This is a genomic window from Lysinibacillus boronitolerans JCM 21713 = 10a = NBRC 103108 (assembly GCF_000772935.1).
Taxonomy (GTDB): Bacteria; Bacillota; Bacilli; order Bacillales_A; family Planococcaceae; genus Lysinibacillus; species Lysinibacillus boronitolerans.
The window spans coordinates 173015-215865 of the sequence record NZ_JPVR01000075.1 but is presented as its reverse complement, the minus strand read 5'-3'; the positions used below and the strand labels follow the sequence as shown (position 1 = coordinate 215865).

General features: G+C 38.7%; 43 protein-coding genes and 1 riboswitch. Of the genes, 9 read left to right on the top strand and 34 right to left on the bottom strand.

The genetic code is table 11. The features are described from left to right. Window positions 1-90 precede the first annotated feature (90 nt). Complete coding sequence (locus CD31_RS13290) at window positions 91-450, bottom strand: response regulator (protein WP_016995617.1); 360 nt, start codon at window positions 448-450, stop codon at window positions 91-93. A 153-nt stretch (window positions 451-603) separates the two neighbouring features. On the opposite strand from CD31_RS13290, the gene CD31_RS13285 reads away from it, so the two are divergent. Continuing rightward, window positions 604-1134 carry a DUF2529 family protein gene (locus CD31_RS13285; RefSeq protein ID WP_036078238.1) on the top strand — a complete coding sequence of 177 codons (531 nt, stop codon included), beginning with the start codon at window positions 604-606 and terminating at the stop codon, window positions 1132-1134. A gap of 50 nt (window positions 1135-1184) precedes the next feature. Here CD31_RS13285 and CD31_RS13280 read toward each other — a convergent pair whose 3' ends face one another. From CD31_RS13280 to speB, 21 genes are all read right to left on the bottom strand, one after another. Further along, the gene (locus CD31_RS13280) at window positions 1185-2777 is read right to left on the bottom strand and encodes a CTP synthase (protein ID WP_036078236.1); all 1593 of its coding nucleotides are present in this window, start codon (window positions 2775-2777) and stop codon (window positions 1185-1187) included. Window positions 2778-3221: 444 nt separating this feature from the next. Then, entirely contained in the window at window positions 3222-3764 is a 543-nt protein-coding gene (rpoE, locus tag CD31_RS13275) for a DNA-directed RNA polymerase subunit delta (protein WP_088364077.1), read from the bottom strand. 450 nt (window positions 3765-4214) lie between these two features. Then, a complete protein-coding gene (gene icmF / locus CD31_RS13270) occupies window positions 4215-7463 on the bottom strand; it encodes a fused isobutyryl-CoA mutase/GTPase IcmF (protein ID WP_016993587.1) in 3249 nt (1082 codons plus the stop codon). 92 nt (window positions 7464-7555) lie between these two features. Then, the gene (locus CD31_RS13265) at window positions 7556-8188 is read right to left on the bottom strand and encodes a TetR/AcrR family transcriptional regulator (protein ID WP_016993588.1); all 633 of its coding nucleotides are present in this window, start codon (window positions 8186-8188) and stop codon (window positions 7556-7558) included. 3 nt (window positions 8189-8191) lie between these two features. Next, on the bottom strand, window positions 8192-9328 hold the full coding sequence (locus CD31_RS13260; RefSeq protein ID WP_016993589.1) for an acyl-CoA dehydrogenase: 1137 nt from the start codon (window positions 9326-9328) through the stop codon (window positions 8192-8194). 166 nt (window positions 9329-9494) lie between these two features. Next, window positions 9495-10631: an acyl-CoA dehydrogenase gene (locus CD31_RS13255; protein WP_036078232.1), complete on the bottom strand. Its 1137-nt coding sequence runs from the start codon at window positions 10629-10631 to the stop codon at window positions 9495-9497. A 59-nt stretch (window positions 10632-10690) separates the two neighbouring features. Beyond that, the gene (locus tag CD31_RS13250) at window positions 10691-11542 is read right to left on the bottom strand and encodes a 3-hydroxybutyryl-CoA dehydrogenase (protein WP_016993590.1); all 852 of its coding nucleotides are present in this window, start codon (window positions 11540-11542) and stop codon (window positions 10691-10693) included. Further along, entirely contained in the window at window positions 11542-12747 is a 1206-nt protein-coding gene (locus CD31_RS13245) for an acetyl-CoA C-acetyltransferase (protein WP_016993591.1), read from the bottom strand. The genes CD31_RS13250 and CD31_RS13245 overlap by 1 nt, the downstream gene beginning before the upstream one ends. Window positions 12748-12943: 196 nt before the next feature. After that, window positions 12944-15184: a heterodisulfide reductase-related iron-sulfur binding cluster gene (locus CD31_RS13240; protein WP_036078230.1), complete on the bottom strand. Its 2241-nt coding sequence runs from the start codon at window positions 15182-15184 to the stop codon at window positions 12944-12946. Between the two features lie 373 nt (window positions 15185-15557). Then, window positions 15558-16121 (bottom strand): cob(I)yrinic acid a,c-diamide adenosyltransferase, encoded by a 564-nt coding sequence (locus CD31_RS13235; protein WP_004231536.1) that lies wholly within the window; start codon window positions 16119-16121, stop codon window positions 15558-15560. A gap of 12 nt (window positions 16122-16133) precedes the next feature. Then, window positions 16134-17594 (bottom strand): adenosylcobinamide amidohydrolase, encoded by a 1461-nt coding sequence (locus tag CD31_RS13230; protein WP_036078229.1) that lies wholly within the window; start codon window positions 17592-17594, stop codon window positions 16134-16136. Continuing rightward, window positions 17591-18592 (bottom strand): FecCD family ABC transporter permease, encoded by a 1002-nt coding sequence (locus tag CD31_RS13225; RefSeq protein ID WP_004231533.1) that lies wholly within the window; start codon window positions 18590-18592, stop codon window positions 17591-17593. The genes CD31_RS13230 and CD31_RS13225 overlap by 4 nt, the downstream gene beginning before the upstream one ends. Next, entirely contained in the window at window positions 18589-19557 is a 969-nt protein-coding gene (locus CD31_RS13220) for an ABC transporter substrate-binding protein (RefSeq protein WP_036078226.1), read from the bottom strand. Before CD31_RS13220 ends, CD31_RS13225 begins: the two co-directional genes overlap by 4 nt. A 130-nt stretch (window positions 19558-19687) precedes the next feature. Further along, window positions 19688-19870: riboswitch (cobalamin riboswitch) on the bottom strand. Between the two features lie 57 nt (window positions 19871-19927). Further along, window positions 19928-21595, bottom strand: a complete 1668-nt coding sequence (locus tag CD31_RS13215; RefSeq protein ID WP_036078224.1) for an acyl-CoA dehydrogenase family protein — start codon at window positions 21593-21595, stop codon at window positions 19928-19930. Window position 21596: 1 nt separating this feature from the next. Beyond that, on the bottom strand, window positions 21597-23099 hold the full coding sequence (locus tag CD31_RS13210) for a class I adenylate-forming enzyme family protein (RefSeq protein ID WP_036078222.1): 1503 nt from the start codon (window positions 23097-23099) through the stop codon (window positions 21597-21599). Beyond that, the gene (locus CD31_RS13205; RefSeq protein ID WP_244905044.1) at window positions 23092-23481 is read right to left on the bottom strand and encodes a MerR family transcriptional regulator; all 390 of its coding nucleotides are present in this window, start codon (window positions 23479-23481) and stop codon (window positions 23092-23094) included. The genes CD31_RS13210 and CD31_RS13205 overlap by 8 nt, the downstream gene beginning before the upstream one ends. 232 nt (window positions 23482-23713) lie before the next feature. Further along, a complete protein-coding gene (argS, locus tag CD31_RS13200; protein WP_036078216.1) occupies window positions 23714-25381 on the bottom strand; it encodes an arginine--tRNA ligase in 1668 nt (555 codons plus the stop codon). Then, complete coding sequence (locus CD31_RS13195; protein ID WP_016994175.1) at window positions 25381-25812, bottom strand: YwiB family protein; 432 nt, start codon at window positions 25810-25812, stop codon at window positions 25381-25383. The genes argS and CD31_RS13195 overlap by 1 nt, the downstream gene beginning before the upstream one ends. 156 nt (window positions 25813-25968) lie before the next feature. Further along, on the bottom strand, window positions 25969-26601 hold the full coding sequence (yidC, locus tag CD31_RS13190) for a membrane protein insertase YidC (protein WP_036078212.1): 633 nt from the start codon (window positions 26599-26601) through the stop codon (window positions 25969-25971). Between the two features lie 23 nt (window positions 26602-26624). After that, window positions 26625-26900, bottom strand: a complete 276-nt coding sequence (locus tag CD31_RS13185) for a hypothetical protein (protein WP_016994177.1) — start codon at window positions 26898-26900, stop codon at window positions 26625-26627. 220 nt (window positions 26901-27120) lie between these two features. Further along, on the bottom strand, window positions 27121-27993 hold the full coding sequence (gene speB / locus CD31_RS13180; RefSeq protein ID WP_004231519.1) for an agmatinase: 873 nt from the start codon (window positions 27991-27993) through the stop codon (window positions 27121-27123). 315 nt (window positions 27994-28308) lie between these two features. On the opposite strand from speB, the gene CD31_RS13175 reads away from it, so the two are divergent. Then, window positions 28309-30363, top strand: coding sequence for a transglycosylase domain-containing protein (locus CD31_RS13175; protein WP_036078210.1), 2055 nt, complete (start codon window positions 28309-28311; stop codon window positions 30361-30363). Between the two features lie 350 nt (window positions 30364-30713). On the opposite strand, the gene CD31_RS13170 is transcribed toward CD31_RS13175, so the two are convergent. Continuing rightward, window positions 30714-31232: a YwhD family protein gene (locus tag CD31_RS13170; protein WP_016994179.1), complete on the bottom strand. Its 519-nt coding sequence runs from the start codon at window positions 31230-31232 to the stop codon at window positions 30714-30716. A gap of 166 nt (window positions 31233-31398) precedes the next feature. Between CD31_RS13170 and CD31_RS13165 the strand changes: the two genes are divergently transcribed. Continuing rightward, window positions 31399-31584 carry a 2-hydroxymuconate tautomerase gene (locus CD31_RS13165; protein WP_004231516.1) on the top strand — a complete coding sequence of 62 codons (186 nt, stop codon included), beginning with the start codon at window positions 31399-31401 and terminating at the stop codon, window positions 31582-31584. 78 nt (window positions 31585-31662) lie between these two features. Here the strand turns inward: CD31_RS13165 and CD31_RS13160 are convergent, their stop codons facing one another. Beyond that, on the bottom strand, window positions 31663-32970 hold the full coding sequence (locus CD31_RS13160) for an HD domain-containing protein (RefSeq protein WP_036078208.1): 1308 nt from the start codon (window positions 32968-32970) through the stop codon (window positions 31663-31665). Between the two features lie 207 nt (window positions 32971-33177). Then, window positions 33178-33402, bottom strand: a complete 225-nt coding sequence (locus CD31_RS13155) for a YuzB family protein (RefSeq protein WP_004227652.1) — start codon at window positions 33400-33402, stop codon at window positions 33178-33180. 234 nt (window positions 33403-33636) lie between these two features. On the opposite strand from CD31_RS13155, the gene CD31_RS13150 reads away from it, so the two are divergent. After that, on the top strand, window positions 33637-34287 hold the full coding sequence (locus CD31_RS13150) for an RsfA family transcriptional regulator (RefSeq protein WP_004227650.1): 651 nt from the start codon (window positions 33637-33639) through the stop codon (window positions 34285-34287). 36 nt (window positions 34288-34323) lie between these two features. Here CD31_RS13150 and lipL read toward each other — a convergent pair whose 3' ends face one another. Beyond that, the gene (gene lipL / locus CD31_RS13145) at window positions 34324-35157 is read right to left on the bottom strand and encodes an octanoyl-[GcvH]:protein N-octanoyltransferase (protein WP_036078206.1); all 834 of its coding nucleotides are present in this window, start codon (window positions 35155-35157) and stop codon (window positions 34324-34326) included. Window positions 35158-35313: 156 nt separating this feature from the next. On the opposite strand from lipL, the gene hemQ reads away from it, so the two are divergent. Further along, window positions 35314-36063 (top strand): hydrogen peroxide-dependent heme synthase, encoded by a 750-nt coding sequence (gene hemQ, locus CD31_RS13140; protein WP_036078203.1) that lies wholly within the window; start codon window positions 35314-35316, stop codon window positions 36061-36063. 43 nt (window positions 36064-36106) lie between these two features. On the opposite strand, the gene CD31_RS13135 is transcribed toward hemQ, so the two are convergent. Together CD31_RS13135 and CD31_RS23535 are read right to left on the bottom strand one after the other, a co-directional pair. Further along, window positions 36107-36289, bottom strand: coding sequence for a hypothetical protein (locus tag CD31_RS13135; RefSeq protein WP_016993376.1), 183 nt, complete (start codon window positions 36287-36289; stop codon window positions 36107-36109). 256 nt (window positions 36290-36545) lie between these two features. After that, window positions 36546-36716 carry a hypothetical protein gene (locus CD31_RS23535; protein WP_016993377.1) on the bottom strand — a complete coding sequence of 57 codons (171 nt, stop codon included), beginning with the start codon at window positions 36714-36716 and terminating at the stop codon, window positions 36546-36548. Between the two features lie 246 nt (window positions 36717-36962). On the opposite strand from CD31_RS23535, the gene CD31_RS13125 reads away from it, so the two are divergent. Then, complete coding sequence (locus CD31_RS13125) at window positions 36963-37388, top strand: cell wall hydrolase (protein WP_004227631.1); 426 nt, start codon at window positions 36963-36965, stop codon at window positions 37386-37388. Between the two features lie 22 nt (window positions 37389-37410). Continuing rightward, window positions 37411-37746, top strand: a complete 336-nt coding sequence (gerQ, locus tag CD31_RS13120; protein ID WP_004227629.1) for a spore coat protein GerQ — start codon at window positions 37411-37413, stop codon at window positions 37744-37746. Between the two features lie 84 nt (window positions 37747-37830). Here the strand turns inward: gerQ and CD31_RS13115 are convergent, their stop codons facing one another. From CD31_RS13115 to CD31_RS13095, 5 genes are all read right to left on the bottom strand, one after another. Further along, window positions 37831-39006, bottom strand: a complete 1176-nt coding sequence (locus CD31_RS13115) for a M20 family metallopeptidase (RefSeq protein WP_036078200.1) — start codon at window positions 39004-39006, stop codon at window positions 37831-37833. Between the two features lie 163 nt (window positions 39007-39169). After that, window positions 39170-39550 carry a DUF423 domain-containing protein gene (locus tag CD31_RS13110; RefSeq protein ID WP_016993379.1) on the bottom strand — a complete coding sequence of 127 codons (381 nt, stop codon included), beginning with the start codon at window positions 39548-39550 and terminating at the stop codon, window positions 39170-39172. Between the two features lie 27 nt (window positions 39551-39577). Continuing rightward, complete coding sequence (locus CD31_RS13105; RefSeq protein ID WP_016993380.1) at window positions 39578-39844, bottom strand: YwdI family protein; 267 nt, start codon at window positions 39842-39844, stop codon at window positions 39578-39580. Beyond that, complete coding sequence (locus CD31_RS23845; RefSeq protein ID WP_016993381.1) at window positions 39844-40020, bottom strand: hypothetical protein; 177 nt, start codon at window positions 40018-40020, stop codon at window positions 39844-39846. Before CD31_RS23845 ends, CD31_RS13105 begins: the two co-directional genes overlap by 1 nt. 75 nt (window positions 40021-40095) lie before the next feature. Continuing rightward, complete coding sequence (locus CD31_RS13095) at window positions 40096-40773, bottom strand: uracil-DNA glycosylase (protein WP_016993382.1); 678 nt, start codon at window positions 40771-40773, stop codon at window positions 40096-40098. 176 nt (window positions 40774-40949) lie between these two features. Between CD31_RS13095 and thiD the strand changes: the two genes are divergently transcribed. Further along, a complete protein-coding gene (thiD, locus tag CD31_RS13090; protein WP_036078198.1) occupies window positions 40950-41780 on the top strand; it encodes a bifunctional hydroxymethylpyrimidine kinase/phosphomethylpyrimidine kinase in 831 nt (276 codons plus the stop codon). A gap of 43 nt (window positions 41781-41823) precedes the next feature. Here thiD and CD31_RS13085 read toward each other — a convergent pair whose 3' ends face one another. Beyond that, complete coding sequence (locus CD31_RS13085; protein WP_036078196.1) at window positions 41824-42372, bottom strand: acyl-CoA thioesterase; 549 nt, start codon at window positions 42370-42372, stop codon at window positions 41824-41826. A 195-nt stretch (window positions 42373-42567) separates the two neighbouring features. Here CD31_RS13085 and CD31_RS13080 point away from each other — a divergent pair, with 195 nt between their 5' ends. Beyond that, entirely contained in the window at window positions 42568-42849 is a 282-nt protein-coding gene (locus tag CD31_RS13080; protein ID WP_016993385.1) for a hypothetical protein, read from the top strand. Window positions 42850-42851: the final 2 nt, after the last annotated feature.

The window sequence follows — 42851 nt, the reverse complement described above, 5'->3', positions numbered from 1 at the left end:
TGTAGTGGAACGTAACGAAGTCCTCGCACCTGAAAAGCAGGGGCTATTAATCAACATAAAAAAACAGGCCGTGTGTCCACCGCCTGCTTTTTAAGCTTGTAAAGCTTTATTTACTTCATCACGCACTTCGAAAATATCAAATGGTTTTGTAAAGTAACGAATGGCTCCTAATTCTAACGCTTCTTGCACAACATCCAGCTCTCCGTATGCTGTCATCATAAAAACAGGCAGCTTCGGAAACTTCTCTTTTAAACGTCTCAAAATTTCAATACCATCCATTCCAGGAATTTTCATGTCCAGCAAAACACAATCCATCTCTTGTTCGTCTGCATACTTTAATGCCTCTGAACCATTAGCTGCTAAATATGTAATATACCCTTCCTTTTTCAGCACTTCATTTAAAAGTAAACGAATTCCTTGCTGATCATCGACAATTAGTAATCGTTTCACATCACATTCCGCCCTTTTTAGTTTTATTCTTACACAAAAACTTTCTTTATTATGTATAATTCTCCTTTTTCAGCTTAATACCTTCTAGTATTATAAATTATCTGCTTTTGCTTTCTACCTTTTACCCCCTATAATATGAATAGAGGTGGGAACATGTCAAAAATTCTAACAACACAATTAAGTGGATTATTACAAAGAATTACTCAAAATGAAGAAGATGCTATCGAAGAGACAGCAAGGTTATTAGCACAAGCCGCAATTGGCGAAGGAAATGTCTATTTTGCTTGCTTTGGAGAAATGCAGATTGTGGAATTAAATGCACTTCAAGCAGTTGAACCGTTTAGCAAGTTAGCACCATGGACTTCAGACACAAGCTTAACAGAAGCTGATCGTGTTTGCATTTTTACTCGTAGTGCAAATGATGAAGAAGCACTCGTCTTAGCTCAAAAATTAAATACACAATTTATTCCCTTTGCTGCTGTAGCTAGTGAAGCAGCTAGTGTAGAAAACCCTCTTGCAGATTTAGCCTATACGTATGTTTCTACACGCGTTAAAGGCGGTTTAATACCCAATGATCTAGGTCAACGTATTGTTATACCACATGCACTTGCAGGACTCTTTGTTTATGAAGCTGTCAAAATGGCTTATGATGAAATGCTTGGGTTAGATGAAGAAGAATTGTAGTGATCAATTTAAAAAGAGTTGTCTCGTTATACACGAGACAACTTTTTTGATTATTTAAATGTTGCGCCGATAAAGTCACGGAACAATGGTTGTGGACGATTTGGACGTGACACTAGCTCTGGGTGGAATTGACATGCTACAAAGAAATTGTTTTCTGGTAGCTCAATAATTTCAACCAATTTGCCATCAGGGCTTGTACCTGAGAAGACAAGTCCAGCTGCTTCCATTGCCTCACGATATTCATTGTTAAATTCATAACGGTGACGATGACGCTCATAAACAAGCTCTTTCCCATAAGCTTTGCTTGCTTTCGAACCATCTTTTAATTTACATGGATATAAGCCTAAACGTAAAGTACCACCGATATCCACAGTATCATTTTGATCTGGTAGGAAGTCGATAATTGGATACTCTGTATTTGCATCAAGCTCTGTAGAATGAGCACCTTTTAGACCAAGAACATTACGTGCAAATTCTACTGTTGCTAATTGCATACCTAAACAAATGCCTAGGAAAGGAACATTATTTTCACGTGCATATTGCGTCGCTAAAATTTTACCTTCAACACCACGATCACCAAAGCCGCCTGGTACTAAAATAGCGTCAGCACCTTTTAATAGCGTGGCAACATTGTCAGCATCAACGTGTTCTGCATTAATCCAGTCAATTTCAATATCAGAATTAAATGCATATCCTGCATGCTTTAATGCCTCAACTACAGAAATGTAAGCATCTTGTAGTTCTACGTATTTCCCTACTAATGCTATCTTTCTTTTATTTGGTAAGTTTTTCACTTTTTCTACAAGGTCACGCCATTCTTCCATGTCTGCCTCTGGTGCTTCAATGCCAAAATGATCTAAAACAATATCATCTATATCTTGCGCATGCAGGTTTAATGGTACTTCATATAAATGCTCAGCATCACGAGACTCAATAATTTCATGTGGTTGAACATCACAGAATAATGCTAATTTCTCTTTCATATCTTGTGGTACTTCTTGCTCTGTACGGACTACGATAATATTTGGCTGAATACCTAAAGAGCGTAATTCTTTAACAGAATGCTGTGTAGGTTTTGTTTTAAGTTCGCCAGCTGCTTTAATATAAGGAATAAGCGTACAGTGTATATACATTACATTGTTATGCCCTAAATTTGTTTTCATTTGGCGAATGGCTTCTAGGAATGGTAATGATTCAATATCACCTACTGTTCCACCAACCTCTGTAATGACAACGTCTGCATTTGTTTCACGACCAGCACGTTGAATACGATCTTTGATTTCGTTTGTAATATGAGGAATTACTTGGACAGTTCCACCGTTATAATCTCCACGACGTTCTTTCTGTAATACAGATTGGTAAACACGACCTGAAGTTACTGTAGAATGTTTCCCTAGGTTAATATCAATAAAACGTTCATAGTGTCCTAAGTCTAAATCAGCCTCAGCACCATCATCTGTTACAAAAACCTCACCATGTTGATAAGGACTCATCGTACCTGGGTCAATATTGATATATGGGTCAAATTTTTGAATCGTAACTTCTAACCCACGATTTTTTAATAAACGGCCCAAAGATGCTGCAACAATCCCTTTTCCAAGTGATGATACAACCCCACCTGTTACAAAAATATACTTCGTCATGAATAAATTCCTCCTTATGATGTTCTAAAATATTAGTGCGTTTAGGGGGGATCAGAACCATTTACATTCTAATACCCTAAAAAAAGAAAAGCCGAGAATGTCTACAAAATGTAGTCGATTCGAAGCTGTAATCGGTTCTATCTCTTTTCCACTTTCCTTTAAACCATAAAACTCTAATAACTTTTCAGTCACCGTTTACTATACATCATGAATAATTAAAAACATTTATATTCATATCGATATTAAAAGTATGGGAGAACTAAAATGATTAAAGTTAAAAACAAAAAAACGCTCCTCCTGCATAGGTTTGCAGGGGGAGCGTATTATATACACGGTCTTTCTCCTTCTTTTAAGGAGCCCAAGTAAAAGATTAAACGTAACCGCGATAGAAGTCAAGATTTTTTGCTTCTAGCTTAAAAGAAAGAAAATTCTAAGAGTACTGTATTAGATCTCTTCCTCTTCTTCTTCAAATTCTTCTTCCTCTTCATCAATAAACTCTTCATCGATTTCTTCATCAATTTCTTCTAGTTCTTCATCGTCAAAGTCGATATCTTCTTTATCGTCATCTTCTTCCTCAAGATCCTCTTCATCAATGAACTCTTCAAAGTCTTCATCAAAGTCGATATCTTCTTCATCTAAGTCTACATCTTCATCAAGATCTTCATCATCAAAGGCAGCTTTAGATTTTTTCTTTTGAGTTTTAACAGAAGGTGCTGTTTCTTCTTCGATTTGCTCTACTTTAAACCATTCACGTAAGCCCCAGCCTGCTTCTTGATTATATAAGAAGCGACCATCAATATTGATATCTGTATAAAATTGTAACAGACGGGATTTCATTTCTGCATCACTGTAGCCCACAAGCTCTTGAATTAATTTTAATAAATCATTAAAAGACACTGAGGCACGTTTTTCATTTAAAATTGCATAAGCTAAGTTAATTAACGATTCTTCTGTTAATTGTTCCTTTGTCATTTCACGAAAATTCAATTCGTGCACTTCCTTTCCCTCGTCACAATGGACGTTTTAAAATTACATGGTGCTTTATTCTCCAAGCGCAGCAAAAAAGGCCACGCAAAAGGTACTTTCCATACAATAAGCATAATACCCATTATATACAAAGTTTTAGCCCCTTTGCTAGCTTCAATTACTGTTTTTTATATTACGCATTTTTTTTATTCCAAGATAAAACAAATAGACAGATAATAGTAGTAAAGGAATAGCGCCAATTTGCTTATTATACAGGAAAAAGGCTCCCAATACTAAAGCTAATATAATTATGTAGTGAATAGCTGATTTCATCCTCTACTGCGCCTCCCCTTTTTTTACATTTCTATTATAACGAAAATAAAAAGAAGTGCCTAATCTTAAGACTAGACACTAGAAATTAGAGAAGCATGATGCTTGAAGTAGAATACAAGAAGTTTTGATCAACCTTGCTTACATATTACGACGATATTGTCCGCCAACTTCATATAAAGCTTTTGTAATTTGCCCTAAACTTGCTACCTTTACTGACTCCATCAGCTCAGCAAAAATGTTACCATTATTGACAGCCACTTCTTGTAGACGTGCAATCGCAGCTTCACTTTCCTCTTCATGTGCTTTCCAAAAGGCTTGTAAATTACGAATTTGCGTCTCTTTTTCTTCTGTCGATGCACGAGCAATTTCCATATTATCTATATCAGCATCTGAAGGTGGATTTGGGTTCAAGTAAGTATTAACACCAATGATTGGTAACTCTCCTGAATGTTTTAACATTTCGTAGTACATAGATTCTTCTTGAATTTTACCACGTTGGTATTGTGTTTCCATAGCACCTAACACACCGCCACGATCATTGATACGATCAAACTCTTCAAGAACCGCTTCTTCCACAAGATCTGTTAATTCTTCAACAATAAACGCGCCTTGTAGTGGGTTTTCATTTTTTGCTAGACCATGCTCTTTTGTAATAATCATTTGAATTGCCATAGCACGTCTTACAGATTCCTCCGTAGGTGTAGTAATGGCCTCATCGTAGGCGTTTGTATGCAATGAGTTACAGTTATCTTGTAATGCCATTAAAGCCTGTAATGTTGTACGAATATCATTGAAATCAATCTCTTGTGCGTGTAAACTACGCCCAGACGTTTGAATATGATACTTTAGCTTTTGAGCGCGCTCATTCGCACCGTATTTATCACGCATTACAATCGCCCAAATACGTCTTGCGACACGACCGATTACTGTATACTCTGGATCTAGTCCATTTGAGAAGAAGAATGATAAATTTGGTGCAAAGTCATTGATATTCATGCCACGACTTAAATAATACTCTACATACGTAAAGCCATTAGCTAAGGTGAAGGCTAATTGGGAAATAGGGTTTGCTCCAGCTTCCGCAATATGATAACCCGAAATGGAAACAGAATAATAGTTACGTACTTTATGGTCTATAAAGTATTGCTGAATATCGCCCATCATACGTAAAGCAAACTCTGTTGAGAAAATACATGTATTCTGTCCTTGATCTTCCTTTAGAATATCTGCTTGCACTGTTCCACGTACAACCTGCAATGTTTTTTCACGTGTCTCGGTAAACTCTTCAACTGTCAGAGTTCGTCCTAGCTCTTGCTCACGTAATTGAACTTGTTGATCGATTGCTGTATTCATAAACATTGCTAAAATAATAGGTGCTGGTCCATTAATAGTCATTGATACAGATGTAGACGGTGCACATAAATCAAACCCAGCGTAAAGCTTTTTCATATCTTCTAGTGTACAGATCGATACACCTGATTCACCGACTTTACCGTAAATATCTGGTCGGTAATCTGGGTCCTCCCCATACAATGTCACGGAGTCAAAGGCTGTAGATAATCGTTTTGCATCATCATCCTTCGATAAATAGTGGAAGCGTTTATTTGTACGTTCTGGTGTTCCCTCGCCAGCAAATTGACGCTTCGGATCTTCACCCTCACGTTTGAATTGGAAAACACCTGCCGTATATGGGAATTCTCCAGGAACATTTTCTTTATAAACCCAACGCAAGATTTCCCCATAGTCTTCAAACTTCGGTAATGCTACTTTTGGAATTTTCGTGCCAGAAAGACTAGTTGTTTTTAAGATGGTACGAATTTCTTTATCGCGAACTTTAGTCACAAACTCATCACCAGCATAAGCTTCTTTTAATGCCTGCCAATTATCCAATATACGCTTGGATTCTGCTGTTAATTCATCTCTAACACCTTCTGCTAAAGAAGTAAGCGATGCCACAAGCGCATCATCTGGCGCTTTTTCTTGAACGGCGGCAATAGCACCTTCTAATTGGAATAGTCGTCGAGCAAATCCTACCTGCTGCTCTGTTTTTTTATGATAGCCACGGACAGTGTCCGTAATCTCACGTAAATAATAACGGCGATCGTTTGGAATGATAACATCTTGCTTTTGCGTTTTCGCAAATTGCTCATAGCTTGTTTCCCAATTAAAGCCTGTTTTTTCATTAATTATTTTAACGAGGGCGGCAAATAATGCATTTGTTCCTTTGTCATTAAATTGGCTAGCAATTGTACCGTAGACTGGCATGCTATCAAGTGATTCATCCCAAAGTTCACGTGAACGTTGATATTGTTTTTGTACTTGTCGAAGGGCATCCTCTGAGCCTTTTCGCTCAAATTTATTGATCGCAATAACATCTGCAAAGTCAATCATATCGATCTTCTCAAGTTGTGTAGGTGCACCAAATTCGCTTGTCATGACATACATGGATAGATCCGTGTATTTAGTAATTTCGGCATCACCTTGACCAATTCCACTTGTTTCTACGATGATTAAGTCATAACCTGCTACACGTACTACATCTAGCACATCACCAATTGATGCAGATAATTCAGTACGTGAGCCACGTGTTGCTAAACTACGCATATAAACGCGGTTATTAAAAATAGCATTCATACGAATACGATCCCCAAGCAATGCTCCACCCGTTTTTTGCTTTGTTGGATCAACGGATAGGATGGCTACACGTTTATCTGGGAATTCTTTTAGGAAGCGGCGAATCAGTTCATCCGTTAAGGATGATTTCCCTGCACCACCTGTTCCCGTAATCCCCATTACAGGCGTACCCTTTGAAAGCTTTCTTGCCTCTGCTAGCATTTCTTTCGTAGCTTCATCGTCATTTGACTCAGCTGCTGTTATTAGATTGGCTAAAATCTCAGGCGTCTCTGTGGTTAAAGCCTTTAATTTCTCTAAATAATTACCTGTTGCAGTCGGAAAATCTGTTCCTTTAATTTGTTCATTAATCATTCCTTGTAGCCCTAAAACACGGCCATCCTCTGGTGAGAATATCCCTGCAATACCATACGTATGAAGCTCTTTAATTTCACGTGGTAAAATAACTCCTCCACCACCGCCATAAATTTTAATATGTGGTGCTCCTTTTTCACGCAGTAAATCATACATATATTTAAAGTATTCCATATGTCCGCCTTGATAAGAAGAAACAGCAATCCCTTGTGCATCTTCCTGTATCGCAGCATTCACGACTTCTTCAACAGAACGGTTATGACCTAAATGGATTACTTCTACACCGCTCGATTGTAAAATGCGTCGCATAATATTGACTGAAGCATCATGTCCATCAAAAAGACTCGATGCTGTCACAAAACGTACGTGATTTTTTGGACGATATACTTCTACCTTTGTCATATGAAATCCCCACTTTCTCCCCTTATTGAATAAAAAAAGCCAGCAATTGCAATATCGCGATATGCAATTGCTGACAAACCCCTTACAAAATATTAGAACCCCTTTATGCCTGAAATGAACAAGGTGATTTGCATGTCAATGAATTCGTCTATAGAGTGCTGACGATGTAAAGCCCATTTGCGGAACGCCCAACTTTGTCCTGAAACAACTAAGTTATTGGCTGCTAAATGGATTTGCTTGTCTGTCATTGTTAGTTCGCCAGACTGTACACATCGCTGTAATAAGCGTTCAAATGTGGCAACCATTTCAAATTCTTTACTAAAGACATAGCGTTGTGCTTCTTTTGACAATGATTTTGTTTCTTGATACATGATTGTTAGCTCATCAACCATACTATCGATTTGCAGGAAGTATTCCCGGATCATTTCTTTTAGCTCATCAATTGTTCCTGCTTTAATCTCATAACTTGAAAGACGCTCCATTGCATGGTGATAGATACTGTCACAAACAAGGTATAGAACATCTTCTTTCGTTCGAATATATTCATACAAAGTACCGATACTAAAGCCAGCAGCTTTTGCAATCTCTCTCGTCGTGGCACGGTGAAAGCCTTTTTCTTTAAATAACTTAATAGCTCCTTGAATCATTTGTTCACGACGAATGGCGATTAGGTTTTCATCTTTTACGGTTGACTGGACTTGGGGCCTTTTATCTTTTTCAGTCATCAATTATTTCGTTAGCATACGCGAGATTACAAGACGTTGAATCTCCTGCGTACCTTCGTAAATTTGTGTAATTTTAGCATCACGCATAAAGCGCTCTACTGGGTAATCTTTTGTATAACCATAGCCACCAAATACTTGAACCGCCTCTGTCGTTACACTCATTGCTGTATCGCCAGCCATTAATTTCGCCATTGCAGATGCCTTACCATATGGTAGGTTATTAGATTCTAACCATGCCGCCTGGTATGTAAGAAGTCGAGAAGCCTCTATTTGAGTTGCCATATCTGCTAATTTGAAGGAAATACCTTGATTTGCAGTGATCGGTTTACCAAATTGCACACGTTCTTTGGCGTAGTCAACTGCTGCATCTAAAGCTCCTTGTGCAATTCCTACTGCTTGAGCCGCAATACCATTACGTCCACCATCCAGTGTCGTCATCGCAATCTTAAAGCCTTCCCCTTCAGCTCCTAATAGATTTTCCTTTGGAACACGACAGTTATCAAAAATAATCTCTGTTGTTGGAGATGAACGAATTCCTAATTTCTTTTCTTTCTTCCCTACAGAGAAACCTTCAAATCCAGCTTCCACGATAAATGCGGATGTGCCATGTTTTGCTTCTGGATCTGTTACTGCAAATACAATATATGTATCTGCTACTCCACCGTTCGTAATAAAGATTTTTGAGCCATTTAAAATATAATCATCGCCATCACGTTTTGCATAAGTTTTCATGCCGCCCGCATCAGAGCCAGAGCCAGGTTCTGTCAAACCATAGGCACCAATATGTTTACCTTCAGCCATTGGGCGAAGATATTTTTGTTTTTGTTCTTCTGTACCGAACTTGTAAAGAGGCCAACCCGCCAGTGAAGTATGTGCAGATAAAGTTACCCCAGTCGAAGCACAAACACGTGATAATTCCTCAACAGCAATGACATATGCAAGGTAATCAAATCCTGCACCACCATATTCCTCAGGCCATGGAATACCAGTAAGCCCAAGCTCCGCCATTTTGTCGAAAATCGCACGGTCAAATTCTTCATTTTCGTCACGTTCAGCAGCTGTTGGCGCCACTTCATTTATAGCAAAATCACGAATCATTTCACGTAATTGTTCATGCTCTTCTGTTAACTGAAAGTTCATTGTCCATTTCCCCTTTTTAGTTAGACTCTGTTTTGTGTTACCTGATTATTGTTAGGTTGGATTGAGCGCTTCTCTCACTTTTTAGAGCAGACCTACACGCTTTATGAGCGTGTCTCCCTCACTCTGGAATGTTTCCATCACTTTGTACCATTCCTAATATCAGGCTTTATTTCAGTAAATGTTTACTAATGACTAGTCGTTGAATTTCACTTGTACCTTCATAGATTTCTGTCACCTTTGCATCGCGGAAATAGCGCTCTACTGGATAATCTTCCGTATAGCCGTAGCCGCCAAATATTTGAACAGCTTCTATTGCCGTTTGTACCGCTGTTCGTGATGAGAAAAGTTTAGCCATTGAAGCTTCTGCTCCACATGGTAAACCTTTTGCACGTAAATCAGCTGCACGATAGACTAACAGTTTTGCAGATTCAACAGCCGTTGCCATATCCGCAAGCTTAAAGCCAACACCTTGTTGCGCGGCAATCGGCTTGCCAAATTGAATGCGTTCTTTAGCATAAGTAGTAGACGCCTCTAGTGCCGCCTCAGCAATTCCTAACGCTTGTGCCGCAATGCCGATTCGTCCAACATCTAAATTAGCCATCGCGATTTTAAAGCCTTCTCCCTCTTCCCCAAGTAGGTTGTCGGCTGGAATGCGACAATTATCGAATGTCAGCTGAACAGTACGTGAGCCGTGTAAGCCCATCTTATGCTCATCTTTTCCGATGATTAAACCAGGTGTTCCCTTTTCAACGATAAATGCCGAGATACCCTTTGTTTTTTCAGCTGGGTTAGTAGAGGCGAATACAATATACACATCAGCTTCTCCACCATTTGTAATAAATACTTTGGAGCCGTTAATCACATATTCATCGCCATCACGCACTGCCTTTGACTGTAAAGAGCCAGCATCTGAGCCTGCACTTGGTTCTGTTAAACAAAATGCGCCTAAATATTCGCCTGTTGCAAGCTTTGGTACATAACGTTTCTTTTGTTCGTCATTCCCAAAGTAAATAATTGGATTCGTTCCAACTGAAGTATGGACGGATAAAATAACACCCATTACAGCGCTTACTTTTGATAGTTCATTAATCGCAATAATATAAGATGTAAAATCCATACCAGAGCCACCTAAGTCTTCTGGAGTCGTAATCCCCATTAAGCCAAGTTCACCCATTTGCTGTAGAAGCTCACGTGGAAATTCTCCCGCTTCCATTCGCTCCACCCATGGTTGAATTTTTTCCTGAGCAAATTGACGAACCATATCGCGCATCATAATTTGCTCATCTGTAAATTGCAAATGCATCTATAATGTCACCCCTCTAAGTTGTCCCGAAACATCTAAATAACCCCATCCCCATAGGATTATTCGTAAACGTAAAAACCTCTTCCTGATTTCTTACCTAACCAGCCAGCCGCAACGTATTTACGTAGCAGTGGACAAGGGCGATATTTACTGTCTCCAAGACCCTCATGTAAAATTTCCATGATGTAAAGACAAGTATCTAAACCAATGAAGTCTGCCAATGTTAATGGCCCCATCGGATGATTCATACCAAGCTTCATCACATCATCAATTGCTTCTTTTGTCGCTACACCTTCGTAAAGTGCGTAAATCGCTTCATTAATCATTGGTAGTAGGATTCGGTTTGAAATAAATCCTGGGAAATCATTCACTTCTACAGGTGTTTTCGATAATTTAACCGTCATCTCTTCAACAGCTTTGTACACTTCATCTGTTGTTGCTAAGCCTCGAATGATTTCGACAAGTTTCATAACTGGTACAGGATTCATAAAATGCATACCAATTACTTGCTCTGGACGTTTTGTTACTGCTGCAATTTCCGTAATAGGCAGTGAAGATGTATTCGTAGCTAAAATAGCATGTGCTGGCGCAATGCCATCAAGTTGCTTAAAGATAGACTGCTTAATTTCCATATTTTCTACAGCTGCTTCAATGATAATATCTACATCACTAGCATCCTGTAAATCTAGTGACATACTAATTCGACCTAGAACAGCAGTCTTCTCATCTTCTGTTTTACGACCTTTTTCTACATCACGTGATAAATTTTTCGTAATAACCCCTAATCCACGCTCGAAAAATTCTTGTTTGATATCGTTCAATTTCACATCAAAGCCTGCTTGTGCACAAACTTGGGCAATGCCAGAGCCCATTTGCCCCGCACCAATGACCATTACCTTTTGAATTCCCATTAGTTCAGTCCCCCTGTTTTTGGTACTTCAATCATAATTGCATCACCTTGACCGCCGCCTGAACAGATTGCAGCAATGCCGATGCCACCGCCACGACGCTTCAATTCCTGTGCAAGTGTTAATATTATACGTGCACCAGATGCCCCAATAGGATGACCTAAAGCAACTGCACCACCATTAACATTCACTTTTTCTGCATCTAAATCTGCCAACTGCTTGCTAACTAAAGCGACCGCCGCAAAGGCTTCATTGATTTCAATTAAATCAATATCTGCTAATGATTTATTGGTCTTTTTCAGTAATTTATTAATAACAAGACCTGGTGTTTGTGGGAAGTTTTCAGGCTCAAGCGCAAGCTCTTCATGACCAATAATTACTGCCAATGGTTCTCTACCTTCACGTTTTGCACGTTCCTCACTCATGACGACAAGTGCACATGCACCGTCGTTAACCCCAGGTGCATTACCTGCTGTAATCGTGCCATCCTTGTCAAAGGCTGGTTTTAACTTCGCCAGTATTTCCAAAGACGTTCCTGCTCTTGGCGCCTCGTCTATATCAACAATAAGTGGTTCACCTTTTCGTTGAGGAATCTCTACTGGTACGATTTCTTCAGCAAAGTAACCTTTTTCAATTGCCGCTAGCGCGCGTTCATGACTGCGTACTGACCAAGTATCCTGTTCTTCTCGACTTAGCGAGAATTCTTTAGCTGTTGCATTACCATAGCTACCCATATGCGGTCTTGCTTTATCGAAAGCACATGTTAAGCCGTCATATAGCATGCCATCTACCATTGTAGAATCTCCCATACGCAAACCGTTTCGACCATTCAGAAGATAATATGGTGCATTGGACATAGATTCCATGCCACCCGCAATAATCACTTCTTCGTCCCCTAAACGAATCAATTGATCTGCTAATGTCACCGCACGCATCCCTGAAGCACAAACTTTATTGATTGTTTCTGTTTTTACTGCTGTTGGTAAATTGGCCTTCAGTGCAGCCTGTCGAGAAGGAATTTGACCCTGTCCCCCTTGTAAAACAGAACCTAAAATTACCTCATCCACTTCCTCAGGTGCAAGATTTGCTTTCTCTAATGCCCCTTTAATTGCAATCGCACCTAAATCACTTGCATGTAATGCTGATAACGAACCTCCAAATTTACCAAATGCAGTTCTTGCTCCTGCTAAAATTACAGCTCTATTCAAGTAAAACACCCCTTTTGTTTTACGTTCTCGATGAAGCTGCAAAGCATCATTGACTGAACGCTCGCTCGACTTCTATCGAGGAAAAATGGGAGTTTATCATCTCAACTCCCATTCCCATTTAATCTTATTCTACAAAACAATTTTTTATTGTGCAATTTATATTTTTCAGATAACTAAAATATTTCTGCAATAGCAATCATTTTTCTGCGTTCGCTTCCATATTCTCGTCTTGTTGAGCATTTTCTATAGATGCTACCACTTCTTCGTATGTTTCTTCTGTTTCTTCTGTTTCTTCTGAAGAAGGATTAACTACCTTTACTTTTTCACCGAACACGGAACGCTCTAGTAATTCTGCAACATCAAATGTTCCAATAGAGTCTTCAACCTCTTTAGCCTTTGTACCATCCTCTAGCATTGTTAGGCAGTACGGACAGCCCGATGAAATAACTGATGCATTTGTTGCAAGAGCCTGCTCAGTTCGCGCTACGTTAATGCGATTTCCTACATGCTCTTCCATCCACATTAAGCCACCACCAGCACCACAGCACATCGCTGTTTCACGATTACGTTCCATTTCAACAAGCTTCACGCCAGGGATACCTCGCAGAATTTCACGTGGGGCATCGTACACATCATTGTAGCGGCCTAAATAACAGGAATCATGGAAAACAATCGTTTCATGAACCTCATAGTTTAGCGCTAGACGATTTTCCTCAATTAGCTGATTTAATAACTCAGTATGATGATACACTTCGCCTTTCCAGCCAAAGTCTTGATATTCATTTTTAAAGATATTGTAAGCATGAGGATCGATTGTTACAATTTTCTTCACGTCATTTTTCTCAAACTCATCAATATTCGCTGTAGCTAGCTCTTGGAATAAGAATTCATTCCCTAAACGGCGAGGTGTATCCCCAGAGTTTTTCTCTTTATTACCTAAGATTGCAAACTTCACACCAGCTTCGTTTAATAGGCGACAGAAAGCTAAAGCAATTTTTTGAGAGCGGTTATCGAAAGCTCCCATCGAACCAACCCAGAATAAATATTCCATTTCCTCACCAGATTTTTTTAGCTCTTTTACAGTTGGGATTTGGATTGTTGGATCTAGATCACGCCAATTTTCTTTTTCCTTACGGTTTAAGCCCCAAGGATTACCTTGTCGTTCGATATTCGTCATTGCACGTTGAGCATCAGGATTTACTTTTCCTTCAGTCATTGTTAGATAACGACGTAGATCAATGATTTTATCAACATGCTCATTCATTACTGGGCATTGATCTTCACAGTTACGACATGTCGTACAAGCCCAAATTTCCTCTTCTGTAATGACATCGCCAATTAAAGATGGACTGTAAATATCCTCAATTACAGCACCTTCAGCACCAGCTGCCATTGCAAGTTGATTACCCTTTGTATTGGCAAAGAATTGATAAGGCACCCATGGTTTTTGTTTTGTTACAACAGCGCCCGTAAATGTTAAATGATCACGCAATTTCACGATTAAATCCATAGGAGACAGCATTTTTCCTGTTCCTGTTGCTGGACACATGTTTGTACAACGTCCACATTCTACACAAGAGTATAGATCGAGCATTTGCTTTTGCGTGAAGTCCTGTATGCGTCCTACCCCAATAGAAGGCATATCCTCTTCGCTTTCAGCATTTTCTCCTGCTTCTTCTAAGGCCTCAAAATCAATTGGTGTTAATGTGCCCGTACGATCTAAACGATTCATGTAAACATTAAGTGGACTGACAATTAAGTGGAAATGTTTAGACTGCGGTACGTACACAAGGAACGTTAATAGAATTAAAAGGTGTGCCCACCACATTACATAAAACACGCCAGCGGCAACTGATGTAGGTAGGAAGCCAAAAATAGCAGCAATACTTGAAGCAACTGGCTCCGTATAAGTTAATCCCTCACCATGCCAAATTAATCCCATACCATTAGCGAATAATGTAGATACCATTAATCCCCCAATGAAAATTAATACAAGACCATTTTTCCATCCTCGTTTTAACCGCACCAGCTTTTCAACATAACGGCGGTAAAATGCCCACACTACCGCGATTAAAATCATTAAAACTACAAGCTCTTGGAAGAATGTAAAGACACCATAAAAAATGCCTAGTGGCAGATGTGATTCTGGTGCTAGTCCTTTCCAAATTAAATCAATGGCCCCTAACTGTACCATCAAAAATCCATAGAAAAACATAACGTGGATTAAACCACTCTTTGGATCCTTTAATAGCTTATTTTGACCAAATACATTGACCATAATATAACGAAGTCGTTCTTTAACACTTTCATCAAACTCAACCTTTTTCCCCAATTGCACATACTTATAGCGTGTTTTCAACAGGTAGAAGAACAATCCTACTGCATAAAGCACAACCACGACTGTTAAGACAATGTTAGCAATTAATAATGGACTCATGGTTGGTCCCCCCTTTAGTTTGTCGTAATTTTCTCTCTTTGTGACGAATTTGCTAGTTCATACAGAAATGTACTTCACTTTATCATTATATTCCTATTCTAATAAATGAGTGAGCATTCAGTCAACATAAAACGGAAATATTTCTGATAATTTTATATTCTTACATTTTACAAGAAAAAAAGCCACCCTGAATTTTTCCAAGGTAGCATTTTTTACTTTCCTTATCAATTTATACTTACTGAATATCATAGATTCAGTACACGTCTGAACATTTGCTAAAAAAGCAAACAAGCCTCTATCCCTCATAGGGGAAAGGAGGCTTTATTATCTGACCTTTTAATATGACTACAAAAACATTTACTAAATCAAACTTTTATTTTTTAAAAACATTTCCGCTGCGAATATATTCAACATCCGCTACGTTTAAGCGCGCATTTACAACACGTGCAGCTGCAAATAAATAATCTGATAATCGATTTAAATATTTTTGTACAACCTTTGGCACATCTTCAACTTCTTTCATAAGCGTCACCATTTCACGCTCTGCTCGACGTGCAACCGTGCGGGCAATGTGTAAAGTTGCCGCTGCTGGTGCGCCTCCTGGTAAAATAAAACGTTGTAAAGGTGGCGCTTCGTCTGATAAAGCATCTATACGAGCTTCAAGTACTTCAATCGGTTGCTCTGTTAATTTATAATGGCGTTCTTTCATCACATTAGCAAGGTCTCCACCAGCATCGAACAGCTCATGCTGAATTGTTTCTAGGTCTGTTAAAATATCTTTGAAAAGGGCTTGATCTAATTCACTTACTGCCTTCCCAATAAAGGAGTTTAATTCATCAATTGCTCCATATGTTTCCACACGTAAACTATCTTTATCAACACGTCCTCCAATAAGACTTGTTTTCCCCGTATCGCCTGTTTTCGTGTAAAGCTTCATTTCTCTCATCTCCTAAAACTGGTTTTTATAATTCCTAATTGCCTGAACTGTTGTTTCATAGACACCCTTTGCAATCATTTTACCAACTTCCGTAATTGGGCCACCATACAGCATTTCTTCCCCTTTTTGAGTTGCAGCAATTAACAGACTATCTGTAGCAGTACCTGTTGCAATGGTTCCACTGCGCTCATCACGAATATTTTCTGATTGCAACGCCTTTGTTTTTGCCTCAGTTGCTGTCATTAATGCCTGAAAAAATGCCTCTTCCGATAAACAACCATTAATGATAACCCATGTATTAATAGTACCAATATATGGCTCATCTTGTCTTTCATGCACCCGAGATACATCAACTGCATTGCCTACGCCAGCTGTTACAGCTACGATTATACTGCCAAAAGGTGCTGAAAATTCATTAATGGCCACTAGAGCTGTTGGTACTGCTGTTAGCATAACAACAGTATTTGTAGGTGAAAAATTTTCCCTTTTTAAAAAATCACTAACTTCGCTTTTTACATCGCTGATAACATAATCACCAGGAACTGAACGATTTAATAAGCAATTATGCCAGCCAATACCTGGGTTATGAACTGCAGAGGATACGGTCTTCAAAGGAAGCTCTGCTTGAAGTTTGATATATTGCTCGGTTATCGTAAAGTGCTCTTTTGTAATGACAGCTCTCTGCTGGTAGTTAATAGTTGCGGGCATCATGGTAATTTGTGGTTTTGGTATTTCAGGGTGTGCATACGTAGTCACCCGTGCTTGGTAAACATCTTCAATTTGAGAGGCAATTAATACTTCATGGGGTACCCCCATTGCTCTCACTTGCCCACTCTCCATAAGTAACAATTCATCACAATAAAGCGACGCTAGATTCATATCATGTAGTACCATAACAACCGTTAAACCACATTCCAAGGCTTCCTTCCGAACCATATCTAAAATTTGACGTTGGTGTGCAATATCTAAATGATTAGTTGGTTCATCCAGTAATAGAATTTCTGCAGCTTGAGCTAAGGCCTGTGCTACAAATACCCTTTGTTGTTCACCGCCAGATAAAAATTCCATCGGTGTATGCTCATATCGCTTTACACCTGTTTGAAGCATAGCATGTTGAACAGCCTGCTCATCTTGTGTAGACCAACTTGAGAAAAAGCCTGTTTGATGCGGATAGCGCCCTAGTGAAACTGCCTCTCTCACACTGTTCGAGAAAGCATTTGCATGAAGCTGTGGTAATACAGCCATTTTTTTCGCCAAAGCACGAGCATTATAAGAAAGAATATTTTGTCCATCAATCGAAATGGTTCCAGCAGTAGCAGGTAAAATACCACTCATTACTTTTAATAATGTAGATTTCCCGCTACCATTCGGCCCTAGAATGCCAAGAATTTTCCCCTTTTCAACGGTAAAACTAATGTCCTTGACGATTGGTATATCTTCATAGCCACCTGATAGATGTTCAACAACAATCATGCCCGTACCCCCTTGCTTCTTCGCTGCTTATAAAAAATATAGGAGAAAACAGGTGCTCCAATAAATGCCGTAATTACACCAATTGGTAGCTCTCTTGGCACAATGATTGTTCGTGCTACTAAGTCGCAAATAATAAGTAATGTTGCACCATTAAAAAAAGATAATGGTAATAAGTGGCGATGATCTGAACCCCAAATCATCCTTGTCATATGCGGCACCACTAATCCTACAAAGCCAATTGTGCCAGAAACCGCTACAGCCGCTCCAGTTAACATGGAGCCACCTGCTAATATCAAATATTTACTGCGCTTTACATTAACACCTAAATGTTTTGCTCGCTCTTCACCATACAACAAAACATTTAGTTCTCGTCTTTGCGTCCATAGCATAATTGAACCTACAATCACAAATGGAATGATCATTTGGACATATGGCCAACCACGCATCGAAACAGAACCAAGTAGCCAGCCTATTACCTGACGTAATTCTTCACCAGATAAGGCAATCATTAATGAAATAAGGGAACCTAAAAATGAACTAAAAATAACACCTGTTAATATCAACGTTTCCATTTTCAATGAGCGGTCTACGAGTCTAGCAAAGCTCATAACAACTACCATCGTGATGATAGCACCAATCATACTGAAGGTTGGCAGCGCATACAAACCGACAACAGGTATAGAAATACTAAAAAAGATCGTTAAAACAGCACCAACAGAAGCCCCTGATGAAACCCCTAGTGTATATGGATCTGCTAATGGATTTTTTAATAAACCTTGGAATGCTGCTCCAGCAATAGCTAGAGATGCGCCTACTAGTCCCGCTAATAACACGCGAGGCAAACGAATTTTCCAAAAGATATTGGCGGCTGTTTCATCAACCGCCTTATTCCACAATACTTCTAGTGGAATATGAACTGAGCCTATCGCTACGCCACACCAGATGCTAATAAGAAGAAGCGTACATGTTAGTGTATAGGCTAGTGCTATTTTTTTCACTTAAATACCTCAGGATAGATCGCTTTTGCTAATTCTTCTAGACCTTCTGCTAAACGTGGTCCTTGACGACTTGTTGTGCTTTCATCTACCTGCACAATCGCATTATTTTTCACGGCATTAATCGTATCAAAGCCCGCACGTTTTGGTATCTTCGTTAAAATATCTGGTACATAATGATATGTCACCACGATGACATCTGGGTTTTTCGCGATAATTTGCTCTGCATCAATTTTATACCAATTATCGCCATCTACAGCTACATTCTCTGCATTGAGCATTTCAAGCATTGCATTCATAAATGTGCCATTACCAGCTGTATAAATATCTGGCTCATCCGATGCTTCAACTAACACTTTTTTTGGTTCAACGTCCTTGACTTTAGTCAAAATTCCTTCTACTTTAGCCTTCATATTAGCGACAATTTTTTCTGCCTCTGGTAATTTTCCTGTAGCACGTCCAAGCTGCTCAATTGTCGTATATGTTTCATTAAAGTCTTGTGCATTTTTCACTACAAATACTTTTAAACCTGCCGATTCAAGCTGTGCAATAGCCTCTTCTGAAAGAGACATACTAGATTCGTGAGAAAAAACGATATCTGGTTTTAAGGCAATAATTTTTTCAATATCGTATTCCATGCCGCCAACCTTATCCTTCTCAGCTGCCTCTGGTGGATAATCGTCGTTGTCAGTAACACCAACTATTTCATCATTTAAACCGAGTCCAAAAAGAATTTCAGTGTTACTTGGAATAAGTGAAACAATTTTCTCAGGAGGTGCTTCGAGTGTAATGTCCTTACCAAGGGCATCTGTTATTGTCATTGGGAATGTTGCTTCATCCACCTGTGCCTTTTCTTGCTGTGTTTGCTGCTCATTAGCTGGCTTGTTATCCTTTGCTTCCTGTCCACAAGCAGCTAGCAAGCCCACTGCTAAAAATGCTGATAATCCTATTTTCCAAAATTTCTTCATGTGAATCCTCCTTGGTTGATCCGTGCGATATTTCTTATTCTAATCAAAATAAAACCCCTCATCTTTGAAAGATGAGGGGTCAAAATCGCACCAAAAAAACTGATACAAAATCCACCACTATCCTCGTAGGTTGTATGTCGTTATAAAGGCAGGTCTCCTGGCTAGTGCTGCTTGCGATTTTTCAAGCCTTCCCGAAATATTCAGTGGCATCATTTGAAAAAACTCACACTTACAGTGGCGGGACCGCATCGGAATTACACCGATTTCCCTTTTCACTTTACTTAAGTAAAGAACCTTTATAATATTCAGTTGATTTCATTATACATGAAAATGAAAGAAGTCGCCTCCATTCAAGACGACTTCCAAGCTATTATACAATTTCAGAAAAGTATTGGACTGTTTTCATTTGAGCACCCATTTCTCTTAATGACCATGTCTGCTCTAAATAAACGTCCGCAAGTTTTTCATATTTCCCACCAAATTTATGTGCCCATTCAACCGCTACAACGCTTTCATAAAGATGAGCCATCTTTTTCGCCATATCTTTTGCTTCAAAAGTTTTCGTCGCTTCGTCTAAAGCGCTAAAGAGTTGTAGTTTCGCAGACATATCCTCCAATTTTTCTTTAACGATTTGTACCAATGAGCTGTCAGCTAATATGTCTAATCGTTCCTTCATCTCATGTACAAACAATTCATGGGCATGGAACTTATCTACCAAACGAATGAGTTCTAAGGCCAAAATATTAGCCGTCCCCTCCCACACCGTCAACACTTGCGCGTCTCTTAATAAGCGTGGCGTTACAAAATCTTCGATATAGCCATTACCTCCGTGTAATTCAATTGCCTCACTAGCATAATGAACGGCTTGCTCTGCCGTTTCCTTTTTCATAATGGCAATATATAAACGATTCATAATAAGGTCTTGCTGTGTTCCCTGTCCACTCGTCACTTTATCGTATAACTGAATAAGATCAAAAACTGTCGCTACCTCCACGTGCAACTTAGCTGCAAATTTACCTAAAGTATCCTGAATCATAGGGTATTGTATTAAGGGCTTGCCAAATGCATGTCGATTGGTTACATAATGTTTTGCCTCTAAGAAGCCGCGGCGCATAATACCAATTGAAGCGACTGCATTACAAATTCTTGATAGATTTAGTGCTTCTAGCATGTAATAAATCCCTTTATTTTGCTCTCCTACAACATAGGCAAGTGCACCTTCAAATTCTACCTCACCAGAGGGAACAGCCCGAACCCCTAGTTTATCTTTCAGTCGGCGAATACGTAGATGATTCGCAGTTCCATCTTCTTTGCGCCATGGAACTGCAAACAACGTTAAGCCTTTGGAACCTGCTGGCGCATCTTCTAGTCGCGCCAATACCATCGCTACACCACACATGCCTGCATTGGATGCAAAGTATTTTTCACCATATAGGCGATACGCAGTGCCATCCTTTCTAGCCTCCACCACATTTGCACCAACATCAGAGCCTCCTTGACGTTCTGTTAAAAATGTCGCACCTTCATATAAATCTGTGTCTCCTGTTGCACAAACATGTGGTAAAAAACGCTGCTTTACCTCTTCATCCGCATAATGATCTAATAGATAGGCAGTAGCCATCGTCAATGTTACGGGACAGTAAAAACCGGGCTCTGCATGTGATAGCATATAACCTTGCGCAAAGCTATAAACATAATTACCCTTGTGACCTAGCTGCGGAATATCCTTGTGTACATAGCCGACAATCCCTGTATTATATGTCTCTTCAATCGTCTTTTTATAGCCATCATTAACCCAAACCTCTGATATCTCTTCACCGTAGGCATCATATCTTTGAAGGCGAGGCTCTCCCTGTCGATCTGTATACTTTGCCCTCGTATCAATATCACCTGCACATAGCTCACCAAAATCTGTTAACTCTCGATGTGCATAGGATAAAAACTCTTTTTCTAACATCATTTCTAATATTTTTTGAAGCGTTTCATCCTCGGTAAAAAAGTTCGTAGTACGCAGTTCTTTTTGTTGTAATACTTTCATGCTAGCTCACCTCTTGTCCCTTCAAAGATTGTTTTAATATTTTGCCTGATGCATTGCGTGGTAGCGCTTCCACTTTTTCAAAAATACGTGGTATTTTAAACTTTGCAAGATGTTCTTCTAAATAAGCTTTCAAAGCTTCCTCATCGATGTCTTGTTTAGCAGAATACACCGCCTTTACAGTTTCCCCCCATTGCGGATGTGGTACACCAATTACCGCAGCCTCGAATATCCCTTCAAAGCTCAATAAACAATCTTCAATTTCTTTCGGATAAATATTGACACCACCCGAAATAATGACATCCTTTTTACGATCTACGATCCAAATAAAACCATCTTCATCTTTGCGAGCTAGATCTCCTGTTTTTAACCAACCGTCAATAAAGGCTTCATTAGTAGCTACTTCATCCTTATAGTAGCCAAGCATGTTGCCCTCGCCCAGCAAAACAATTTCCCCCACTTCGCCTACATTTACATCTTCTCCACTGTCATTCACAATACGCAACTCTGTACCAAGTGGCGCCCGCTGACCAATACTTCCTGCCTTTGCTTCATGCTCCTTGCCAAATAATAATGAACCACTTGGACCTGCCTCTGTTAATCCATATACACAAGTCAAATTATTTGTGCGGAATGCCTGCTGAATGAATCGAACCTCACTTTGAGATAACGGTGCCCCACCATAGACCCACCATTTCATAGAAGACAAATCTGCCGAATGGAGTCTTGGCAGCTGTGCCGTTAATAAATAAGCAACAGGTGCACCAAAGAAATGTGTTGTTTTCTCCTTTTCAATGGAATCAATGAATAAATCGGGTGTAAAAGTTGGTGTTAATACATTTGTTGAGCCTACCAATACACCCGCCATTAAAAATAAATGTAATGGTGCAGAGTGTGTTAATGGCATCATGAGCAAAATACGGCTCTCAGGTTTTACCTCCATTTCAACAGCAATCATTTGCGCCACTGTTAAAATATTACGGTAGCTAAATAACACACCCTTTGGTTTTCCTGTCGTACCAGATGTATATAAAATCGTGGAAGGATCATCCTCCTGCAACTGACAATCAATCGTTTGTGTACTAGCATTTTGTAGCATTGTTTCATACTGATACCATCCTGCTTTTTCTTGACCTGTTTTAATTTTTATCGGAATACCAGCTAGCTGTTCAACTGCTGCAAAAATAGCCTCATGTACGACAATGGCCTTCGCTTCGGCATGCTGCGCCACGTACTCTACTTCCAGTAATGTAAACTTTGCATTGACTGGCACAACGATCGCTCCGATACGCTGAATAGCAAAGTAGCTAACAACAAACTCTAAAACGTTTGGCATAAAAATTAAAACCTTATCCCCCTGCCTTACTCCCTGCTCTAGTAAAGCATGACTGAAGCATGTCACCTGCTGATCTAAATCTTGATAGGTTACTCTTCTGCCATGACAAATAACGGCTTCATTTTTCGGATATTTACGGGCATTACGTGCTAACAAATTGGAACTATTCATCTTGCATCTCTCCCTTAAAAGTCGCTAATTTTTCACTAAACATGCCATGCATTTGTTGTAATTCATGTTTCATCTGCGTCAGCTCAGCTATTTTACTCTCAATCTCTTGAATTTTTTGTTCTCCGTATTCAACCGTTCGCTCTAGTTGCTGAATCCCCGAGCGATCAAAATCAAATAGTAAAACCATCTCTTTGATTTCCTCCAACGAAAATCCGTAACGCTTACCTCTGAAAATAAGCTTGAGCTTCGCCAATTCTTTTTTGGAAAAGGTTCGTTGATTGGTAGATGAGCGATGGGGACAAAGAAGTCCAAGTTCCTCATAATAACGAATTGTCCGCGTAGACACATTAAACTCCTTTGCTACCTCCTGAATCGTCTTCAAAACCATCTCCCCTTTCCTAATTGGCAACAGTATACCATTGACGTTAACGTAAACTTCAACAAAATTTTCAAAATTAACAGAAAAATAAAGTTTGAGACAGCTAATTTCCCACGGTCTATCCCATACTTTTGACACTCTATTCGTCACTTTTACCGTTATATCCGCCACTTTTAGCACTTTATCCAAGAAAAAAGCCCCTAACACTTTTAAATGTTAGGAGCTTAAAATCTAATTACATTTTTTCAGGTGCAGATACCCCGATTAAACGTAGTGCGTTCGCAATTGTTGTGCGCACTGCCGTGATTAATGCTAAACGAGCCTCTGTTAACTCTTTGTTTGAAGCATCTAATACTTTTTCTGCATTATAGAAGCTGTGGAATGCAGCTGCTGTCTCTTGAATATAGTTTGCGATACGATGTGGTGTGCGGTGTTTCGCTGCTTCCGCTACCACTTTTGGGAAATCGCCAATCTTTTTCAGTAAATCAATTTCTTTTTCTGCTGTTAACAAATTGAGGTGTTCTGTTGTAGCAGCAAAGCCTTGTTCATTTGCTGAACGTAAAATAGACGAAATACGTGCATGCGCATATTGTGCATAGTACACAGGATTTTCATTAGATTGTGATACTGCAAGATCAAGATCAAAGTCCATATGAGAATCGCCAGCTGTTTTGACAAAGAAGTAACGAACTGCGTCAAGGCCAACCTCTTCTACAAGCTCACGCATTGTTACTGCATTCCCTGTACGCTTAGACATTTTGAATTTTTCACCGTTTTTATAAAGCTGAACCATTTGAATAACTTCCACTTCTAACGTATCACGATCATAGCCAAGTGCTTGAATCGCTGCTTTCATACGTGGAATATAACCGTGATGGTCCGCTCCCCAAATATTGATTAATTTATCGAAGCCACGGACAATTTTATCTTCATGGTAAGCAATATCTGGCGTTAAATAGGTGAATGACCCATCATTTTTAATTAGTACACGATCTTTATCATCACCAAATGTTGTAGAGCGGAACCAAGTGGCACCATCCTCTTCAAACACATGTCCATTAGCTTTTAATTTATCTAATGCTACTTCGATTTTCCCGTTTTCATATAGAGATGTTTCAGAATACCAGACATCAAAATTTACACGGAAGTTTGCTAGGTCTGTTTTTAATTTATCTAATTCTAAAGCTAAACCATGCTGACGGAAGAAGGCAAAACGATCTTCATCTGATTTTGCTAGAATCGCTTCACCATGCTCCTCAGCTAATTTACCCGCAATATCAATAATATCTTGCCCATGATAGCCATCTTCAGGCATCTCAGCTGCCATTCCTAATGCTTGTTTATAACGAGCTTCTAATGAGTAAGCTAAGTTATTAATTTGATTACCTGCATCATTAATATAATATTCACGAGAGACACTGTAACCAGCCATATCTAACACATTACATAAGGAATCACCAACAGAAGCGCCACGAGCATGTCCTAGGTGAAGATCTCCAGTAGGATTTGCTGAAACGAACTCCACTTGAATCTTTTCCCCAGCGCCAGCATTTGAGCGGCCATAGTCAGTAGCTTGCTCAAGCACCTGCGTAACTACCGCTGTTAGGAAATCTTTACGCACTGTGATATTCATGAAGCCAGGACCAGCAATATCAATCTTTTCAATATCTGTGCCTGTTGTATCAAGGTTTTCTAAAATAGCTTCCGCGATAGCACGAGGTGGTTTTTTAGCTAACTTCGTTAATTGCATCGCAATGTTTGTTGCATAGTCACCATTTGCTTTATCCTTTGGTGTTTCTAAGTGAATCGATAATTCTGTGCCAGACTCAACTAAGCCAGCTTTTTCAACAGCCTGCACGATCGCTGCTTTAATAGCCTGTTGTACTTGTTCTACTGCGTTCATCATTGTACCTCCGTAAATGTAATATCTAATGTATAATTGCCAACGGATTGCCCACCCATTAGTAAATCGTACTGTACATGGAAATCTCCGCTTGTTGCCTGTTTTGTAAACATCATATTTTTCGTATCAATCACAAGTGGCATAGAACCAAACTCACTTTCATAATGCCCCTTTTGGTGTTCGATTATGTTCAGTGGTAACCGCATATTAACCGCTCCAGCACGCATAATGAGTGCCTTCTCATGACCTAACTTCATCGTTGTGCGGATGGTTTTATCCTCCTGCACCTCATCATATTTCAAATACAAGCTTCCCGCTTTTTCAAGTAGTTGCCCTTTGAGCCACATTTCATAACTTTCGGACTCCCCATCATTTGGACGAATGGTAGAAATGAGCTTAATGTTCACCTGCGATCTTACTTCGTTCGTCATAACGGATGCCCCTTTTTAGTCTTTTACTATAACCTTTTTATTATAGGATGAATACTTATGGTTTTTCAAGATAGAAGTGATGTAAAGCTCCATAACAAGTTTATTAGAGAAAATAAAAACCCTCTCCTTCCAATAACGGAGAGAGAGGATTTCATTTTATCTATACCATTTTTTTATAATCAATTGTTGAACGATTAACAATAAAGCACTAACAGTCCAATAGATGGGGATAATCGCTGGGTTGAACAGACTAAAAATGAGGATCATGATCGGATTAATAAATACCATTATCTTCATATTTAATGGTTGACTTTTCTCTAGGGCTATACAGCTTTGAATGAAATAAATCAAACAAGCAATCATCGAAATCCCCATATCAATCGTACCTAAATTCATCCAAAGGAAATTTTCACTGGCTATCACTGAATCTAGCTTAATTGCGTAGTACAGTGAAAATAATATCGGTAATTGAATGATAATTGGTAAACATCCTAATAAAGAACTTTTCAATGAATCTGAAGTTAGCTCTTGGATTTTATGTTGTACCATTCTTTTTTCAGATTCGCTTTGACTATTCTTATATTTATCTGTAAGCGCATCTAATTCAGGCTTAATGGTTGTCATTAATTCTTTTGAGTGTTTTTGGTGTTTTGCCGATTGAATAAATAACGGCATAAGAATTAATCTGACTGCAATCGTTATGGCAATGACACTCACTGCATAGCTCCCTGTAAAAGAATGGATGAAATGAATGAGACTAATAATAGGTTGTGCTAAAAATGTTAACAATGGTTTTCCTCCTAGTTTATAGTTTAATTCAAACTAGGAGATACACTTTCTTCCTCATTGTTTTCTGACATTCTAATACACAATACAAACCACGTTAGCATAGGTGGAGTCCAAGTATTAGTGATATTATAGTCAACTTCAAACTCTTCGTCCTTCACTTCTTGAACGGTTATTTCATGAACAAGATACAGATGCAAATGAACACTTAGTACAGTTAAAACCAAAGATGCTAATAGCCAAAAGTATTCCATTGAACTGACAAAAATGAATAAATCATTAATGAGAAGTGACCAAATCATAATACTCCTCCTTCCTTTATTTAAATTGAAGAAACATACATTTTATTTTCATCTATCTTTCTCTCTTTTGTAATATATAAACTATTACCTATTTTATCTACGCAACAAAATAAAATAAGTTTCAATTTTATGCTAAGGCTCATTCTTCATTTCAAAAATATAAAATGGGGCTAGCTCATAGCTAACCCCCATTCAACCAATCATATTTACAATGTCTTATTTATTTTACCCAGCCTAAGATCATTTCTCGTAATAATTTTGAAGCTGTGTTTGCTGTCATTTCTGAAGAATCGTAGATTGGTGCTACTTCAACTAGGTCGAAGCCTACTACATTTACACCACTTGCTGCAATAGCATGGATGGAAGCTAGCAATTCTTTGGAAGTAATACCACCGCAGTCCACTGTGCCAGTGCCTGGTGCATGTGCTGGATCTAACACATCGATATCAATTGTTACATACACATTGCGTCCAGCTAGCGTTGGCAGGACCTCTTTTAATGGTTCAAGCACTTCAAATTTTGAAATGTGCATGCCGTTTTCCTTTGCCCATTCAAATTCCTCTTTCATACCTGAACGGATACCAAATGAATAGACATTTTTTGGTCCAATATGTTCTGCAATTTTACGGATTGGTGTAGAGTGTGAAAGAGGCTCTCCCTCATATTCCACACGTAAATCCGTATGTGCATCAAAGTGAATAATAGCAAGATCATCATATTTAGCTGATACAGCCTTCATTACTGGCCAAGACACTAGATGCTCCCCACCCATGCCAACAGGAATCTTGCCATCCGCTAATAATTTTTCAATAAATTTCTCAATTTCATCTAATGAGCGCTGTGCATTTCCAAATGGTAGTGGAATATCACCTGCGTCAAAGTACTTTACTTCCTCAAGCTCACGATCTAGATATGGACTGTACTCTTCAAGACCAATGGATACCTCACGGATACGCTGTGGACCGAAACGTGATCCTGGACGATAACTTACTGTCCAATCCATTGGCATGCCATAAATTACTGCCTGTGCATCGTCATATGTAGGATGACTTTTTATAAAAACATTTCCTGAATAAGCTTCATCAAATCTCATTGCTAGTCCTCCGTATAATTAAAATATTGTGTTGATCATCATTTTTTCATCTTTTTCTATTATGGCTTACAGGATTGTAATGAAACCTGTATCCTTTTAACCTCGTATACATTATTGGAACGCCTAGCAAAATTCGATTAAAATCTACAAGGTGCGATTTTTTTGTCGAATGCCAACATTTCAAGTAGTACAAAAAAAGTATAGATGTTTTTGAATAAAGTGCAATAGTTTTTAGGTAGAATTTCGATTAAAGATGAATGTTCGAACACATACTAAAGCTAAGTTCGAAGTTGTGAGAAAACGAGGTGAAGTCGGATGAAACGAAAAAGCTATCATCGAAAGCAACAGCGTGTAAAGCGCACTCGCAAAGGCCTTACGCTATTTGTGGCCTTTACATCTGCAATTGTCGTAGCATTTGTCGCACTCCGCATCTATGTTCAAGTGGCTGGTGCACCGCCTTTAACCGTACCAAAGGCTTCTATTTTCTTAGATGAAAATGAGAACCAAATTGGAGATCACTTTACAAATCAACGACGTTATTGGGTTGGCCTCGATGAGATGTCACCTTATTTAAAGGAAGCAGTAGTTGCTGTAGAAGATAAAGACTTTTATCAGCACGGCGGTTTCGACTATTCACGTATTGCTGGTGCCATTTTAGTGGACATTAAGGCTGGTGGTAAGGTTCAAGGAGCGAGTACCATTACGCAACAATATGCTCGTAACCTTTACCTTTCCCATGAAAAATCTTGGACACGTAAATTAAACGAAGCCCTGTATGCTTATAGATTAGAAGTTTTTTATGACAAGGACGAAATACTAGAGGGCTATTTAAATACGGTATATTATGGCCATGGTATGTATGGCGTAGAAGCTGCCAGTCGTTTTTATTTCGGAAAATCTGCCAGTGATTTAACGCTTGCCGAAGCAGCAATGCTAACAGGCGTACCAAAAGGACCTAGTATTTACTCACCAATTGCCAATTTAGATAAGGCTACCAATCGTCAACACGTTATTTTGAAACTTATGGCAGACCAAGGCGCCATTACACAAGAAGAAAAAACGCGGGCTGAAAATGAACAGCTTGTTTTAAAAAATGATAGCTGGGTTGCAACCAAATCTGTTGCCCCTTATTTCCTGGATGTGGCTTGGCAAGAAGCCAGTGAAATCTTAAAATCAAAAAACCTTGATATTAGTGAAGGTGGCTGGACGATTCAAACAACGCTTAATCTGGAGCATCAAAAAGCGGCTGAAGAAGCGGTAGCCAAAAACATGCCTGCCAACGATTTGCAATCTGCGTTCGTGAGTATGGAATCTAAAACTGGAGCTGTCACTGCATTAGTCGGTGGTCGTGATTATTCAGTAAGCTCATTTAACCGAGTTACTCAAGCTAAACGTCAACCAGGTTCTACTATTAAGCCGATCTTATATGCAGCTGCGCTTGAAAATGGTTACACTCCACTAACTTTTTTAGATGTTGGGGAAACAACATTTACTTATGATAATGGGCGTGGCACTTATGCACCTAAAAACGTTAATGGTCAATTTGCAGATCATGATATGACGATGGCACAAGCTATTGCTATCTCAGATAATATTTACGCAGTAAAAACCCTAGAGGATATTGGCTTTAAAGCGTTTCATGATATGGCAAACCGTTTTAATGTAGGGATTGGCGCAAAGGATAATTTATCCATTGCACTAGGAACGATTGAAACGACATTATATGAAATGACAAATGCATATAATATTTTGGCGTCGCAAGGTCAGCAAACAACACCAACAACCATTGTCTCTATTAAAAATGCAAATGGTAATGTTATTTATGAAAACAAAGATGTTGCAAGCAAAGCTGAAACAGCCATTTCTAAAGAAAATGCATATATCTTAACAGAAATGATGACAGGTATTTTTGATCCGGTTTTCAGTGACTATTCACCCGCTACAGGAATCAGTATTCGATCACGTATGACACACACATATGCTGCTAAATCAGGTTCTACCAATAGTGATCAATGGTTAATCGGTTTTACACCAAGACTTACTGCTGGTGTATGGAATGGCTATGATCAGGGTAAAAATCTTACGACAAAAGAAGATACTGCTGCAACAAAGCAAATCTGGATTGACTTTATGGAAACGGTCAACAAAGGTACAAAAAATGAGGATTTCAAAAAACCTAAAGGTGTAGAGGGCGTTGTCATTGATATTGAAACAGGTAAATTAGCGACTGACGCTTGTCCTAAACAACGTCTTGTCTATGTAGAGTCCAAGGATGTGCCAACCGAAAAATGTACAAATTTCGATATTCTCGACAGTAATACATGGGGAGAATTTTGGAATATGCTACCCTTCTCTATATTTAAGGACTAAAAACAAAATAATTTCGGAAACCTTTTTAAACCTAATACGTTTTAAGCTATGAAGGCTCTCGACAAAGTAACTGATAACGAAAAAAGAAAAGCTTTCTCTTCCCCGGAGACGTGTCCGTGGGAACAGAAAGCTTTTCTTTTTTATGGTCCGCGAAGTATGAGCATCATGGGGCATTTGGCTTGGGTTTGGGTTATTCAAATGCCGCATAGCGCTCATCACATTCGCGATACCAAGTGTCCTAGCTTACTAAAATGTAAGCTCTGCCTCAAGTGTACTTTGTTTCAAACCCACTTTCAACCTAATATCGAAAGCGATTGCAAAATGTCACAGATTGTTCAATCATTACGAGTCTATTCGACAAATAAGTCTTGACGCAATTGCTCCTCACTACGTTCCCACATTTCAGGATTTAGTTGTTCAAGGAAAGTAGCTAACACTTTTTTAGATGATGCATCCATATGCTCTACAATAATATGACGTTTCATGGATTTATCCATTTTATTCACATGATCAGCTAGAATTTTATAGCCACGTCTTTTTTCCCGATTTACAACCATCTCACAGGCTGTAACCCCCGCATAATATGGCCCATTTTCTTTATGGTCTATCGTCACCCACACGAGCCAATACGGTTTTCCGCCCTCTGAATCAGCACGGTCCATTGTAAATTTTATCCCACGCTCTACATCACTTCGTGCATGCATGGCACCAATTTCAACAGAAGCCGTTCCCTCTTCTACATCAATAATGACGGGCGATACATTCTCTAATGAAAGTGAACCGATACCAAACCCTTTATGTCCATCTGTTGGATCATTTTTTATAATGGTAAAACCCATTTTTTGTTTTGGTTTTTCTTCATTTGTCATACTTAAATATCCTCCATTCTGCTATTATAAAGGAAAGCATATCAACGCATATTTTATCGAAACAATCACTATTTTCGCCATTGCGCATATGCCTCAACGCAAGTAAGAAGTTTATACTTTCTTATAAACTAACTATACAACATTATTCTATAAAGGAGGCAATATTATGCCATACGTAACAGTGAAAATGCTAGAAGGTCGTACAGAGGAACAAAAACGTGCTCTTGTAAAAGAAGTAACGGAAGCAGTATCACGCACAGTTAATGCACCTGCAGAAAATGTAACAGTTTTTATTGAAGAAATGTCTAAAAACCATTACGGCGTTGCAGGCGTTCGTTTTAGCGACAAATAATAGTAAGATGGGTAGAGCACATTAGAGTGCCCTACCCTTTTTATAAGATTTCATGGAAATCATGTTGTCAGAAACAACTTACTTTCCGTCTCTTCTTAACAATGTTAGTATTTGTTGTTTGATCGTTGGATGTGAAGAGTCGTCCTCTAAGAAATCTAATGGGAAATAGATTTTATGATCTCGTTTCATTCGCCCTGAGATGGCATCAACAATAATTGATTCACGTGAAAGCTCCCGTAGCTCACCATTTTTCATTTCTAAAAAAATCGGTACACGCACTTCTTCCTCTCCAGGTCTGTAAAAATCATATGGCAGATCTGCCGTTGTATCGTGTACAAGGTAATAATCGGGATTTAATCCTGCTTTTTTAAAAAGCTCTTGGAGTTTTTGATATTTATTGAGCTCCACCCCCGGATCTAAATCAATGTATTGAAATAGCTTACGATTGACAAAGCGGCGACTTAAATCACTTAGAATTGCATCCTCTTCTTGCATCCATAACTGAAAATATGTAAAAAGTATACTCTCGTCTAACGCAAGATAATCCTCTAATGTAATAGTATTTCGGAAGAATGCCAGGAAATGAGTAGGCTCATGCTTAAATGTATAGCCCTCTAAGCTTAATTGTTTTACTCTTTTTAATATATTATTTAAAATTACCTCTGCACTTCGTGAAACAGGATGAAAGTAAATTTGTAAGTACATTTGATAACGACTCATTATATAGTCTTCCACCGCATGCATGCCTGTTGCTTTGATCACTACTTGGTTTTTTCGTGGACGCATCACTCTTAAAATCCGTTCCATATCAAAGTGACCGTAGCTAACTCCTGTAAAATAAGCATCCCGTTGTAAGTAATCCATACGATCTGCATCAATTTGACTCGAAATTAAACTAATTACTTGCTTATTTGGATATGTCTTTTCAATTACTTGGGACACCTTTTCTGGAAAATCATCTGCCACTTTTTTTAAAATCGCATTTACTTCTGTATCCCCCAGCAAAATTTGCCTTGTATAATCTTCATGATCAAGCTCAAATACATTTTCAAAAGCATGGGAAAATGGTCCATGACCTAAATCATGTAAAAGGGCTGCACATAATACTAATAATCTTTCGCTTTCATCCCAATCTGGACGACCTACAAAGATATCATCTACTATGCGGCGTACAATTTCATAAACCCCTAGAGAATGACTAAAGCGACTGTGTTCTGCTCCATGAAAAACTAAAAATGTGGTACCTAGCTGACGAATTCTACGTAAACGCTGAAATTCTCTTGTACCCACTAAATCCCATATCACTTGATCTCGAACATGTACATAACGGTGTACAGGGTCTTTAAATACCTTTTCTTCTTCTAATTTAGCGTTTGCATATGTCATTTGGATAGCACCCCCACTTTGTTATAGTTCTATTATATGCGATAAATCTAGGACTAGCATACTTACTTATTGCCATTTTTCTATAGATATTAACAACCTATTTCAATCACTTTCATCATTATTTTTAAGTCTACATTGGTCTAATTTCTCAACATATAAAAATGAGCAAAACAAAAACTATCCCCCAAGTAGAGATAGCTTTTAGTTTTACTTTTTTAATTTTGCTAAAACCTTTTCCATTAGTTCATCTTCTGTTAATGCAGCAACAGGTCGGCTATTTACAAAGGTAAATGTCTTTTTACGTCCTGGCCCACAGTAAGAATGACAGCCAATTTCGATGGTTGCATCAGGATCGATTTCCTTTAATTTTGGAATTAACGTCTTTAAGTTAACGGCCTGACATTCATCGCAAACTTTAAATTCGTTTGCCATTTTGTCAACAACCCTTTCTATATAGTATTTTTCAAAACATAATCGCTCTATTGAACACATGACCTTCACATATTTAAGTATGCAGCATGTGCACAAACCTACATCGGGTATTGTATCGTACTTTTCCCCTTCTATTCAAGCATAATTCCTTCTACATAGATGAATAAAAGGTTAAAAGATTGGTCATGCTAGTCTTAAATAACAAGTTCCAGATAAAGGTGGGAGGATTTTAATATGAGTAAAGTAAGACAAGATGCTTGGTTAAAAGAAAACGATGAATTACTAGCAGAGGCTGTAATCCGTCATGTAACAGAAGGTAGTACACAGCTTAATGCCTTTGAAGAAGCAGGCGATGCATTAAATCGTACTGCTGCAGCCTGTGGTTTTCGTTGGAATGCTGTTGTTCGTAAAGAATACGAGGAGCAACTAGCAGAAGCTAAAAAGGAAAGAAAAGAGAGAATGCGAGTGTTGGGAGCACCAGCAAGACGCCGTGCTTCTAGTATGTTTACTGTCAATAATAGTGCTGCAGAAGGAAAATCAATTCCGCTATCTGCCCTTTCTCTTGATATTGTCATAGCTTATTTACTACGTTTACAGCATTCTGGTGAAGTAGGAAATGAATCTTCAAAATGGCGACAACTTGTCCATGTAACATCTGAGAAAAATAAAAAACTAGAGAAAACCATTACAAAACTAGAAGAAGAAAATCGAGCGATTCGCAAAGATTACGAGCAATTTGTTCAAATTATGAACCGTGCTAGACGTCTTGTTACGCTTGATGAAGAGGAAGAGCGAATTGCACCCGTTTTTAAAATGGAGAAGAACGGAAATCTTGTAACTAGCAGTTCTATTTATCAACCAGAAAATGGCGATGCGCTAAATTAGCCGCATCGCTTTTTCTGTTTCATATAATCAACCCATTTACTTTCGTTCAAGCATTTTGGTGTTGCGTTCAAAAACACGCTGTAAATAAAAACCATACAACGCTAATTCTTCATCGTAGAAGGACTGTGGACGTACTTCCTCGGCCCAATAATTAAGTAGTTGTTGTAGACGAATAACAACCGCTTCTACAGTTAAATTTGGGTCTACAAGCTCTGATAGCGAAGCCATCACTTCGGGCATGATTTGAGGGTAAGTGAATTTTGTTTCCTCTTGTTGTAAGCTATGTTCATAAAAATCACGGATAAGGGCCGCACGTTGCGAGCCACTTCCCTCAATACATAAATAAATTTGCACTGCCACCCCTTGTCGTAAGCGTCTTTGTGAAATGCCAGCAAATTTTTTCCCTTCAATACTTAAATCATAAGAACCTGGGCAATAAGAACCCACAATTTCATAAGCCTCAATTTTTTCTGCTACCTCTGGGAACAATCCCTTCACAAGTTCAACCATCACATCATAGCCATCGTTTATACTGAGTGACTCTTTTTGTTCAGACAATACAATGGAAATATTGAGAATTCCCTCATCTAGCACAACCGCTAATCCACCAGAATTACGAACAATAGGATGATAGCCTCTAGATTCTAGTAATTCCATACCTTGCTGAACATAAGGTAAACGGTGGTCTTGAATACCTAGTACAACAGATGCCTCATGCACCCATGTACGAATTGTTGGCGGAGACATCAATTGGCCAACTAATTGGCACAACGTATCGTCCGTCGCAAAAGATTCAAGCGGTGACCTTTGCTTCGCACTAATGGATTGATCATAATAACGCCAAATTGGCTGTTGTAAAATATGTTTCATATTGGTACTCCTCTAATTACATCTCTTCTCTTTAGAATACATTATCTTTAGTTGGTGTCAAATTCGTGAATAACTATCATGAACTTAGGGATTTTGTACAAACTATGATAAACTAATTTTTGAATGGTATTCACTTATAAAGGAGTGTTTTCAATAATGAATGAAGCAGCAATTACGTTAGATGGTTGGTACGCTTTACATGATTTCCGCTCAATCGACTGGGCATCTTGGAAACTTGTTTCTGCAGAGGAACGTCAAGCAGCAGTAGAGGAGTTTATTGCTTATTTAGAAAAACTGAACGAAGCAGACGTAGCTAAAACAGGTGCTCATGCTTTTTATGCAATCGTTGGTCAAAAAGCAGACTTTATGATTATGACATTGCGTGAAACGATGGATGAGTTACAAGAGCTTGAAGCGGAATTCAATAAATTAGCTATTGCAGATTTTACAATTCCTACATACTCTTATGTATCTGTTGTAGAGCTTTCAAACTATTTAGCTGGCGAATCAAATGAAGATCCTTACCAAAATCCACATGTACGTGCGCGTCTATATCCTGAACTTCCACGTGCTAAATATGTATGCTTCTATCCAATGGATAAACGCCGTCAAGGGAACGATAACTGGTATATGTTATCAATGGATGAGCGTAAATCATTAATGCGTTCTCACGGGATGATTGGTCGCGGCTATGCTGGTAAAGTAAAACAAATTATCACTGGCTCTGTAGGCTTCGATGATCACGAATGGGGCGTAACTTTATTTGCTGATGACGTACTACAATTCAAAAAACTAGTATACGAAATGCGCTTTGACGAAGTGTCGGCACGCTATGGCGAGTTCGGGGAATTCTTCGTCGGCAACCTACTTGATAAAGAAAAATTGGTTAAATTCCTAACTGTTTAATATCTAATTAAAAATGCGAGTCCATATTGGCGGACTCGCATTTTTAAATTTCGTTTTCTTCTGCATTTTCGGATTCGAAGATTAAAATAATAATGTGAATAAAAAATCCAGTTAGCATCATAAGAAAAACTAAATACCAATTATATGGTTGATGATAATATTCTGCTATTCCAACTGCCAGAAAAGCGCTGATGATGATCGCTACAAACATACTAAAAATACGCATGAAAACGCTCCTTCATAAAAGCAAAAATTAAGTCATTTTTAGTATGTCTCGGTATATTTTTAATATACTTGCAAGGTAAGAATAATTACGTCTCATTGAAATAGCAGCTAAAACAAGCATTCATCGCCTATTAAGGAAAAGTCATTTTTCCTGATGCTTTGCTTTCCAAACTAGAACATTTATACTCAATATAAAAAAGTGCCATCCTTCAGCGATGACACTTTCTTAACCCCAACACTTTCTTTTGTACACTTCATTAAGAGCTTTCATCCTTTACTTTTAAAATTAAGATTACCGTTTGAATAAAAAAGCCAATCACTATAATGACAATAAAGAGATACCAATGGAGTGGCTGTCCATAAAACTCCCCTAATAGAAAAGCCAGTACTGCACTTAATAGAATCCCAAACCAAACGCCAATTTCCATAAGCCATCACCTCACATGTATTAGATACACATGCAATTCATTGATCTCACGTTCCCCTAATTCTATTTTTTTCTATTTACCCTTTTTGATAAAAAAACTATCGGATCTTGCAGGGTTTCGAAGTAATTTCTACGTACTTGTCGTTATTACTACTATATGCATAGTAACTTTAATGTGTGAATGTCTTTCTTAACAAAATTGAACATGTCTACAATACCTTCATGCATATACTGTCTGCGAGGAGGTATGAAAATCGCTGTTATTAAGACGAATGATGCACAGACAGCCCTACTCGCAAGACTAATGCGTGCCGAAGCAGAAGGTGAAGGAGAATTAGGCATGCTGATGGTTGGGAATGTTGGCGTTAATCGTGTAAGAGGTGATTGTTTAGATTTTGGTGATATTCGAACAATTGAACAAATGGTTTATCAGCGTCCGGGAGGCTTTGAGGCAACACAAAAGGGTTATTTTTATCAACGAGCACGTGATCAAGATATTCGGTTAGCTAAAAGGGTGATTCAGGGTGAAAGATTTCATCCAGCTACCCGCTCTTTGTGGTTTTTCATGCCAGCAGGTGATTGTCCTGCCCAATGGTATGGCCAATGGAATACTGGCAGATTTAAATCCCATTGTTTTTTCTCGCCAACTGAACAAGATTGTCCTCAAATTTAAAAAGAAAGTAGGTTGATAATTGATGATGCCTTATTATTGGACACCAACAACGCAACAACAAATGACTCCTCCTCCAGTCACACTCCCGAGCGGACGACCACCAGGCCGTGAGGAGTCCTATATAGAAAATATTTTGCGTTTGAATCGTGGAAAACCAGCTACCTTCCATTTTTCTTTTGAGCACGCAGTAGAGCAGGGAAAAAACACAAAAACTGTTCGTGGTGTGGTAGAAGCTGCTGGTCGAGATCATGTCATTATTCGTGAGCTTAAGTCTAATCATCGTTTTCTTTTCCCTATGATTTATTTCGATTTTGCTGAGTATGATGAAGAAATGGCTTACTTTAATCAAAATCCATAATTCTATCTTCTAGAGTAAAAATCCGCAATACACTCACTGACCAAAAGTCGATGGGCGTATGCGGATTTTTATCATTCACTATGCTCAATTTTCTTTTAAATACGTTAAAGTTGCCTTACCTAAGGTTTTCGCTGCAATGAGCATTGCACGTTCATCAAAATCAAAGCGTGCATGATGATGCGGATAGGCCTTTTCCCATTCAGGCTTTTTAGCACCTGTGAAGAAAAATGTGCCAGGTACTTTTTCTAAATAATACGCAAAGTCTTCCCCAATCATAAACGGAGGACATGTTATTACTTGATCTACCCCTGGTACAGTCGACGCGATCTGTGCCACAAACTCGGTTTCGCTCTGATGGTTATAAACGGGTGGATAACCTCTTGTGTAACGATATTCGTAACTTGCCCCAAATGCCAGACAGGTCGCATTTAATACTGCTTCTAACTCTTGTTCCATTTGTGTGCGTACTTCTTCTTCAAAAGTACGAATTGTCCCCGCCAATACTACCCGATCAGCAATAACGTTAAACGGATTAATCGCCTCAAAATGACCGATTGTTAAAACAGCTGATTTCAATGGGTCAATACGTCTTGAGACAAGCTGTTGAGCATTGACGACGAATTGGGAGGAAAGGGTAACAGCATCAATGGAATGATGCGGCTCTGCGCCATGTCCACCTTTTCCTTGAACCGTTATTTCTACTTTATCCGCGGCAGCCATGATGGCTCCATCTTTCACTAAAATTTCTCCTAATGGTGTAGGTGCCCATAAATGCGTTCCAAAAATAACATCTACTCCTTCTAAACAACCATCCTCAATCATCGGCTTAGCTCCACCTGGTGCCACTTCCTCTGCATGCTGATGAATAAATACGACATTGCCTTCAATTTCGTCCCTCATCGCATTTAATGCCTTAGCTAGCCCAAGCAATGTAGCTGTATGTCCATCATGTCCACATGCATGCATTTTCCCAGCTATTTTAGATTTGTAAGGTACATCATTTTCTTCTTGTATCGCTAATGCATCAAAGTCCGCTCGCAATGCCACCGTTTTACCAGGCTTTTTGCCACGTAATATCGCTACGACACCGCGCCCTCCCACTCCTTCTCGAACCTCATGACCTAATTCTCTATGAAAAGTAGCTATATAGGATGGCGTTTCCACTTCTTCAAAGGACAATTCAGGGTATTCATGTAAATGGCGGCGAATCCCTACCATCTCATCATAGTTAGCATCTAGTAATGTAAATAGTTTTTCCATACTACATAACCTCACTTTTGGTATTTTCGAAATATTGCAAGTAATAGTAGTAGTGTACTATAAATTCTTACAAAATGGATAGGATTTAAATCCCTATCTTAAAATTATGACTGATCACAAAGAAAAACTCTCCTACAAATAATGTAAGAGAGTCAACTTAAAATTAACGTGCATGCTTGAGAGCAGTAAAAATAATAAGTAGCCATCCAGCTAAAAATAGTACACCACCGATTGGTGTAATAGCTCCCAATACTTTTATTCCACTTATCGCCAGAACATATAAGCTCCCCGAAAAGAAAACAATCCCAAGGTTAAAGAAAATACCTGCTAGATTTAATTGTTTCACTTCACCTAATAGTTTAGAGCTCATTAACAGACCGATAACTAATAATCCTGTAGCGTGAAACATTTGATATTGCACAGCCGTTTCCCAAATACCTCGACTATATTCATCTAAAACTTCCTTTAAAGCATGTGCACCAAATGCACCGAATGCTACTGCTAATAGGCCATGAAGAGCACCTGTCACGATAAATCTTTTCATTTTTCGTTACCCTGCCTTTAAAATGGATTAAAAATCAAAAATCGAATCGCCATTTGCTCCATCTTCTTCGATCTTTGCTGTATATAAAGAGGATGGTTTTGTCTCTGACACAAGCATCTGCGGTACGTGCTTATGGGGAGTGATAGATGGTGCATCACCTGAAGAATCTAACACCACATCACATAATGCTCGAATGGCTGTAAGCGCCTCACGAATTTGCTGATCATTTCCCGCATTTTTGGCGTTAGATAATTGTTTTTCAAGTTGCTGTATAACAGCTTGATAAGAAATCATTACATTCTCCCACTTTCTACTTTTGGTACGAATTTTAAACAATCTACACCCGATGATTGCTTCACAACAACGGATGGTATTTGCTTTGTTTTAAAGCCATAAGCTGAACATGCGCGTGGGGTTTGAGGGTCCCAGGTTACTTTAAAAAATTGACACTTAAAACAATTCACCTTCATCAATGTCCCTCACTTTCTTCTATATTAAATGTAACATGATTGCTAAAGCGTATAAAGCAAACGATTTGTGCCAATCTATTCTAAACACCAATCAATTGGCTGCTTGCCCCACTCTACTAATTGCTGATTAATCTTTGAATAAGGTTTACTGCCAAAGAATCCTCGATAAGCACTTAATGGACTTGGGTGTGGCGCTTCGAGTATGACATGAGGTGTTTTATATTTTCGGATTAATTGCTTTTTGCGTTGTGCTGGTTTACCCCACAATACAAAAATTAGTGGTTCTTCCCTTGCAGCTAATAGATCGATAACAGCATCGGTAAATTGCTCCCACCCTTGTTCTTTATGGGAATTCGCTTGTCCTGCTCGAACTGTAAGCACCGTATTTAATAGCATAACACCCTGTTCAGCCCACTTTGTTAGTGTTCCATTTTGAGGAATTGGACAGCCTAAATCATCCTGTAGCTCTTGCAACATGTTCCGTAAGCTAGGAGGATGTGGAATACCTGGTTTAACAGAAAAGCTTAGCCCATGAGCTTGATTAGGTCCATGATAAGGATCTTGTCCTAAAATAATAACTTTCACATCATGATATGCTGTTGTATAAAATGCGTTCATTACATCATTCATAGGTGGATAAATGGTTTGTGTCGAATATTCATTTGCGACAAATTGACGTAGTTTTTGATAGTAAGGTTTTTCTAATTCATCTTTGAGTACTTCTTGCCAATCATTCGGGAATACTTGTTTCATCGCTCTTTAAGCCCCTTTCTCTTCTTACAACGGTACAAAAAATTAACGATGAATTCAAGCATCAGTTGAAACTGACCATATAAAAATATAGTATTCTGGCTATTTTTATAGAATCAGAATCAGACTATACTAGATGGTAATTTTATAACTCTAGACAATAAAGGAGATCTTTAAAAATGACTCTAAAAAAAACATTAACAATTGCTGGTTCAGATACATCAGGCGGTGCAGGGATGCAAGCCGACCTTAAAACATTTCAGGAGCATGGTACATATGGTATGGTGGCATTAACAGTTGTCGTAACAATGGACCCGAATGGCTGGACACACAACGTCACACCTTTGCCAACTGATTTACTACAAAAACAAATTGACACAGCTCTTTCAACAGGAATTGATGCCATTAAAACAGGGATGCTCTCAACAGAGGAAATTATCCGTATTGCTGGAGAGGCTATCGCAAATTCAGGCACTACAAATGTTGTCATCGATCCTGTTATGGTATGCAAAGGGGACGATGAAGTACTGAATCCCGGTAATACAGATGCCATGATTCAGCATCTTTTACCACTAGCAACGGTAACAACACCAAACCTTTTTGAAGCTGGACAATTAGCTGGCATAGGTACACCTAAAAACATTGACGACATGAAGATGGCCGCTCGCAAAATCCATGAGCTAGGGGCTAAAGCTGTTGTCATTAAAGGTGGAAAGGCCCTAGCTACAGAAAAAGCAACAGACTTATTCTTTGATGGTGAAGCATTCTACTTATTAGAATCTGAAAAAGTTGCATCTACAAATAACCACGGTGCAGGCTGTACATTTGCTGCATCTGTAACAGCCAATCTTGCTAACGGTCTTACTATTAAAGATGCAGTCATTGAAGCAAAAGAGTTTGTATCTGCTGCTATTGCACATGGTTGGGCGTTAAATGATTATGTAGGACCTGTCATGCATGGAGCGAAATCTCGCTTCGGCGCTCCACACGTAACAGTAACAGAAATATAAAGATGAAAGGGATGTCTCAAAGTCATTTGAGACATCCCTCTTTTTACATATAATTCTCCATCATTTCTAGCCGATAATCCCATGGATCATTCATAGATATAAATTGCGCTAACGCTTTACTTTCCTTTTTACGTTCAGCACGTGCCTTCGCTCGTTCTGAAGCTGTTTGATGCAATTTTGTCTCTTCTACTGTTTCAGGAATTACTCGTGGGACCAGCGCTGGTTTATTATTTTCATCCAATGCCACAAATGTTAATAATGCAGTCGCTGCCACCTTTCTCTCTCCAGTTTTCAAGTTTTCAGAAATAACTTTGACAAAAACCTCCATAGAAGATCTTCCAGTCCATGTTACATAGGATTCGAAATAAACCGAATCTGTAGGGCGAATGGGATGTAGAAAATCAACAGAATCAGTTGAAGCTGTGACACAATCTTTCCTGCTGTGCTTTGCAGCCGAAATAGAAGCAACCTGATCAATATCGCTCATCAACCGTCCACCAAATAATGTATTATGATTATTCACATCGTTTGGAAACACACGACTTGTACGCATCACTCTTGATTCCTTACAATATTTAAAGTCCTTATTCACATCATTTCCCCCTCTAAACGTTTGTTTATTCCTACTATAATGCTATATTTAAATGGAAAAATCAATGTAATTATTAGAAAATTACAAACATTAAACAATCCGTTAATGATTAGCATCTATCAGATAAAGATTAAAATAGGACAAGATACGTTAATGCTTCCCACCCCATATATTAGCTGTATGGGAGGGGAAAAAATGAAAAAAAATAAGGTAGAGGACTTAACGGAAGAATCAGGTTTACTAGCTGGAGAAATCACCTCTTCAAAAGTTGAAGTAATTGCTTCCATCGTATTAACACTCGGTTACTCTTTATCCACCCTTGCCACAATATTAGCTCTGCAGGAGGAGGAAGAATTGGCACATGCCAAAAATAATGAAAAACAGGATCAAAATCTTTATATGAAGCAAATGTTTAAACAATTACAAAATGTTAATAATCGTTTAGATACAATAGAACGAAAGCTTAATCGCTACTAACA

What these genes read in the sequence shown, in the direction of transcription:
- CD31_RS13285 (WP_036078238.1), top strand. Translation starts at nt 604, where the DNA reads ATGTCAAAAATTCTAACAACACAATTAAGTGGATTATTACAAAGAATT.
- CD31_RS13280 (WP_036078236.1), bottom strand. Translation starts at nt 2,777, where the DNA reads ATGACGAAGTATATTTTTGTAACAGGTGGGGTTGTATCATCACTTGGA.
- icmF (WP_016993587.1), bottom strand. Translation starts at nt 7,463, where the DNA reads ATGACAAAGGTAGAAGTATATCGTCCAAAAAATCACGTACGTTTTGTG.
- CD31_RS13265 (WP_016993588.1), bottom strand. Translation starts at nt 8,188, where the DNA reads ATGACTGAAAAAGATAAAAGGCCCCAAGTCCAGTCAACCGTAAAAGAT.
- CD31_RS13260 (WP_016993589.1), bottom strand. Translation starts at nt 9,328, where the DNA reads ATGAACTTTCAGTTAACAGAAGAGCATGAACAATTACGTGAAATGATT.
- CD31_RS13255 (WP_036078232.1), bottom strand. Translation starts at nt 10,631, where the DNA reads ATGCATTTGCAATTTACAGATGAGCAAATTATGATGCGCGATATGGTT.
- CD31_RS13250 (WP_016993590.1), bottom strand. Translation starts at nt 11,542, where the DNA reads ATGGGAATTCAAAAGGTAATGGTCATTGGTGCGGGGCAAATGGGCTCT.
- CD31_RS13240 (WP_036078230.1), bottom strand. Translation starts at nt 15,184, where the DNA reads ATGAGTCCATTATTAATTGCTAACATTGTCTTAACAGTCGTGGTTGTG.
- CD31_RS13235 (WP_004231536.1), bottom strand. Translation starts at nt 16,121, where the DNA reads ATGAAGCTTTACACGAAAACAGGCGATACGGGGAAAACAAGTCTTATT.
- CD31_RS13230 (WP_036078229.1), bottom strand. Translation starts at nt 17,594, where the DNA reads ATGATTGTTGTTGAACATCTATCAGGTGGCTATGAAGATATACCAATC.
- CD31_RS13220 (WP_036078226.1), bottom strand. Translation starts at nt 19,557, where the DNA reads ATGAAGAAATTTTGGAAAATAGGATTATCAGCATTTTTAGCAGTGGGC.
- CD31_RS13215 (WP_036078224.1), bottom strand. Translation starts at nt 21,595, where the DNA reads ATGAAAGTATTACAACAAAAAGAACTGCGTACTACGAACTTTTTTACC.
- CD31_RS13210 (WP_036078222.1), bottom strand. Translation starts at nt 23,099, where the DNA reads ATGAATAGTTCCAATTTGTTAGCACGTAATGCCCGTAAATATCCGAAA.
- argS (WP_036078216.1), bottom strand. Translation starts at nt 25,381, where the DNA reads ATGAACGCAGTAGAACAAGTACAACAGGCTATTAAAGCAGCGATCGTG.
- CD31_RS13195 (WP_016994175.1), bottom strand. Translation starts at nt 25,812, where the DNA reads ATGACGAACGAAGTAAGATCGCAGGTGAACATTAAGCTCATTTCTACC.
- CD31_RS13185 (WP_016994177.1), bottom strand. Translation starts at nt 26,900, where the DNA reads ATGATTTGGTCACTTCTCATTAATGATTTATTCATTTTTGTCAGTTCA.
- speB (WP_004231519.1), bottom strand. Translation starts at nt 27,993, where the DNA reads ATGAGATTTGATGAAGCTTATTCAGGAAATGTTTTTATAAAAAGTCAT.
- CD31_RS13175 (WP_036078210.1), top strand. Translation starts at nt 28,309, where the DNA reads ATGAAACGAAAAAGCTATCATCGAAAGCAACAGCGTGTAAAGCGCACT.
- CD31_RS13170 (WP_016994179.1), bottom strand. Translation starts at nt 31,232, where the DNA reads ATGACAAATGAAGAAAAACCAAAACAAAAAATGGGTTTTACCATTATA.
- CD31_RS13165 (WP_004231516.1), top strand. Translation starts at nt 31,399, where the DNA reads ATGCCATACGTAACAGTGAAAATGCTAGAAGGTCGTACAGAGGAACAA.
- CD31_RS13160 (WP_036078208.1), bottom strand. Translation starts at nt 32,970, where the DNA reads ATGACATATGCAAACGCTAAATTAGAAGAAGAAAAGGTATTTAAAGAC.
- CD31_RS13155 (WP_004227652.1), bottom strand. Translation starts at nt 33,402, where the DNA reads ATGGCAAACGAATTTAAAGTTTGCGATGAATGTCAGGCCGTTAACTTA.
- CD31_RS13150 (WP_004227650.1), top strand. Translation starts at nt 33,637, where the DNA reads ATGAGTAAAGTAAGACAAGATGCTTGGTTAAAAGAAAACGATGAATTA.
- lipL (WP_036078206.1), bottom strand. Translation starts at nt 35,157, where the DNA reads ATGAAACATATTTTACAACAGCCAATTTGGCGTTATTATGATCAATCC.
- hemQ (WP_036078203.1), top strand. Translation starts at nt 35,314, where the DNA reads ATGAATGAAGCAGCAATTACGTTAGATGGTTGGTACGCTTTACATGAT.
- CD31_RS13135 (WP_016993376.1), bottom strand. Translation starts at nt 36,289, where the DNA reads ATGCGTATTTTTAGTATGTTTGTAGCGATCATCATCAGCGCTTTTCTG.
- CD31_RS23535 (WP_016993377.1), bottom strand. Translation starts at nt 36,716, where the DNA reads ATGGAAATTGGCGTTTGGTTTGGGATTCTATTAAGTGCAGTACTGGCT.
- CD31_RS13125 (WP_004227631.1), top strand. Translation starts at nt 36,963, where the DNA reads ATGAAAATCGCTGTTATTAAGACGAATGATGCACAGACAGCCCTACTC.
- gerQ (WP_004227629.1), top strand. Translation starts at nt 37,411, where the DNA reads ATGATGCCTTATTATTGGACACCAACAACGCAACAACAAATGACTCCT.
- CD31_RS13115 (WP_036078200.1), bottom strand. Translation starts at nt 39,006, where the DNA reads ATGGAAAAACTATTTACATTACTAGATGCTAACTATGATGAGATGGTA.
- CD31_RS13110 (WP_016993379.1), bottom strand. Translation starts at nt 39,550, where the DNA reads ATGAAAAGATTTATCGTGACAGGTGCTCTTCATGGCCTATTAGCAGTA.
- CD31_RS13105 (WP_016993380.1), bottom strand. Translation starts at nt 39,844, where the DNA reads ATGATTTCTTATCAAGCTGTTATACAGCAACTTGAAAAACAATTATCT.
- CD31_RS23845 (WP_016993381.1), bottom strand. Translation starts at nt 40,020, where the DNA reads ATGAAGGTGAATTGTTTTAAGTGTCAATTTTTTAAAGTAACCTGGGAC.
- CD31_RS13095 (WP_016993382.1), bottom strand. Translation starts at nt 40,773, where the DNA reads ATGAAACAAGTATTCCCGAATGATTGGCAAGAAGTACTCAAAGATGAA.
- thiD (WP_036078198.1), top strand. Translation starts at nt 40,950, where the DNA reads ATGACTCTAAAAAAAACATTAACAATTGCTGGTTCAGATACATCAGGC.
- CD31_RS13080 (WP_016993385.1), top strand. Translation starts at nt 42,568, where the DNA reads ATGAAAAAAAATAAGGTAGAGGACTTAACGGAAGAATCAGGTTTACTA.